The 57441-nt window shown below is 38.9% G+C and carries 61 protein-coding genes (2 of these 61 cut by a window edge); 49 read left to right on the top strand and 12 right to left on the bottom strand.

Translation table 11 applies throughout. The features are described 5' to 3' along the window. Positions 1-1104 carry the 5' portion of an endonuclease gene (locus tag IHV10_RS02390; protein WP_197128165.1) on the bottom strand. 75 nt of this gene lie to the left of the window's left edge, so the window shows 1104 of its 1179 coding nt (coding positions 1-1104); its start codon is at positions 1102-1104; its stop codon lies beyond the left edge, outside the window. Positions 1105-1316: 212 nt separating this feature from the next. Further along, positions 1317-1859: a GNAT family N-acetyltransferase gene (locus tag IHV10_RS02395; RefSeq protein WP_197127153.1), complete on the bottom strand. Its 543-nt coding sequence runs from the start codon at positions 1857-1859 to the stop codon at positions 1317-1319. 115 nt (positions 1860-1974) lie between these two features. On the opposite strand from IHV10_RS02395, the gene IHV10_RS02400 reads away from it, so the two are divergent. Together IHV10_RS02400 and IHV10_RS23055 are read left to right on the top strand one after the other, a co-directional pair. Next, positions 1975-2319 carry a winged helix-turn-helix transcriptional regulator gene (locus IHV10_RS02400; RefSeq protein WP_197127154.1) on the top strand — a complete coding sequence of 115 codons (345 nt, stop codon included), beginning with the start codon at positions 1975-1977 and terminating at the stop codon, positions 2317-2319. Then, on the top strand, positions 2312-2494 hold the full coding sequence (locus IHV10_RS23055) for a cysteine-rich CWC family protein (protein ID WP_197127155.1): 183 nt from the start codon (positions 2312-2314) through the stop codon (positions 2492-2494). Before IHV10_RS02400 ends, IHV10_RS23055 begins: the two co-directional genes overlap by 8 nt. A 33-nt stretch (positions 2495-2527) precedes the next feature. Here the strand turns inward: IHV10_RS23055 and IHV10_RS02410 are convergent, their stop codons facing one another. After that, positions 2528-3589: a DctP family TRAP transporter solute-binding subunit gene (locus IHV10_RS02410; protein ID WP_197128166.1), complete on the bottom strand. Its 1062-nt coding sequence runs from the start codon at positions 3587-3589 to the stop codon at positions 2528-2530. 95 nt (positions 3590-3684) lie between these two features. Here IHV10_RS02410 and IHV10_RS02415 point away from each other — a divergent pair, with 95 nt between their 5' ends. From IHV10_RS02415 to IHV10_RS02455, 9 genes are all read left to right on the top strand, one after another. After that, positions 3685-5304, top strand: a complete 1620-nt coding sequence (locus tag IHV10_RS02415; RefSeq protein ID WP_197127156.1) for an ATP-binding protein — start codon at positions 3685-3687, stop codon at positions 5302-5304. Beyond that, positions 5276-5959, top strand: coding sequence for a response regulator (locus tag IHV10_RS02420; RefSeq protein ID WP_197127157.1), 684 nt, complete (start codon positions 5276-5278; stop codon positions 5957-5959). The genes IHV10_RS02415 and IHV10_RS02420 overlap by 29 nt, the downstream gene beginning before the upstream one ends. A 207-nt stretch (positions 5960-6166) precedes the next feature. Next, entirely contained in the window at positions 6167-7438 is a 1272-nt protein-coding gene (dctP, locus tag IHV10_RS02425; protein ID WP_197127158.1) for a C4-dicarboxylate transporter DctP, read from the top strand. Positions 7439-7526: 88 nt separating this feature from the next. After that, complete coding sequence (locus IHV10_RS02430) at positions 7527-8591, top strand: NAD(P)H-dependent flavin oxidoreductase (RefSeq protein ID WP_197127159.1); 1065 nt, start codon at positions 7527-7529, stop codon at positions 8589-8591. Between the two features lie 98 nt (positions 8592-8689). After that, positions 8690-8938 carry a phage holin family protein gene (locus IHV10_RS02435; RefSeq protein WP_197127160.1) on the top strand — a complete coding sequence of 83 codons (249 nt, stop codon included), beginning with the start codon at positions 8690-8692 and terminating at the stop codon, positions 8936-8938. A 154-nt stretch (positions 8939-9092) separates the two neighbouring features. Next, entirely contained in the window at positions 9093-9431 is a 339-nt protein-coding gene (locus IHV10_RS02440) for an RNA polymerase sigma factor (protein ID WP_197127161.1), read from the top strand. Between the two features lie 242 nt (positions 9432-9673). Continuing rightward, complete coding sequence (locus IHV10_RS02445; RefSeq protein WP_197127162.1) at positions 9674-10927, top strand: L-lactate MFS transporter; 1254 nt, start codon at positions 9674-9676, stop codon at positions 10925-10927. A 137-nt stretch (positions 10928-11064) separates the two neighbouring features. Beyond that, the gene (locus IHV10_RS02450; protein WP_197127163.1) at positions 11065-11514 is read left to right on the top strand and encodes a GNAT family N-acetyltransferase; all 450 of its coding nucleotides are present in this window, start codon (positions 11065-11067) and stop codon (positions 11512-11514) included. Between the two features lie 192 nt (positions 11515-11706). After that, the gene (locus IHV10_RS02455) at positions 11707-12348 is read left to right on the top strand and encodes a YrrS family protein (RefSeq protein WP_197127164.1); all 642 of its coding nucleotides are present in this window, start codon (positions 11707-11709) and stop codon (positions 12346-12348) included. A gap of 203 nt (positions 12349-12551) precedes the next feature. Here the strand turns inward: IHV10_RS02455 and IHV10_RS02460 are convergent, their stop codons facing one another. Continuing rightward, positions 12552-13313, bottom strand: a complete 762-nt coding sequence (locus tag IHV10_RS02460; RefSeq protein WP_197127165.1) for a class I SAM-dependent methyltransferase — start codon at positions 13311-13313, stop codon at positions 12552-12554. A 261-nt stretch (positions 13314-13574) separates the two neighbouring features. Here IHV10_RS02460 and IHV10_RS02465 point away from each other — a divergent pair, with 261 nt between their 5' ends. Beyond that, positions 13575-14069, top strand: a complete 495-nt coding sequence (locus IHV10_RS02465; RefSeq protein ID WP_197127166.1) for a DinB family protein — start codon at positions 13575-13577, stop codon at positions 14067-14069. Between the two features lie 34 nt (positions 14070-14103). Then, on the top strand, positions 14104-14808 hold the full coding sequence (locus tag IHV10_RS02470) for a polysaccharide deacetylase family protein (RefSeq protein WP_197127167.1): 705 nt from the start codon (positions 14104-14106) through the stop codon (positions 14806-14808). 49 nt (positions 14809-14857) lie between these two features. Here IHV10_RS02470 and IHV10_RS02475 read toward each other — a convergent pair whose 3' ends face one another. Further along, positions 14858-15310: a universal stress protein gene (locus tag IHV10_RS02475; RefSeq protein WP_197127168.1), complete on the bottom strand. Its 453-nt coding sequence runs from the start codon at positions 15308-15310 to the stop codon at positions 14858-14860. Positions 15311-15470: 160 nt separating this feature from the next. On the opposite strand from IHV10_RS02475, the gene IHV10_RS02480 reads away from it, so the two are divergent. The 4 genes from IHV10_RS02480 to IHV10_RS02495 are packed head-to-tail and all read left to right on the top strand — an operon-like array spanning position 15471 to position 18915. Then, the gene (locus IHV10_RS02480) at positions 15471-16760 is read left to right on the top strand and encodes a phytoene desaturase family protein (protein WP_197127169.1); all 1290 of its coding nucleotides are present in this window, start codon (positions 15471-15473) and stop codon (positions 16758-16760) included. A 3-nt stretch (positions 16761-16763) separates the two neighbouring features. Beyond that, positions 16764-17627 (top strand): RNA polymerase sigma-70 factor, encoded by an 864-nt coding sequence (locus tag IHV10_RS02485; protein WP_197127170.1) that lies wholly within the window; start codon positions 16764-16766, stop codon positions 17625-17627. Between the two features lie 20 nt (positions 17628-17647). After that, on the top strand, positions 17648-18211 hold the full coding sequence (locus IHV10_RS02490) for a GNAT family N-acetyltransferase (protein ID WP_197127171.1): 564 nt from the start codon (positions 17648-17650) through the stop codon (positions 18209-18211). 11 nt (positions 18212-18222) lie between these two features. Further along, the gene (locus IHV10_RS02495; protein ID WP_197127172.1) at positions 18223-18915 is read left to right on the top strand and encodes an HAD family hydrolase; all 693 of its coding nucleotides are present in this window, start codon (positions 18223-18225) and stop codon (positions 18913-18915) included. Positions 18916-18948: 33 nt separating this feature from the next. Here the strand turns inward: IHV10_RS02495 and IHV10_RS02500 are convergent, their stop codons facing one another. Continuing rightward, a complete protein-coding gene (locus IHV10_RS02500; RefSeq protein WP_197127173.1) occupies positions 18949-20199 on the bottom strand; it encodes an MFS transporter in 1251 nt (416 codons plus the stop codon). Beyond that, entirely contained in the window at positions 20199-20636 is a 438-nt protein-coding gene (locus tag IHV10_RS02505) for an ArsR/SmtB family transcription factor (protein ID WP_197127174.1), read from the bottom strand. Before IHV10_RS02505 ends, IHV10_RS02500 begins: the two co-directional genes overlap by 1 nt. 249 nt (positions 20637-20885) lie before the next feature. Between IHV10_RS02505 and IHV10_RS02510 the strand changes: the two genes are divergently transcribed. The 11 genes from IHV10_RS02510 (at position 20886) to IHV10_RS02560 (ending at position 29434) form a co-directional block, all read left to right on the top strand. Then, the gene (locus tag IHV10_RS02510) at positions 20886-22517 is read left to right on the top strand and encodes a M4 family metallopeptidase (protein WP_197127175.1); all 1632 of its coding nucleotides are present in this window, start codon (positions 20886-20888) and stop codon (positions 22515-22517) included. 395 nt (positions 22518-22912) lie between these two features. After that, positions 22913-23809 (top strand): AraC family transcriptional regulator, encoded by an 897-nt coding sequence (locus IHV10_RS02515; RefSeq protein WP_370629636.1) that lies wholly within the window; start codon positions 22913-22915, stop codon positions 23807-23809. A 134-nt stretch (positions 23810-23943) separates the two neighbouring features. Continuing rightward, positions 23944-25071, top strand: a complete 1128-nt coding sequence (gene dnaN / locus IHV10_RS02520) for a DNA polymerase III subunit beta (protein WP_197127177.1) — start codon at positions 23944-23946, stop codon at positions 25069-25071. Positions 25072-25083: 12 nt separating this feature from the next. Beyond that, positions 25084-25962, top strand: coding sequence for an alpha/beta fold hydrolase (locus tag IHV10_RS02525; protein WP_197127178.1), 879 nt, complete (start codon positions 25084-25086; stop codon positions 25960-25962). Positions 25963-25971: 9 nt separating this feature from the next. Then, entirely contained in the window at positions 25972-26469 is a 498-nt protein-coding gene (locus tag IHV10_RS02530) for a GNAT family N-acetyltransferase (RefSeq protein WP_197127179.1), read from the top strand. Then, positions 26466-26870 carry a GNAT family N-acetyltransferase gene (locus IHV10_RS02535; protein WP_231619400.1) on the top strand — a complete coding sequence of 135 codons (405 nt, stop codon included), beginning with the start codon at positions 26466-26468 and terminating at the stop codon, positions 26868-26870. Before IHV10_RS02530 ends, IHV10_RS02535 begins: the two co-directional genes overlap by 4 nt. A 6-nt stretch (positions 26871-26876) precedes the next feature. Then, complete coding sequence (locus IHV10_RS02540) at positions 26877-27431, top strand: GNAT family N-acetyltransferase (protein ID WP_197127180.1); 555 nt, start codon at positions 26877-26879, stop codon at positions 27429-27431. A 233-nt stretch (positions 27432-27664) separates the two neighbouring features. Then, positions 27665-27847, top strand: coding sequence for an alpha/beta-type small acid-soluble spore protein (locus tag IHV10_RS02545; RefSeq protein ID WP_191752941.1), 183 nt, complete (start codon positions 27665-27667; stop codon positions 27845-27847). 153 nt (positions 27848-28000) lie between these two features. Beyond that, positions 28001-28438, top strand: coding sequence for a MarR family winged helix-turn-helix transcriptional regulator (locus tag IHV10_RS02550; protein ID WP_370568785.1), 438 nt, complete (start codon positions 28001-28003; stop codon positions 28436-28438). A gap of 45 nt (positions 28439-28483) precedes the next feature. Further along, positions 28484-29122 carry a nitroreductase family protein gene (locus IHV10_RS02555; RefSeq protein ID WP_370568784.1) on the top strand — a complete coding sequence of 213 codons (639 nt, stop codon included), beginning with the start codon at positions 28484-28486 and terminating at the stop codon, positions 29120-29122. 18 nt (positions 29123-29140) lie between these two features. Further along, entirely contained in the window at positions 29141-29434 is a 294-nt protein-coding gene (locus IHV10_RS02560) for a putative quinol monooxygenase (protein WP_197127183.1), read from the top strand. 45 nt (positions 29435-29479) lie between these two features. Here the strand turns inward: IHV10_RS02560 and IHV10_RS02565 are convergent, their stop codons facing one another. Together IHV10_RS02565 and IHV10_RS02570 are read right to left on the bottom strand one after the other, a co-directional pair. After that, on the bottom strand, positions 29480-29734 hold the full coding sequence (locus IHV10_RS02565; RefSeq protein ID WP_066392185.1) for a YiaA/YiaB family inner membrane protein: 255 nt from the start codon (positions 29732-29734) through the stop codon (positions 29480-29482). Between the two features lie 111 nt (positions 29735-29845). Next, entirely contained in the window at positions 29846-31411 is a 1566-nt protein-coding gene (locus tag IHV10_RS02570) for a hypothetical protein (protein ID WP_197127184.1), read from the bottom strand. Between the two features lie 90 nt (positions 31412-31501). Between IHV10_RS02570 and IHV10_RS02575 the strand changes: the two genes are divergently transcribed. The 7 genes from IHV10_RS02575 to IHV10_RS02605 all read left to right on the top strand — a co-directional run bounded on the left by IHV10_RS02575 (position 31502) and on the right by IHV10_RS02605 (position 41196). Further along, positions 31502-32077: a GNAT family N-acetyltransferase gene (locus IHV10_RS02575; protein ID WP_197127185.1), complete on the top strand. Its 576-nt coding sequence runs from the start codon at positions 31502-31504 to the stop codon at positions 32075-32077. A 196-nt stretch (positions 32078-32273) separates the two neighbouring features. Continuing rightward, positions 32274-34667: a M14 family metallopeptidase gene (locus tag IHV10_RS02580; RefSeq protein ID WP_197127186.1), complete on the top strand. Its 2394-nt coding sequence runs from the start codon at positions 32274-32276 to the stop codon at positions 34665-34667. 394 nt (positions 34668-35061) lie between these two features. After that, positions 35062-36798, top strand: coding sequence for a ribosomal protection-like ABC-F family protein (gene abc-f / locus IHV10_RS02585; RefSeq protein WP_197127187.1), 1737 nt, complete (start codon positions 35062-35064; stop codon positions 36796-36798). A 231-nt stretch (positions 36799-37029) separates the two neighbouring features. Continuing rightward, positions 37030-38004 carry a bile acid:sodium symporter family protein gene (locus IHV10_RS02590; protein ID WP_197127188.1) on the top strand — a complete coding sequence of 325 codons (975 nt, stop codon included), beginning with the start codon at positions 37030-37032 and terminating at the stop codon, positions 38002-38004. A 154-nt stretch (positions 38005-38158) separates the two neighbouring features. Then, a complete protein-coding gene (locus IHV10_RS02595) occupies positions 38159-39433 on the top strand; it encodes an ammonium transporter (RefSeq protein ID WP_197127189.1) in 1275 nt (424 codons plus the stop codon). Between the two features lie 60 nt (positions 39434-39493). Further along, positions 39494-40471 (top strand): DUF294 nucleotidyltransferase-like domain-containing protein, encoded by a 978-nt coding sequence (locus tag IHV10_RS02600; protein ID WP_197127190.1) that lies wholly within the window; start codon positions 39494-39496, stop codon positions 40469-40471. Further along, complete coding sequence (locus IHV10_RS02605) at positions 40468-41196, top strand: exonuclease domain-containing protein (protein WP_197127191.1); 729 nt, start codon at positions 40468-40470, stop codon at positions 41194-41196. Before IHV10_RS02600 ends, IHV10_RS02605 begins: the two co-directional genes overlap by 4 nt. A 37-nt stretch (positions 41197-41233) precedes the next feature. On the opposite strand, the gene IHV10_RS02610 is transcribed toward IHV10_RS02605, so the two are convergent. After that, on the bottom strand, positions 41234-41548 hold the full coding sequence (locus IHV10_RS02610; RefSeq protein ID WP_197127192.1) for a MerR family transcriptional regulator: 315 nt from the start codon (positions 41546-41548) through the stop codon (positions 41234-41236). 296 nt (positions 41549-41844) lie between these two features. Between IHV10_RS02610 and IHV10_RS02615 the strand changes: the two genes are divergently transcribed. Further along, positions 41845-43143 carry an Nramp family divalent metal transporter gene (locus IHV10_RS02615; RefSeq protein WP_370629637.1) on the top strand — a complete coding sequence of 433 codons (1299 nt, stop codon included), beginning with the start codon at positions 41845-41847 and terminating at the stop codon, positions 43141-43143. Positions 43144-43172: 29 nt separating this feature from the next. Next, positions 43173-43526, top strand: a complete 354-nt coding sequence (locus IHV10_RS02620; RefSeq protein WP_197128169.1) for a VOC family protein — start codon at positions 43173-43175, stop codon at positions 43524-43526. A gap of 124 nt (positions 43527-43650) precedes the next feature. Here the strand turns inward: IHV10_RS02620 and IHV10_RS02625 are convergent, their stop codons facing one another. Continuing rightward, a complete protein-coding gene (locus tag IHV10_RS02625) occupies positions 43651-44700 on the bottom strand; it encodes an NAD(P)/FAD-dependent oxidoreductase (RefSeq protein WP_197127193.1) in 1050 nt (349 codons plus the stop codon). 184 nt (positions 44701-44884) lie between these two features. On the opposite strand from IHV10_RS02625, the gene IHV10_RS02630 reads away from it, so the two are divergent. The 12 genes from IHV10_RS02630 (at position 44885) to IHV10_RS23060 (ending at position 56568) form a co-directional block, all read left to right on the top strand. Further along, positions 44885-45307: a DUF1801 domain-containing protein gene (locus tag IHV10_RS02630; protein ID WP_197127194.1), complete on the top strand. Its 423-nt coding sequence runs from the start codon at positions 44885-44887 to the stop codon at positions 45305-45307. 78 nt (positions 45308-45385) lie between these two features. Continuing rightward, positions 45386-45532 (top strand): hypothetical protein, encoded by a 147-nt coding sequence (locus IHV10_RS02635; protein WP_197127195.1) that lies wholly within the window; start codon positions 45386-45388, stop codon positions 45530-45532. Between the two features lie 339 nt (positions 45533-45871). Then, positions 45872-47104, top strand: coding sequence for a peptidase T (gene pepT, locus IHV10_RS02640; protein WP_197127196.1), 1233 nt, complete (start codon positions 45872-45874; stop codon positions 47102-47104). A 60-nt stretch (positions 47105-47164) separates the two neighbouring features. Further along, complete coding sequence (locus tag IHV10_RS02645) at positions 47165-47527, top strand: NUDIX hydrolase (RefSeq protein WP_197127197.1); 363 nt, start codon at positions 47165-47167, stop codon at positions 47525-47527. Next, the gene (locus IHV10_RS02650) at positions 47528-48007 is read left to right on the top strand and encodes an NUDIX domain-containing protein (RefSeq protein WP_197127198.1); all 480 of its coding nucleotides are present in this window, start codon (positions 47528-47530) and stop codon (positions 48005-48007) included. A 118-nt stretch (positions 48008-48125) separates the two neighbouring features. After that, the gene (locus tag IHV10_RS02655; RefSeq protein ID WP_197127199.1) at positions 48126-49394 is read left to right on the top strand and encodes an aminopeptidase P family protein; all 1269 of its coding nucleotides are present in this window, start codon (positions 48126-48128) and stop codon (positions 49392-49394) included. 636 nt (positions 49395-50030) lie between these two features. Next, complete coding sequence (locus IHV10_RS02660; protein WP_197127200.1) at positions 50031-51269, top strand: ABC transporter substrate-binding protein; 1239 nt, start codon at positions 50031-50033, stop codon at positions 51267-51269. After that, positions 51247-52920, top strand: coding sequence for an ABC transporter permease subunit (locus IHV10_RS02665; protein ID WP_197127201.1), 1674 nt, complete (start codon positions 51247-51249; stop codon positions 52918-52920). Before IHV10_RS02660 ends, IHV10_RS02665 begins: the two co-directional genes overlap by 23 nt. Before the next feature lie 3 nt (positions 52921-52923). Continuing rightward, positions 52924-53853, top strand: coding sequence for an ABC transporter ATP-binding protein (locus IHV10_RS02670; RefSeq protein WP_197127202.1), 930 nt, complete (start codon positions 52924-52926; stop codon positions 53851-53853). Positions 53854-53880: 27 nt separating this feature from the next. Further along, positions 53881-54534, top strand: coding sequence for a TVP38/TMEM64 family protein (locus IHV10_RS02675; RefSeq protein WP_197127203.1), 654 nt, complete (start codon positions 53881-53883; stop codon positions 54532-54534). A gap of 10 nt (positions 54535-54544) precedes the next feature. Continuing rightward, positions 54545-55144: a CDP-alcohol phosphatidyltransferase family protein gene (locus IHV10_RS02680; RefSeq protein WP_197127204.1), complete on the top strand. Its 600-nt coding sequence runs from the start codon at positions 54545-54547 to the stop codon at positions 55142-55144. Beyond that, complete coding sequence (locus IHV10_RS23060) at positions 55141-56568, top strand: dihydrolipoyl dehydrogenase family protein (RefSeq protein WP_197127205.1); 1428 nt, start codon at positions 55141-55143, stop codon at positions 56566-56568. Before IHV10_RS02680 ends, IHV10_RS23060 begins: the two co-directional genes overlap by 4 nt. A gap of 80 nt (positions 56569-56648) precedes the next feature. On the opposite strand, the gene IHV10_RS02690 is transcribed toward IHV10_RS23060, so the two are convergent. Further along, positions 56649-57441, bottom strand: partial view of an FAD-dependent oxidoreductase gene (locus IHV10_RS02690; protein WP_197127206.1) — the 3' portion only. The gene runs 284 nt beyond the window's last position; the window shows 793 of its 1077 coding nt (coding positions 285-1077); its start codon lies off the right edge, out of view; its stop codon occupies positions 56649-56651.

Consider the following 57441-nt stretch of genomic DNA (forward strand, 5'->3'; position numbering starts at 1 on the left):
GTTGTTTCGGTTTCGCTCCCAGTTATCAACCGGATCCTCTAAGTGCCATTGCAGCAACACAGACATCTTACCGTGATAAGGAGCCGTACCATTATTAACGTTGTTGTTCAATTCTAGTTGTGGTTCACCGCTGTCCCCTTCATAACGAACAGCCATGTAAAACAACATGCGGGCAACGTCGCCTTTTACTGCATCACGTGGTTCCCATGAGTCGCTGTCGTAATAGTTGCCAAGTGCCTCAGAATGCTGCGAGCCGCCATTATCAAAATCAAGGTTTCCGCGAGAGCTGTTTACACTTACATCAGTTGGACGCAAGTGATGGATATCCGTACCTGGACCCATCGCTGTTCCAAAGTCTCCATGTGATTTTGCCCAAACGTGCTCACGGTTCCAATCGTTTACGTTCCCACCGTTAGTGGTTTTGCTCTGCGAACGGCCGGTGTATAGAAGGATGACATTGTTGCTGTTGTTTGGATCTTGATCGGTTACTTTAAGTGCGTTCCATACGGCATCATAAGAGAGTTCAGTATGATCGTCGATAATATTGTGAAGAGCCGTCTTTAATGCTGCGCCAGTTTTTCCTTGAGCAGGATTATAATACGATTCATCAAAAGTTGGTGGGTCAGTAGGATCTGTAGGCGGATCTGTAGGTGTTGTACCAGATGCTTTCTCCATAGCTGTTGGATCTTTTAGGCCAGCATGCGAGAAGTAAGCCGCTAGACTGCCTGTTACTTTAATGGATTGACCTTTTAAAGTAGGGTTTGTTTTTAGACCAAACTGTGATCGGTAAGATGTTGGAATCTGAACATAAACCATATTAGCTGTGTTTGTTTCAGTGGGACTGTCTGCTAAAGCAAGTGCATAATCATTTGGATAATTGCTTGTTACTACGGTTGTTGTTGCGGTAGGTTGTCCTACTACATAACCTTGAACAGTCTTTGCAGAATTGTTCTGATTCGAGATACTTTGAGAAACTGAATAAGGACTGGACCACGATCCATCTCCAGCCGCTTGAAGAGCTGGAATAAATGCTAACGTGCTGACCACTAACGCAATTACTACTGAGAAAAGCGAAAGAAACTTTTTGTTCTCATGCCTTTTCATCATCAACGCCTCCACCCATTTAATTTTTACACCCTGCACTTTGTATTTCTAGTTGTTTCACATATTTCAAAATGTTGGTGAAACAGGTTTTATTCTACAATACTTTTATTAATTTCATTTTACAGATTTGTAAAACGAGAAAACTAGCTACAAAGGGAGGAACTAAAGAGGCGTTGAAAAACAGTTATATGTACCTAATAAATGAAAAGAAGTTAATTACTTCTTACTTTCTTACTGCGTAGAACCGAGATGAAACCGCATAATATCTCATGACTGACTGTAAATCCTTTACGTTGATAAAAGGATAATGCGTCATCGTTCCCATTGGAAACGTAAATAAAGTAATCATCCACTTCATCAAAAAGAGAAAGCCAGTTCATAGACATGTTAAATAATTTAGAACCCACTCCATATTGTCTGTACTCATCCTTAATATAAAACTGGGAAAGGCAACCGACAGCTTCTTTCTGAACGGAATTCATATCAAAAAAGGTGGCAAAATCGTTGCGATACACCTCTTTCGGAGAAATGTTAACATATACGTATCCAACAGGTTCATTTTTATCTTTGACTACGACGATATAGTTATGCATGGCTTTACGCACGGACGGAATCAAGCGCGTTTCAAAGTTCATGGAGTCAAATAATTCAGGACTTATGTCGGCTTTTGATTTTTGATACTTCATGAGCTCGTTACAGAGTTCTCGGCATACCTCAATCTCATGTTCAGGAATAATCTCGTATTTTAATTCCATATTAATCACTCCCTACGTTGTTCATTACGCTATAATTTTATTACATAGAAAAAGGAAAACAAGTATGCAGTAATTTCTTACTAAGTCAGTAAAAACTGAGTAAAGGAGCCGTAAAATGAGTGAGGAAGGATATAAAAGAAAAGAAGATTGCCCGTTAACCTTTGCTCTAACACTAATCGGTAGTAAATGGAGACTCCCGATCATATGGGCATTGTGGAAAAATAAAAGAATTCGTTATAACGAATTGAAGCGTCAGGTAGATGGAATCACAAACATGGTTTTATCTCAGTCTTTAAAAGAGATGGAAAAACAAGGTCTGATCGTGCGAACGCAATTCATGGAAATACCTCCTAAAGTGGAATATTCATTAACAGAGGCAGGAGAAGCTTTAATTCCATCACTAAAATCTTTGGCAGAATGGGGAAAAGAGATGCAGATAAAGGTGAAAGCTCATGTCTGAGTGCCCGTTATGTAAGGGAGATAATGTCTGTGCAATTTCAAACGGAAAGGACCCAGAAACGTGTTGGTGTATGAACGTTCAGATTCCAACTCAACTTCTTGAATTTGCTGCTTCAAATCGTGAAACGTGCATTTGCGAAAACTGTGTGCAGAATTGGAACAAAAAGGGGTGCTGATAATAAGTGATCAGCACCTAGGTTTTTTACAGGTTAAAAGTCTTTATATGAGTCTCTTAACTTTAACATCTTGGAAAGTAAATCTTCTCCAATCTCACTTTTGAAATCTCGGTACACAGTCTCCCAACGATTCGCCCACTCTCTTTTTTCTTCTTTTGTCAGATAATGAATATCAATTGAAGAGTTTTTCTCAATCAATGCAAGCTGTTCTTCGTTCATCGCGAAGGATTGAGTCTGGTTCCAGGAAGTGGATTCGTTCAAAGCTTCAGATATAATGTTCTGTTGCTTGCTACTAAGGTTTTTCCAATACTCACCATTCATGATTACGGCATAACCTAAAAATCCATGATTGCTTATCGTAAGGTGGCTTTGTACATCAAAGAACTTCTTAGAATAAATATTAGAGATCGTGTTCTCCTCACCGTTCAATTCTCCAGATTCCAATAATCTGTACGTATCGTTAAAATCCAATCCAACGGCTTTAGCTCCGACTTCATCAAATTGATTCTGGAGCACTGTACTAGGCATGATTCGCAAGTTTTGCCCCTTTAGATCATCGGGGTGAACGACTGGCCCGTCGTTTGTTGTAATCTGTTTAAAACCATTGATCCATAACGTTAGGCCTTTCATATTTTTCTCTTCTAGTGACTGAAGCAACGTGTTCCCAATGTTTCCGTTTAACGCCTTTATAATGCTTTCGGAAGTAGGCATGGCATAGGGGAGATCAAGAACTTGCCATTTTGGTGAAAAAGAGCTTAGTTTTGTAGTAGCTGGTGCGATCATCTGTACATCACCACGCTGCAGAGCTTCGAGTTCTTCTTGGTCGGAATAGAGTCCACCGTTTGGAATCACTTCTATTTTTATCTGACCACCTGATTTCTCGTTTACCCGTTTTGCAAAACGCTGTGCAGCGAGGCCTTTCGGTGTGTTCTCTGCAACCACGTGACTGAACTTGATGACGACCTGGTCCTTTATTCCTTTTTGATCATCGTCATAGGGAAGTGTTCCTTCTGACATTTTTGCATGAAAACCAATCCAGATCGATACTGCTAAACCTACGATTAGTATCAGCGCGATCCCGATGAACGATTTCATCATGAATTACCCCAAATCCGTTACTTTTTTAAATAGTCTAACATATTGAAGTTGGAATGATACAATAGGAACAATGAAAAGGAGGATGCTAGTAAATGACGATAAAACGATTACCCATTCGAACAAAAATAATGATACTTACGTTGGGAATCGTGCTCTATGCTATCCTTATCGGCGGAGTCGTCATAATTGGTAAGATCCTCGATATCCAAGAAGAAGAGCTCGGTAAGCGGGCAATGATTACTTCACGCACGGTAGCGCAGCTTCCTGAAGTGAAGAAATACATTCAAGTAAATAAGGGCTGGAACGAGATAGAACCAGTCGTTGAAAAGATTCGTGTCATTAATGAAGCAGATTATGTCGTGGTCATGGACATGGATCATATTCGGTATTCCCATCCTGTTAAAGATATGATCGGTACGGTGTCTAAAGGAAGTGATGAAGGTGCAGCGTTTGCTGACCATACGTTTATTTCAAAAGCTAAGGGAGAGATGGGTACAGCCGTAAGGGCGTTTGTTCCTATAAAAAATGATGAGTTGGAGCAGATCGGCGTTGTGGTGGTCGGTCATGTGATTCCAGGTTATTATGAAGTGTTTCACGATCTGACAGATGAGATGACCCTCATCCTACTCTTAGTTCTCTTGTTTGGTGTGATCGGCTCCTATCTGTTAGCTCGTCATCTTAAACAGCAGATGTTCTATTTGGAACCGCACGAGATCGTTCGAATGTTTGAAGAAAGAACAGCAACGTTCCACTCCATGCATGAAGGTGTGATTGCCATTGATAATCAGGAACACATCACGATCTTTAATGATAAAGCTAAAAGTATATTCTCCGTGAGTGGAGACGTAGTAGGAAGGCAGATTCGTGAAGTGATTCCAGATACTCGTCTGCCAGAAATTATAGAACTAAGTCGTCCTGTTTATAATCAAGAGATTCGTGTAAGTGGTAAGGTCATCATGAGTAATCGTGTGCCGATAAAAGTGAAGGACCAAATTGTTGGAGCTGTTGCTATTTTTCAAGATAGAACAGAGGTTGCGAAAATGGCGGAAGAACTGACAGGTGTAAAGGCATTTGTGGAGGCGCTGCGTGTTCAGAACCATGAACACATGAACAAGCTTCATACGATTGCAGGGCTTATGCAGTTAGGAAATATGAAAAAAGCGATGCAGTATGTTTTTCAAATATCAGAAGAAAAAGGATCACTCACTCGTTTTTTAAATCAAAGGATTAAGAATGAGAGTCTAGCAGGTCTATTGTTAAGCAAAGTCGGACGTGGTAAAGAGCTCGGAATAAAAGTGGTCATTGATAATGAAAGTTTACTAAAAACGTTTCCTGATCAGCTTGATCAGCATGATTTTGTTACGATTATTGGTAATTTGATAGAGAACGCGTATGATGCTCTAAAAGGAATGCGGGATGGCAGGATTGATGTTTCCATCGCGCAGGATTCTGAAATATGTGCCATTTTGGTTGAAGACAACGGTTGTGGAATGAGTCAGGAAGTTCAGCAACACATGTTTGAAAGAGGATATACGACAAAAGGAAACAACGGGTCTGGAATTGGGTTGTACCTAATTCGTCAGATTGTAGAAAAAGGTAATGGAGAGATAGAAGTAACATCACACACAAATCAGGGAACAAGTTTTGTTATCGTATTTCCGATGAATGGTAGAGGTGAAGAAGATGAGGGAGATAAAGGTTCTATTGATTGAAGATGATCCGATGGTCTTAGAAATCAACAAAGCGTTTATAGAAAAAGTGAAGACATTTAAGGTAATTGAGACGGCATCAAATGGAACAGAAGGGCTGAAGCTGATAAAAAAACATAAGCCAGATCTCGTCGTGCTTGATATCTACATGCCAGAGCAGGATGGTGTCGAGACACTTCTACAGATCCGAGCGGAAAAAATTCAGGTAGATGTAATGATTATCACTGCTGCAAATGACTTAGAGACGATTCGTTCTATGATGCAGAACGGTGCGTTCGATTATATTATCAAACCGTTTAATTTTGAGCGCATTGAAAAAGCATTAAGTAAATATAGAACGTATCACTCTACAATGTCTCCATCAGGAACCGCTACACAAAAAGATCTGGATAACCTCTTCTTTTCTGAAATACGCGAAGTTCCTGCTACGATGGAACTTCCTAAAGGATTAAACGAGCTTACGCTAAAACAGATCGGCAGCTTTATAAAAGTACAAACAGAGGCCAAGTCCGCAGAAGAGGTAGCTGAAGGAATAGGCATCGCACGAGTGACAGCACGAAGATATCTCGATTATTTAGTGAAGAGCGGCACGATTCAAATGGACATTCAGTACGGTACTGTTGGAAGGCCAGTGAATCGTTATCTTCTTAAAAAATAGTTCAAGACCAAAAAGACCAAAACGTCCAATAAGTTCTTAATATTCTAACAAAAGACTGAAAGCGTTATCATTACCTTTACAAATGATAACGCTTTTTTCTATGGCTTGTTTAAATTGTGTGGAAATTGTCTGGGGTCTGCCCCCGGGTCAGACCCCAGACAATTTAATTCTTAGAAGTTCATTTTCAAACTCGAAAGGAGAAGAACAATGAAAAAGTTATTTAAGAACTTAACGTTTCAGGTTTTAACGGCTATCGCCGTAGGTGTACTAGTAGGACTCTTCTGGCCAGATTTCGGGAAACAGATGAAACCTGTAGGTGATACATTTATTAATGCAGTCAAGATGGTGATCGCGCCAATTATCTTCTTAACAATCGTACTTGGCATCGCGAAAATGGGTGACATGAAGAAGGTAGGTAAGGTGGGAGGTAAAGCTTTCATTTACTTTGAAATCGTTACGACTCTCGCACTCGTTATTGGGTTGATCGTTGTTAACGTGTTAAAACCTGGAGCGGGATTAGACTTTGATAAGCTGGAAAAGGGTGATGTTTCACAATACACGTCTGAAGAAGGCGGTAAGATTGATTGGATCGAGTTCGTTACACATATCGTTCCAAGCAACATGGTCGATGCATTTGCTAAAGGTGATATTCTGCAAGTGCTATTCTTTTCCATTCTATTTGGTGTAGGACTTACAGCACTTGGGAACAGTGGGAAGATCATTATCGAGTTCTTCGAAAAGTTGCTCAACGTCTTTTTCAAGATTGTCGGATATATCATGAAAGCTGCGCCACTTGGTGCGTTCGGTGCTATGGCGTTTACAATAGGAAACTATGGTCTAGAGTCACTCGTACCGCTCGGCAAGTTAATGATTGCGGTTTACACGACAATGTTCTTCTTCGTTTTTATCGTATTGAATCTGATCTGCAAGATGTATGGATTTAGTCTGTGGAAGTATTTGAAATTTATAAAAGAAGAACTCTTAATTGTACTTGGAACGAGCTCTTCAGAATCTGTATTACCAAGAATGATGAACAAGATGGAGAAGTTTGGATGCTCGAAGTCTGTTGTAGGTCTTGTTATTCCAACCGGCTACTCTTTTAATTTAGATGGAACGTCCATCTACCTCTCGATGGCAGTCGTCTTTTTAGCTCAAGTTTTTGGTATCGATCTCAGTATCACGCAGCAGCTAACGATCATCGCTGTACTTATGCTAACGTCAAAAGGTGCAGCAGCCGTTACAGGTGGCGGATTCATCGTTCTTGCGTCAACGCTAACAGCTATGCAAGTTATTCCTGTTGAAGGACTAGCACTGCTATTAGGAGTTGACCGCTTCATGAGTGAAGCGCGTGCCATTGTGAACTTAATCGGAAACGGAATTGCAACGATTGTTGTATCCAAAAGTGAAAATGAGTTTGATGAAGGTAAAAGTGAAGAGGCCATTCAGGCGATGTACGAAAATAGAAAAATTGCGGTATAACGTTGGAAGGAGCTTTGGTCGAAACAGACTAATGCTCTTTCTTTTTGATATGCTTATTTAAAAGATAAGAAATGGAGGAAGTTAACTTATGATCTGTAGCATGCTCAATATTAATTATCCTATTATACAAGCAGGCATGGCAGGTGGACCGACAACACCTGAATTAGTAGCAGAAGTAAGTGAAGCGGGAGCATTAGGTACACTAGGTGCAGGATACATGACTCCTCAACAAATTGAAGTTGCGTTACGAGAGATTCATCAACTTACACAATCCCCAATTGCGGTTAATTTATTCCTTCCCCAGACTTATGAAAGAGATGAGAATGCCATTCTAGCGATGCAGCATTACTTGAATACTTACCGCACAAAACTTGGGATTCCTAAGATTAATAACATTCCAGACATGGAGGATCTATTTGAAAAACAACTCGCTACAGTGATGGAAGCAGGTGTAAAAATAGTTAGTTTTACATTTGATGCACCGACTAAGAGATTAGTAGAGAAATTACACGCTTCAGAAATCATAGTTATCGCAACAGCAACTTCTGTTAAAGAAGCGGTTCAGCTTGAGTCCAATGGTGTAGATCTTATCGTTGCACAAGGTGCTGAGGCAGGTGGACATAGAGGGACGTTCTTAAATGTTGAAAATGAATCTATGATTGGTACAATGGCCCTCGTTCCACAAATGGTAGATGCTGTTTCCTGTCCGGTTGTAGCAGCGGGAGGCATCATGGACGGCAGAGGAATGGCGGCAGCACTAGCTTTAGGTGCCTCAGCCGTTCAGCTGGGTACAGCATTTTTAACAGTAAAAGAGAGCGGAGCGAACAATATTCATAAAAAAGCCATTCTAACTAGTAGCGAAACAGACACGAAAATCACGAAAGCTTTTTCTGGAAAAAGTGCGAGAGGTTTTAAGAATAAGATGATGGTAGAATTGGAGAGTCGTATAGAAGTTGATCTGCCTCCATATCCATTGCAGCACATATTAACATCTGATATTAGAAAAGAAGCAGCAAAGCAAGGAAATAAAGAGATGATGTCGATGTGGGCCGGACAAGCATCAGGTCTAGCGCAAGTGAGATCTGCGAGGAATTTGGTAGAAAATTTGGTTGACCAATGTGATAAAGCACTCCAAAGAGCTTCATTGAATTGAAGTTTTCCTTAAACAGCTAAGGAAAATGGTCTTTTTTCATCCGAAATATAATAAGATTTGTATAAGTTATACAAATTTTATCGATTGGGGTGAAAATCATGGATTTTATGACCGATTTTGCGCCGTACGTTGGTTTAGCTGTGATTTTATATGCAATTCGTCATACGGATCGGTTTTCGAATAAGTATATCCCCATTGTTGCTGTTGTATTAGGTGTTCTTTATGCTTTTTGGGAAGCTGGTGGAGCTACACCAGAGGCTACATTGATCGGATTAAAATACGCACTTTTAGGAATAGGAACCGTCGCAGGTATAAAATATTCATTAGAGCAAAACATAAAAAAATAAGAGTAAACAATAACAGTGCTAAAAATACAGCGCTGTTTTTTTGTTGTACAAAAGCTATATAATTATTTGACTGAACGTGTATTAAATGTTTAACATATTTAACTTATGGGAAATGAAAAATATCAAAGGAAGTAAACAGGAGGGTGTTGCTATAATGAACATACGACATGACCTTGAGAGTAAGGGTTTAAGCCGATTGCTCCAAAAGGATACAAAAGCTTTAAAACAGATGGTCGATTCATATAGCGCACTACTATTTCAAGTTGCCCTCCGAATTACAGGTGATAAGCAAGTAGCTGAACAGATTCTGTGCGAAGTATTTCGTGACTTATGGGAAAATCCAAACCATTACACCAAAGTGAAAGACAAATATATTTCAAGTTATTTAATAAAACTATGTAAATTAAAGTGTGTTGATCGCGAGGAGGTACATATTACTCGGTTATTGTCTAAAAAGTCAAAAAATTATGTTGCGCATAATGCGACGATCTGATATTATAAAAACGCTTACAATAATATAAATAGTGATGGAGAAAATACAAGATCTGTACTTTTTCTATTCTACTTAAATGATGAATGAACGCTCTGCACGAGTATGTAGAGCTTTTAGGCAACATTCTACAAAGACTTATTTGAGAAAATAAGTACTTTTGAATGTTGTCTTTTTATTTGTCTTACATTAGGGTAAGTTTCAAGAATGTTTAACTTCATTAACTTTCTAGGGGGGAATTAAGAATGAAAAAGTCTAAAAATCGTTGGCTCATTGCTTTATCAGCTGTAGGGATTCATATTTCTATCGGCTCCGTGTATGCTTGGAGCAACTTTACAAATCCATTGATTGAAAAATTCGGTTGGACAGCTTCTCAAGTACAGATGACATTCAGTATCGCTATCCTATTCTTAGGTCTGTCGGCAGCTTTTTTAGGACATTTTGTTGAAAAACATGGTCCCAAGAAAGCGGGTCTGCTTGCAGCCATTTTCTTTGGTGTTGGAATTGCAGGCTCAGGAATTGCAGTCAATATAGGTTCGTTAACTCTGCTCTACATCTTTTATGGAGTGCTTGGTGGAATCGGACTCGGGGTAGGTTATATCGCACCTGTATCTACACTGATTAAATGGTTTCCCGATCGTCGTGGCTTAGCAACAGGACTTGCCATTATGGGATTTGGTTTTGCAGCAGCGATCAGTTCACCAATCATGGATGCACTTATTAAATCGGCAGGTATCGCTAACACGTTCTTTATATTGGGGATTGCGTATTTTGCAGTTATGACTTTGTCCTCTCTTTATTTAGAAAAACCAGAAGAAGGATGGCTTCCGGCTGGTTTTAAAGAAAATGTAGAAAGTGGTAAAGTGAAAATCAAACAAGACCTCTCGCAACTAACAGCCAACGAAGCGGTAAAAACACGACGCTTCTATTATCTGTGGATCATGCTGTTTATCAATGTGACTTGTGGCATTGCTATTCTTTCTGCCGCTAAACCTCTTGCTGAAGAAAGTATTGGATTAACTACTGCAGAAGCTGCAGCACTTGTGGGTGTACTAGGATTGTTCAACGGTTTTGGTCGAATCGGATGGGCATCCATTTCAGACTACATCGGGCGACCTAATACATATACAACATTCTTTGTCTTGCAGATCGCTCTTTTCTTCATGCTGCCACAAACTTCATCATCGATTCTTTTTCAAGTCATGCTCGCAGTCATCTATACTTGTTACGGTGGAGGATTTGCATCAATTCCAGCATATATTGGTGACCTTTTCGGAACAAAACAAGTTGGAGCGATTCATGGCTACATCTTAACAGCATGGGCAGCAGCAGGTCTTGCAGGTCCGTTATTCGCGGCATGGATCAAGGATACAACGGGATCTTACGCGAACAGTTTAACTTTCTTTTCTGGACTGTTTATTCTTGCGCTCATTGTGTCCATACTCGTCCGTTTTGATATGAAAAAACTAGCTGAGAAACAAGAAAAATCCGTAGCATAATCTACTGAAATGCAGTGTCTTTATTAACGGGAAGGCAATGTTTTTTTAATGATTGTGAATTTGAGAGCAATCTGCCCATTATTCATATGTTATAATATGGTAAACAGAAGATGTAATTTACATTCAAAGGAGAAACTATGACACAAAAACAAGTTACAATCGCAGAATTAAACGCAGAAAATTGGTACGAATGCTGCTTTTTAGAAGTTGCAGACAATCAAGTGAGTCATATTGAACCTAACGCAGTTTCCATTGCACAATCCAAATTTGAACCAAGCTTAAAGCCTTACGCTATCTTTTTTGAGGGTAAAACAGTTGGTTTTCTTATGTTCAACTCAATGGAAGAAGAATTAGATGGGTATTGGATCTATCGTATTATGATCGATAAAAATTATCAGCAAAAAGGAATTGGAAAGGTCGCAACACAGTTGATGATTGATGAAATGAAGACATTGTTGAATGCTAAACGAATTGTAGTGGGATATCATCCGGAGAATAAGGGTGCACACCAATTGTATGCGAGCTTAGGATTTGTAGATAAAGGTGACAGATTTGGTAAAGAAATGGCTGTTGTTCTAGAAAATTAATACATTGTTCTACGTTGGTAAATACTTCTGAAATCTCATGCCACCCTCAAATTTTTAATAAATGCTTTCGAATAATTAATGTTGAGTATATAAAAGTTTTGTAGAATTATTGAACTCCATGTTTAATGGAGTTCTTTTTGTTTTGTTTCATCACGAAAGGGAACGTTTGATACGAAGGAGTGAATTAAATAGATGAGAAGATCAGAACGCAAAAAGTCAAAAAAGAGAAATGTGGTATTATTCAGTGCATTAGGAGCTGTTCTTTTAGCATTATTATTCTTACCAAAAGATGCGCTGCTTATGGGCGGTGAAGAGGAACCTGCTACAGAAGAAAAAAATCAAGAACCAAAACATAAAGTGGTCAAACTTCAGCCAGATAACGAAAGTGCTTATGAAAAAGATGAAGATAATGAAGCAAATAGTGGGGACAAAGCAAAAAAACAAGAACCTTCTGAAGAAATCGGCATAGATCCTGAAAAAGAAACGGATAAAAAGAAAAAAGCAGAAAAAGCAAAAAAAGCTGAAGCAGAAAAGAAAAAACAGCAAGCTTCCGGTGACAAACCTGTTCTAAATAAGCCGATCGGTACGTCTCAAACAGGACCACATACTTCTAGTTATGATGAAGGCAGCGTGGACTGGAATGAAAAATTGAAAGCGATTCGTCTTGCCACAGGACTTGATGAAAACATGACGGTGTGGAAGATTGGTAACGGTGGCAGTCCTCAAAAATCAGTCGCAGAAGTAAGTCCGAATAAACAGCCGAACGAAAAATACACCGTTAACCTCGAGTGGGTTGATGAAAAAGGCTGGATGGTGACGAGTGTTCAGAAGTAGTCTCAAAACAAGTGGACAGTAAAATGTTGAAAGTGGACAGTAAAAAGCGATAAGTGGACAGTAAAACATCAAAAGTGGACAGTAAATTTAGAAAACTGGACAGTAAATCTTTATCTTCCTAACAATCCACCAGAACATTCTCAAGAAAAGCTGGCTCAGCGCGTTCAAATTGAACGATCGCCGGGCCAGCTTTTTAAATTTCCTTATTTTTTCCTCGCTTTTAGTAGAAAACGATGCTGTTTCACTTCAAAGTATCCATTATTTTGAATCATCTCATGAATGTGATGTAGCTTCTCCACAGAATCTTCAATTTTAAAATCTGGCACCTGCCAAGGTATCGCGTCTAGGTAATAAAGCAGGGCGCCAATATCATAAAAGCGCTGAACAGGAAATTCTTCTTTTGCTTCTAGTATTTCGAATCCACTCTCACGTAATTCATGTTCAGCAAAACGCAAATTCCAATGTGAAAATTCTTCATTAATTGGATAGCCGAGCATTGTATTAATTTCAGCACAGTCCGAACCACCAACTTGTTGTGTAAGAAAAATCCCGTCCGCAGTTAATACGCGTTTTACTTCAAGTGGAGAATAAGATTCGTGTTTATTAATGATAAGGTCAAACGTATGATCTTCAAATGGAAGAAGATCGTCGTCACCAATTTGAAATATATTTACACCAAGAGGTTCAAGGCGTTCTTTTGCTATTGGGACGTTTGGAGGATATCCTTCTGTTGCACAAACTACTGCGGGAAAAGGTTGAAGCTTGGACAAAAGTTCTCCACCTCCAGTGCCCATGTCAAGCATCGATGAAACTTTGCCGATAAGAGGGGTCACCATACTTCCATAAGACCAAGAAAGCATTCCACTTGCCATTCGACCAGACTCAGTTATATATGAAAAATCCCATCCTGAAAATGGTTTGTTAACTTCCTTAATATACATTTCAAAATCTACATCTCTTTTCATACGTGCACCTCCAAAATTTTATGTTTCATTATGATGAGTCTTTAAGGTTCTGTTGGAGGTCCTCTTGATAAGTAGCAGTTTTATATCTCGTGTTCAAAATAATTCATAACGTTCTCCTTATAACAAGAGTAATTGTATCTTCTGTATTCAATTCTTCAAAACAATTCCAACTCCTCTTGAAACTTCACAAATAGAGGGAATCATATCGTGTTGTCGAAAATAGGCAAAAGGCTGAAGAATGAATTAAAGGGAGAGGACAATATGACTCATCACGCAATAAAGATGTACGAATATCACCTATGGGCGAACAAGGAGATTTTAAATCGTTTATTAGAACTTGGAGATGAGGTATATCACCAGGAAATGCAAAGTGTTTTTACATCCATCTCTAAGGTGGTTTCACACATGTACATCGTTGACCAGCTTTGGTTTCATATCGTCTCCGGCACGAGTATGACAGAAGCGCTCGAAATCGAAAAAGTAGAGTCGGATACAAAGAGTATTGAGGAGATCATTACGATGTACAGTGTTTTAACGATACAATATAAGGAATTTCTTAACGATGGAGTCGATTTGGACAAGGTGCTAATGCTGGATACACCTTGGGCAGGAAGAAGAGAAACGAGTATCTCTGAGATGGTGATGCATATTACGACTCATGGTGCCTATCATCGAGGTAATATTACAGCTATGCTGCGTCAAAATGGTTTCAGCTCGGTTACTACAGATTTAACGAGTTATTGGTATTCTGACTAACAAATCGCTCTATACATAAAATGAGGAGAAATAAATGAAGAAAATAGTCATATACGTAAGCGTTGCGATCATTCTATTAATCGGATTGGCATACAGCGGTTTAAAGTTAAGCAGTTCTAGGGACTTTCAATTTTTCGGAGGTTTAGTAACAAGTGCAGATACTACTGAAAAAGTAGTTGCCCTTACATTTGATGATGGCCCTACAGATAACACTGATGAAATTTTAACGATTTTAAAAGAAGAGGAAGTTAAAGCTACTTTTTTTGTAACTGGCAGAGAGATAGAAGAAAACTTGGAAGATGCAAAAGAAATAGTTGCAGCAGGACATGAGCTCGGAAATCATTCCTATTCTCATGAACGAATGGTTTTGAAAACACCTTCTTATATAAAAAGTGAGATTGAAAGAACGGATGATTTAATCCGCAAAGCAGGATATAAGGGAAATATTCAGTTTCGCCCGCCGTATGGTAAAAAGTTAATCGGACTGCCTTATTACTTAGATAAACACGATCGAAAGACAATTCTTTGGGACATAGAGCCAGAAACATATCCAGAAGTTGCATCTGATTCTACCAAAATAGTGAAGCATGTGAGTCGAAATATTCAGCCTGGTTCGATAATTCTGTTGCACGTTATGTATGACAGCCGCACAGAATCGATGAAATCTGTTAAAGGTATCATCAAGGATTTAAAGGCAAAGGGATATACGTTTAAAACGGTGTCTGAAATGATTCAATAAAATAGAGGAGCCCATCTTTTAAAGAGGCGCTCCTCAAACAAATTAATTGTTATTTAGAAACAAGTACAGGTTGGTGCGCGTTAGAAACAACCTTTTGACTAACGCTTCCTAAGAAAAGTTTTTTAAATCCGCTATGGCCACGATTACCAATGACGATGAGATCGATGTTATGGCTATCCGCATAACCACAAATGGTGGTAGTCGGGTCACCATGCAAAATGGCTGTTGTTGTCTTTATTTGATGATCAACACGTCCTAACGCTCTGTTTAGGATTTCTTCACCATGACTTTGCTCCAAAATTTCTGCTTTTCTTACTTCTACAGTTGAACTCGCTACTCCGCCTGGATGTACGCCACCATACAAAGGCAGAACCATTTCATTGGTCACATAAAGTAATGTTAACTCAGCTCCTGTATGCCGTGCAATCTCATTACCATTGTGAAGAGCGGTGTAACTTCCTTCAGAGCCATCAAAAGCAACCAGAATCTTGGTATATAACATCACGTTGATCTCCTTTCTTGCAGATTTGGCAACTCGAATGAACATGTTACCTTATAAAATCATTACCCCTTGATATTTTATGTAAACAAAATACAATTTTCTGTCACAAAGCAAAAGCCAGAATCGTCATGTTTGTAAAATCAGAAAGTGGTGATTACACATGAATACATTTGATGTGGCGATTGTTGGTGGCGGAATAGCCGGTTTAACTTCTGCCGTATATTTAGCACAAGCGGGAAAGTCTGTCTTGGTACTAGAAAAAGCTAGCAAAATTGGCGGACGTGCACAAACCACCTCAAAAAACGGAGCACTTTTCAACTTAGGTGGGCATGCATTATACAGAGGGGGAGCGGCCGAGAAGATTTTGAATGAGTTAGAGGTGGAAATATCTGGAGCAGTTCCTGATACAACAGGATACGCGATCTGGAATGGAGAACTATTTAAATTGCCAGGATCATTAGGAGCAATGGTGAAATCAAAACTTTTAAAATGGTCGAGCAAGACGGAACTTGTCAGAGTTATGTTAAAGCTACAAAGAATTGATGCCACATCAATTCCACATATGAGTTTGCGAGAATGGGCTGAAAAGGAAATAAAGAATCCTATGGTACGTAACGTTGTTTACGCATTATGCAGAACATCAACGTATGGTATAGATTACGATCAACAATTAGCAAGTGCTGTCATTCAACAAGTCAAATTAGGGCTGAAAGGTGTTCTATATGTTAACAACGGTTGGCAATCTATCGTAGAAAATTTGCGCTCAAAGGCTTTGTCTGCTGGTGTAATGATTCTTACAAACAAAATGGTCTCATCTATCGAATATGGAACCAGGCATCAACTTTTTTGTGCAGATGGAGAAACAATCGAAGTTTCAAATGTAATTCTCACAACAGGACCTGAGCAATCGATGAAACTAATGAAGCATTCAGAAGGAACATTGCTGCAAAAGTGGAGTCAACAAGCACGTCCCGTATATGCTGCTTGCCTAGACGTAGCTTTAAAAAAACTACCAAGATCGCGTCATCATTTTGCGATAGGAGTCGATCAGCATATTCTGTTCTCTAACCACTCTAGAGCGTGTTCATTAAGTCAGGATGGTGAGATTGTTATTCAAATGATCAAATATTTAGGAACGAAAAAAGAAGAGAGTGGAAAAGTTCATAAACAAGAGCTTGAGAGTATTTTAGATCTCATGCAGCCAGGATGGAGAAAAGAACTTGTATCTCAGCAGTTTCTGCCAAAAATGATTGTAGTACAAGACATGATTAACGTTCAAGACAAACAATATTTTGGACCCTGTGTACCTGAAATACCAGGACTATACATTGCTGGAGACGGAGCAGGACATGGAGAAATGTTGGTGGACGCAGCATTTGCCAGTGCTAAAAGAGCAGCAAAAGCCATTATACAAAATGAAGGATTAAACCGTTTGCGAAGGGAGGCTTAATGGATGAACGATGTTCATACAGAGCAGTTATTTATAACATATAAATCACTCTTGTTTTCATTGGCGTTTCGAATGCTAGGAAGTGTGCAAGATGCGGAAGATATCGTGCAAGATGCGTACATTACTTGGAGTGAACAACCCGTTGATCATGTCAAGAACCCAAAAGCTTTCCTTTGTAAAATCGTAACGAATCGCTGTATTGACTTGCTTAAATCTGCGCGTAAACAAAAAGAAACATATGTAGGACCTTGGCTTCCAGAACCATTAATAACAGACAACGAAGATCCAGCATCACGTTATGTGATGAAAGAATCTCTTTCTACAGCATATTTACTGTTGTTAGAGCAGCTATCAGAAACAGAACGTGCTGTTTTTTTGCTTCGGGAAGTCCTAGAGTATGAATATCAGTTGATTGCAGAAGTGATTGGGAAGAGTAGTTCGAACTGCAGACAAATCTTTCACCGGGCAAAAAAGGCAATAGGCAGTCATGCAATTGGACAGTCGTCATCTCCAAAAGCGTCGGCACTAACTGAACAGTTTGTATCAGCTGTAGTTTCAGGAAATGTCGGCAAACTATTAAGCTTGCTTGCTGTGGATGCGAAACTCCTATCAGATGGCGGTGGGAAAACAAAAGCTGCTCTTGTTCCAATCTTGGGAGCAGAGCGAATCTCTCGCTTTTACATGGGAATCATGGCAAAAGCAAAGGAAGACTTTTCATTTAAATATACGATTGTTAACGGCGAACCAGGAATTATACTATATGCAGAGCATCAAGTATTGGGAGTTCTATCTTTACAGATTAAGAATGACCTGATTCAGACTATTTATTGGGTAGTAAACCCTGACAAACTAACTCATCTTACTTAAAACATTCTTGGAGGTGCAACATGAAGCCTATTCTAATGAATTTCCCAACTGAATTTACAACCGATCGACTACTTATCCGTATGCCAAAACCTGGAGACGGTAAAGCGATGTTTGAAGCAATAAATGCTTCACTAGACGAATTAAAACCATGGCTTCCGTTCGCCCATTTCGAACAAACAGAGGAAGACGTAGAAGTAAATATTCGAGAGGCGCATCTGAAGTTTTTAAGCAGAGAAGATCTGCGGTTGCTCGTGTTTTTAAAAGAAAACGGAAACCTGGTTGCTTCATCAGGATTACACCGTATCAATTGGGATATCCCAAAGTTCGAGATCGGATATTGGATTGATACTCGTTATGCGGGAAAAGGATATATGACAGAAGCTGTTCAAGGAATTACCGAGTTTGCTGCTAATGAGCTTAAAGCACGTCGAATTGAGATTCGCTGTGATACTCAAAATGATAAAAGTGCGGCTATTCCTGAGCGACTTGGTTTTACATTGGAAGGTATTTTGCGTAATGACGCATTGGAGATTGGATCAACTACGAAACTTCGAGATACAAGTGTGTATGCAAAAGTATTTTAAAGGGAGGGGAAATGGTGATAAAAGCTGTTTTTTTCGATTTGTATGAAACGCTGATCACGGAGTGGGAAGAAGGAAAGAAGAAAGCAGCATATTCTACCGAATCATTAGGGTTAGATAAAAATATATTTAAAATAGAGTGGGACCTTAGAAAAGAGCGAAGAATGAATGGAACGTTTCCGGATCACCAGAGTGTTTTAAGCGATATACTTCGTTCGCAAGGGATAAAACCCAATCTAGAAGCTATCGATCATGTTCATGAAGAAAGATTGATAGTTAAGACTATTCCTTTTCAAGAGATGGACCCTCACGTGTTAGGACTCCTTCGTACTTTAAGGACTAAAGGGCTAAAGCTTGGTTTGATCTCTAATGCGGCGGCTGAGGAGGTTCACGCATGGGAAATGTGTGAGTTAGCTGACTACTTCGATGAAGTGGTTTTCTCCTATGAAGCACGAGTTGCAAAACCGCAAAAAGAAATCTATCAAATGGCTTGTGAGAAACTTGGTGTAACTCCACAAGAATCTGTTTTTATTGGTGATGGTGGATCTGACGAATTACGGGGTGCAACTGAAGCAGGAATGACAGCACTTCAAGCAATCTGGTTTTTACCACCTATGATCAGTGACAGAATTACAGGTTATCCCAAGTTGAAAAAACCACAGGATCTACTGGAGCATGAGGATATTAAATCCTATACAATCGCCTAATCTTTTTATTGATGTGGAGAGCTCGCACTTGAATCAACGTGCGAGCTCTCTTTGATTTGAGTTTTTATTATAGACTTCTTTACTATTATGGTAAAAGAACATCAATACATTAAGAGTTACTGAAAATAACATGATCAATAAAGAAGTTCCGATAACTACTTCTTTTACACTTAACCACTCACTCAAGAGGCCAGCGAATATGATTGTAATGATTAGCGTTAAACTTTGAAAAAAACCTAACGTTGCTCCCACTCTGCCCATTTTGTTAGAAGGAATCCTTTGTTGGAAAAAAGTTTGGAATCCAGTGTTAGCAAATGATGAAAAGAAGCCTAGAATTATGAAACCTATACAAGCAGAATAAAAGGAATTAGAGAATGCGTAGATTCCATACCCTAAGCTAAATAACGTGGAAGCAAAGCCTATAAGATAGGGAATAGGTAATTTATTTGCAGTTATAGCAAGAAGCAATGATCCAGTTAGGTAGCCAATCCCAGTTATACTCACAAGCAAACTATATTGGCTTTCTGTCAACCCGATAATGGTTTGTGTGAAAACTACTTCTTGAGAATCTAGAGCAATGGCTAAAGTCATGATTAATTGAAATAGGATGTAGGTAGCTAAAAATAATAGTTGTTTCTTTAGAAATTCAACAACTATTCGCCAGTCATCAATCATAATTTTTAGTTTGCTAGAACTAGAATAAGAAGAATCTGTTTGTTTATTATATAAACTTGGTAGAAAAGAGAGAATGCATGCTGATAAAAGAAAAGAACCAGCATTACACCAGATCGCAAAGTTATACGAACCAAAATGGACTAGTGCCCCAGCAATAGCTGGTCCGATAACAAGTGCACCGGTCGTTAGAACAGAAGAAATTGAGTTATAGCGCAGCCATTTTTCTTTAGGTACAAGTTGAACAGTGTAAGCTGAAGATGCTGGGTTGAAGAATGAACTGCAGAGACTTATGGCAAAAAGAACACTGTAAATCATCCACATTTCTGATAAGAACGGGATTATCGCAACGAGTAGCGCGCGCATAATATCAGAGATTATCATGATTAATTTTTTATTTAATCGATCGATTAAGCTGCCTGACCATAAACTTGTCACGATTCCTGCCAGAGGACCGATCAACCATAAGCCAGCAACTGCTGTAACAGATTCCGTTTTTGCAAAGATGTATAAATTCAAGGCAACGAGGTAGATGAAGTCACCGATATACGAAATACCCACCGCAGATAATAATAGGGAAGGATATTTCCATTTGCTCTTTGCGTCTCTCATCACTTACTCTCCTGAAACGTGCAATAGACCTTATATTCTTTTTTAGTGCTATCATTTGTGACTTGACTTTCCCATCGAACGAAAAGCTGTTCTAACTCTAGTAGGAACTGCTTCTTCTCTTCATCATCAAGTAATAGGTTGGTTGAAATAGACGAGGGTTTAGTGTTATCTTCGTCAATTAATTCAAAACGAGTGGATTTAGAGCGGTAGTATTTTTCTATGATTCCACCTTTCTTTTGTTCTTTTACAAGTTCTAAGATGCCTCCGTTATAGAGAAGCTGGATGTGGTAATGAATCGTACCGGCTGTTTTTCCCAGTTTATCTGCAACTTCCTTAGCTGTGAATTCCTCATTCTTTAACAAATGGATAATTTGGATACGTGTCGCATTTGCAATTAGCTTTTGTTGGTCAGCTGATATGGAAAGCGAGTTAGTCATCTGTTATGCCTCCTTAATCTAATAATATAAATCATTCTATTTTTTTAGAACATCTCCTTCTTTTTTTATTAACAAATTTTAGGTAAAAAAGAACTATAGAGAAAATATGCCTTCAGACACTGTGATTTTATTTCCTATTTTTTACTCTAGTAACAACTAATTAACTTTCTGAAAATTCATATAAATAGAGTTCGAGAGGTGATATGATGTTGCAAACAAAGTAAATAAAAGGAAATTGGAGGCGTGACAATGACAAAGAAGAAGTGGGTTGCAATGGGGATTGCGGCAACATTAATCGCAGGTGCGTTCGGACCATCAGCTATGGCTGCGACAGAAGAGATAAAGGTGAAAGTAAGCAGTGATTCTGGGACACCAGCTTTTCTAGCAGGTAAGTTATCTTCTAAATCAAAAGCTTCTGCACAAAAGGTACTATTCAATTATGTGAACAGTCATAAATCGATCTTCAAACTAGGAAATACAACAGCAGAAGATTCCTTCTCTATTTTAGAGAGTACAAAAGAAGCGAATGGAAATACGGTACTAAGACTTCAGCAAGAATACAACGGTGTTCCGATCTGGGGTTATACCCAAGTGGCACACATTAATAAAAACGGTGAACTAACTGTAATATCGGGTGAAGTTGCTCCAGAAATGGACAAGCAATCAAAGTTAAATAACGCAAAGCAGATCAGTGGTAAAAAAGCGGTGGGAATTGCTACTGCTGCACTTGGTCTAAAACCGGAATATGAGAAGAAGCCAAAAGCGGAAAAAATCGTATTGATGAAAGAAGGTAAAGCGCATTTTGCGTATCTTGTAAACTTAAACTACTTAACACCTGAACCTGGAAACTGGAACTATTTTATTGATGCACAGTCAGGTGAGATCCTCAATCGGTATAATGACATGCACGAAGTAACAGGAACGAACACGACTGGAACTGGAAAAGGTGTGCTAGGTGATTCAAAAACACTGAACCTCACGCTATCCAGCGGAAAGTATTATATGCAAGATAATACGCGTGGAAACGGAATCTTCACTTATGATATGAAGAACCGTACGTTCCTTCCTGAGTTCTTCTTGCCAGGAACGCTATACAATGGAACGGATAACGTGTTCGACAGCTCATACGATCAAGCAGTTGTTGACGCTCACTACTTTGCCGGATTAACCTACGATTATTATAAAAATACACACGGACGTAACTCTTATGATAATAGAGGAGCACAAATTAAGTCGTCTGTTCATTTTAATAAAAATTACAATAATGCTTTCTGGAACGGTTCGCAAATGGTATATGGCGACGGTGATGGCACGAACTTTATCGCCTTCTCTGGTGGGATTGATGTAGTTGCTCATGAATTGACACATGCAGTAACAGATACAAGTTCAGATCTTGTCTATCAAAACGAGTCAGGTGCACTGAACGAAGCGATGTCTGATATCTTTGGAACACTAGTAGAGTATTATAATGGTAAAAATCCTGACTTTGAGATTGGTGAAGATGTGTACACGCCTGGAGTAGCGGGAGATGCACTTCGCTCGATGTCAGACCCTGCGAAATACCAAGATCCAGACCACTATTCTGTTCGCTATACCGGAACAGGTGACAACGGTGGCGTTCATATCAACAGTGGTATCATCAATAAAGCAGCATATCTATTAAGTGAGGGTGGCAGTCATTATGGCGTGTCAGTTACTGGTATCGGACGAGACAAACTAGGTGCGATTTTCTACCGTATGAACACGGTGTACTTAACGTCATCATCAAATTTCAGTCAAGCGAGAGCAGCAGCAGTACAGTCTGCAACAGACTTATATGGTGCATCTTCACAAGCTGTTACTTCAGTAAACCAAGCATTTAATGCAGTAGGCATTCAATAATTATTGATATAGCTAGAACCATGTTTGGTGGTTCTAGCTTTTTTTATGGGGAAATAGCGAATGTCGACGATTACAGACTCGTGGATTGAGGGCCGAAACTTTTGGATTGGGAGCCGAAACTCGTGGATTGAGAGCCGAAACTCGTGGATTGAGAGCCGAAACTCGTGGATTGGGAGCTGAAACTCGTGGATTGGGAGCCGAAACTCGTGTATTGGTAGCTAAAACTCGTGGATTGAGAGCCGAAACCCAGGGATTGAAAGCTCAATCTCATGAAATTAACCCTCATAGGAGGACTGCTCCTGTCGATATAGAATAAGTAAATCGATAACTTAGCAAAAAAGGTTAAGAACGAATGAACGTTCGTGTATATGATGGAAGTAGGGTAGGTGATGGAGATGGATTATGAAGTTTGTATTCAGCGGACACTTGACTATATTGAAGAGAATTTGCAGAACCGCATCACATTAGAGGAGCTTGCAGAGCTCGCTTGCTTCTCACCTTTTCATTATCATAGAGTGTTTCAGTTTCTAGTCGGCGAATCTGTTATGGATTATGTGCGGAAAAGAAGACTCTCACACGCGGCAAAGCGATTATTGCAATCAGACGATAAAGTGATCGATATCGCTTTTGATCTAGGGTTTCACTATCATGAATCATTTAACCGAGCTTTTAAAAAACAGTATGGCCGATCGCCGAGAGAGTACCGTAATGCATCCGTTCATCCCATCTCTCTCCATCAAAGGGCTTACCTGAATATGAACCGTTATACAGGAGGAATGAACATGGAAATGAAAATCATTAAAAAACCAGCTTTCCACATCATTGGGTATGACTTAAAAACACGCAACACGGACGGTCAGAATAATGTAGATATTCCAAAGTTTTGGGAGAACTATATTCAAAAGAAATTAGGAGAAAAGATTCCAAGCCCTCTAAACAAGAACCAGGAACTAGGGTTGTGCACAGAATACAATACAACAACCGGTGAGTTTGTTTATATGATTGGAATGGAAGTGGATAAGGGTACACCTGCTCCAGAAGGAATGTCCTATAGAAGTTTTCCAGAGATGGAGTATGCTGTTTTTACAACGCCAAAAGCTTCAGAGGAGAACTTCGTACAATCGATCCAGCAAACATGGGTTGAAATCTTCTCCAAATGGTTTCCAGATTCAGGATATGAGCATAACGGAAAGTTAGAGTTTGAGCTTTACGATGAACGCTGCTATGGAGATGAGAACAAACAGATCGACATTTACATCCCGCTCGTGAAGAAAGCTGAAAAAGTGAAATAAATGGTGTGTGGCCCTTTTTGCTCAATGAGCTGAAAGGGTTTTTTAAATCTGAGAAATTGGAATTTTGTGTTAAACTAATAATCTGAATATTAATGAAAATCCAAGCAGATAAACGAGGAAGGATACATCAAATTATGAAGTTTACGGTTGATCAAAAAGTATTTAGTAAAGCTCTTTCTGATGTGGGAAGAGCCGTTACTCAAAAATCACTCGTTCCCATTCTTTCCGGCATAAAAGTGATAGCAGAGGATGAGGGGATAACGCTCATAGGCACAAACTCAGATATTATCATTAAACGTTTTATTTCTAGAGACATAACGTCCCGAAAAATCAGCATTGAACAAATAGGAAGTGCAGTCGTTTCAGAGCGATATTTTACAGAGCTCATTCGCAAGCTACCTGAAGACGTTCATATCGAAGTAAGCGATACACAAGTGATAAAGGTTAGATCGGGGGACATCTTCACTCAGCTGAATGGGTTTAGAGCGGACGAATATCCACAGTTACCTGAGATTGATCAAACAAATTTAATAGGTATGGATGCAAACGAATTAAAAGAGATTATCAAACAAACGGTTTTTGCAACAGCTAAAAATGAAACGAGGCCAGTACTTACTGGTGTTCATTTTACTTTCTCAAACGATAAGCTAACGGCAGTTGCCACTAATTCACAACGTTTAGCTTCTAGAATAAACGAAGTTCACGTATCGAAAGAGACCTCGTTTATTGTTCCAAGCTCCAGCCTGAATGAACTTGTAAAACAAATCAGTGATTATTCAGGTATCGTAAAAATGTACTCAGCAGACGGTTACATCCTTTTTGAAACAGATGAGATTTCTCTGTATTCTAGATTAATTTCCGGGCAGTATCCGAATACGTCCAAACTCATTCCGAATGAACAAAAAACAGTATTGACTCTAGATAGAGAGATTCTTGTTAAAGGAATTGATCGCGCCTGTTTGTTTGCTAGTGAATGGAAAAACAACAATATTTCGTTAAGTATTAAAAATCGTAAACTATGCATCTCATCAGGCTCTTCGGAGATGGGGAGTATTCAAGAATTACAAGCAATTAAGGACTTATCAGGTGACGATGATCTTAAGATTTCAATCGATGGTTCCTTCTTGAAAGAAGCATTACATACGATTATGGACGAAGAGATCAACATAAAATTTAACGGCTCGATGAGACCAATCGTAATTGAATCCACACATCAAAAATCAAGTTATCTTCATCTCATTTCACCCGTTAGATCTTTTTAGGGAGTGTGTTCCATGAAGTACAAAGATGGAGAATATCAACTATTCCTTAACGAAATAGGCCATTGGATAAAAATCGAAGGGAGCTCAAATAAAACGGTACCTTTAGTAATCCTCCATGGTGGTCCAGGAGGCAATCATTATGTTTTTGAGCGGACTGCAGGTCCAATGCTTGCTAAGGAGAGAACGGTTATTTATTACGAACAAAGAGGGTGTGGTAGAAGCGATACACCACACTCTGAAGACTATAGTGTCGAGTTATTAGTGAATGATTTCTCTTTTCTTGTGGAACAGCTCGGAATCAAGCGAGTAGATGTGTTAGGTTATTCTTTCGGAGGAGAACTAGCGCTAGAGGTTGCTCTCGCTTTTCCAGGAATAATTAATAAAATAGTGCTCTCTGCGCCAAGTTTAATGTTTTCAGATATGGTTTATGACATACAGATTCAAGGGTTTAAGAAAATCAGTGATGAAGAATTTTCAGATAGAATCGAAAAATTATTAAGTCAAAATCTAACTTTCAAAGAAATATGGCAAAAGGTTTGGGCATTAGCTGACTCGGAGCTTGTTGATCGTTTTTTATTTGAAGATGTAAAGTTAGCTAAATATAACAGGCGACTTTGGGAAAACAGTGGGCTAAGTAACACAGGGAAAATGATGAAGGCACTTCAAGGGAATCCCCCATCTACACCCCTTGAAAAACGATTAAACCGAATTATGCATCCAACGCTTATCTTAACAGGTGCGCACGATCGGAATACAGGTTTGAAGATATCAAATATTATGAAACAAGAACTACCTAACAGTAAGTTAGAAATATTTAAAAAAAGTGCACATTTCCCGGATATAGAAGAAGAGAGCAAATTTGTAGCAAAGACATTACAATTTCTTAGGTAGGGGTCTAGCATGATAGAAATCATAAATGCGTCGAAAATGAATAAACAAATCATAAATAAATTCTTCCGAGAACATTGGGGAAGTCCCGAGATGGTGATTTCCAGTGGCACGTATAAATGTGATGAACTTGATGGATTTGTTGCTATCAATGAGAGGGATGAAATAGAAGGTCTAGTTACATATATCATACATAATAACGTCTGTGAGATTGTTTCTTTAGACAGTATCTTAGAAAACAAAGGAATTGGTACAAAACTTCTAAAAAAAGTTGAAGAACAGGCATCTAGTCAAGAAGTAATACACATAAGAGTAACGACTACGAACGATAACATAAGAGCATTGAGCTTTTATCAAAAAAGAGGTTATTGTTTAACTGATCTTCTTCTAAATGTAGTAGCAAAGGCTAGGGAAATTAAACCTGAAATTCCTCAAGTCGCAGACAATGGCATCCCTATTCGAGATGAAATTGTATTAGGTAAAATACTTCAAGGGAGTATTTACAGATGATTCCCATAAACGAAAGTATTACCTATAATGCTGACGACCAGGATTTGTGCGTTACAAAATTCCTCTCGTTAGTGAATGCTGTATGGCCAGGTGAATACCATGAACAGTTTACAAAAGAAGCTATACAAAAAACATTGAACATCACAGCATGGGATGATAAAGAACTCGTTGGCTGTATTCGAATTCTCACTGATGGCTATTTCTTTGGAACCATCACTGAAATCCTTGTTCGATCAGAATATCGAGGACAGAAAATAGGCAGACATCTAATGGAATTGGCTTTTGAACATAGTCCAACATCCCTCTTTATAGGTGCTCAGCCTGGGAAAGAACATTTCTTTGAAAAGTTAGGTTATACAAAGTCCATTCAATCTTTTCAAAAGAAAAAACAAAGAAAATAGGTGAACATGCAAAAGGTACTTCCAAAAGTTCAACTTAGGGATCTAGTGATCGAAGATGCTGAAGAACGTTATGCGTGGTGTTTGGACGTAGAAGTGACAAAGCACCTAAACATACCTGACAAATATCCACCATTTAGTATGGAAGAAACAAGGAATTGGATAAGGCAGTGTATCGCTAAGAACAACGGTTATGAGCAAAAAGCAATACTTAGTGAAACAGGCGAACATATTGGATGGGTCGATCTGAAAAATATAGATCGATTGAATCAACATGCCGAATTAGGCATAGCCATTGGTGAAAAAGGTTATTGGGGCAAAGGCTATGGTATTGCCGCTATGCATGAGATGCTAAAGTATGGTTTTAATGAACTCTCCCTTAATAAAATCTGGCTTAGAGTCGAGATCGATAATAATAAAGCCATCTCCTCCTATAAAAACGCAGGTTATGTAGAAGAAGGCATTCTAAGACAAGACCGTTTACGTGGCGGCATGTTTGTTGATCGGTTACGAATGAGTGTGATAAAAGATGAATATTTTGCAAATAGTGTTTCGCATCTTTAATTGTTGTATTCCATATTCATACCTGTAAAATTTTATAAGATAAATGGAATAATTACTCATTTTAAGGAAAATCTAAAACTATACAAAGAACAGGTTTGCCACTTGTTTCACAAAGGACGATACTCAAATAATCGTCCTATTTTTTTATTAACAAATACTACCTTTTTCTGTAGCGCATAAGAACGATTCATTGTGGGATTATAATCTTAATTCAACAAGGAGGTGAAAATAACATGGCTAACCAAAACCAATTAGTAGTACCAGGTGCACAACAAGCTATCGACCAAATGAAGTATGAAATCGCTTCTGAGTTCGGTGTAAACCTTGGACCAGATTCAACTTCTCGTGCTAACGGATCTGTAGGTGGAGAAATCACAAAACGTTTAGTTGCTCAAGCTCTTGGCGGAAAGCGCTAATTAAATTAAATATCATGGCTTGGCTATCTGTTCATCGCAGATAGCCTCTTTATTTTTTTACATAAGAAACTCTTCTGTTTGACATTTGAAACAAAGTATTTTATATTAGTTGACGTATCAATTATTGAGCTATCAATTATCCGAAGGAGGGGGATGCTGTTGTCCAACTCATATATAGATGATGAGAAGATTATTAACCGATTGTATGAGATACATCGCAGAACGGTTCCTAAGTTTGAAAGCTGTACAGGGATCAGTCAGACTCGCTTAGAGCTTTTGCATGAATTATATGAAGTGGAAGAGATCAGTCAAAGAGCTCTTCAAAAGAAAGTGAATATTGATCATGCTGCCGTAACTAGGCATCTGAAACAACTTGAAGATAAAGGAATGGTGATCCGCAGGAAAGATCCTAAAGATCAACGATTTACGTATGTTTCTCTATCAGAGGAAGGTCGTTTGAAAATCATTCATTACCGGGAAGAGAAGGAACGTTTTATTTCTGGTGTATTACATGATTTTTCTGCTGAAGAAAGAAAAACTTTGCTTGAGATGTTAACACGTATTCAGCACAATATTGAACATTTTGAGTAATCACAATCAAGCACAACCAAGACTATTACACATAAAGGAGAATGTATGATGCAACAAACTAAAATCAACAACTTCAACGAAATTATCACTGGACGTCGATCCATTCGCAACTACGACCCATCAGTAAAAATCTCTAGAGAAGAGATGAAAGAAATCTTAACAGAGGCTTCTCTTGCTCCATCTTCTGTTAACTTACAGCCTTGGCGCTTTGTCGTAATTGATACACCTGAAGGAAAAGAAACGTTAGCACCTCTAGCTAAGTTTAACCAACGTCAAGTAGAAACATCATCTGCTGTAATTGCTGTATTTGCAGATAACAACAGCTTGGATTACCTTGAAAAAATCTACGACAAAGCCGTAGACGAAGGGCATATGCCACAAGAAGTTAGAAATCAGCAAGTGCCAGCTATTCGTGGACTTTTAGAACAAATGACTCCAGAGCAATTTAAAGATATGAACTTGATCGATGCAGGACTTGTTTCCATGCAATTAATGCTTGTTGCTCGTGCACATGGATACGACACGAATCCGATCGGTGGATATGAAAAAGCTGAGATCGCTGAAGCGTTTGGTTTAGATAAAGAACGATATTTCCCTGTTATGTTGCTTTCAATTGGTAAAGCAGCAGATGCTGGATATCAATCTGTTCGTCTATCAGTAGACGAAACAACAGAGTGGAGATAAGAAAGGAGAATAGATAAGATGATTATTATTCACGCAGGTTTAACGGTACAAAAAGAAAAAGAAGAAGCATTCTTAGCAGAGGTAAAAACATTAGTAGAGGCTTCGCGTGCTGAAAGAGGTAACATTCAATACGATCTTAAAAAAGATACAGAAAAAGAAGCAACGTATATGATGGTAGAAGTTTGGGAGAACCAAGAAGCGGTTCAAAATCATAACACAAGTGAGCACTTTGTGGCTTTCGGTCAAAAAGCAGCAAGCTTTATGGCTGCTCCAACGGATGTAAAAGTGTACGCTGGAGAACAAGTAAAATAATGATGAAAGGAAGGCGCATTAAATGTGCCTTCCTTTTTTGTGGTCCTATTCTGCTTTCGTATACTTTCGCTCTTGCTCAGCGATTAGTTCGTCATCCTCCGCGTTATCACGAGTAACCTTTTGGGTCAGAATCGCACCAACGGCTACCAATATCATTACGGCGATGTAATAACCTTTTTCGTTCAGTTGCAAATTATCTGCATTGTAGAGTCCGATACAAAACATGGACACTCCAGCGATGAAGGTGAAATAAGCTAAAACGGTAAAAGCAGGTGTGTTTCTTCTTCTATGACGTTGCATATGTAAACCTCCTTCATTTTCTTTAATATGGATAAAAATATATATGCCAAAAGCTATCTTCATTATAATCAATAAATAGTCTTATTTCCTTATTTTTCTTATTTCCATCCTTTAAAACATATACGGCCCAACAACAAGCGATAAAAAGAAAGTATTTAATACAGCAAAATAACTAATGGCCGTAAGTTTACTCCAGTCTTGCTTTTTCCCATACCAAACGGCTGCACCACTTGCAATAGCGAGCAAGATAGGGATAACAAAAGAACTTCCTGAAAAAGCCAAGTAATCGGGAGCATACATGTAATAATGCGTATTAAACAACTTTTGAATAAAGATGAATTGAACACCGAGAAACAGGGCTAAGATGGTGTACAAAATGCGCTTATCTTCTTCTTCCATCCATTTAATCTTTACTATGTAGATGACTAATGCAAAAAGGACTGCAGGAGTGATCCAATACACCGAACTCATCGCAAAGATTAATCCTTGAAAAAGAGATAATATCGTTGCAGAAACGGCTTCTTTAAGATCTACTTTTGTAATTTTAAGACTCTTTTCAATAACATCAGGATTTTTAGAAGCTCCACTAAATTTGTACTCTTTGTAACCCACTAAGTTTAACCACATAACAGAATCTTCACCAATCCAGTAAGGGTGAATGGACTGATAGTTTGTTGTACTGCGCAGCTCCGTTTTCCAAACATCTTCATCAGCTCGTGCTTCATATACATTAACAGCTTCTTTTTCGTTAGATTTTAATGCACGAGTAGTAAACAGTACTTTTGCTTGACCATTCTCATCAACGCCATATTGAATAAACTTTGGATTTTCAAGCTTCGTTCCTTTATTGTCTATGAATGTCATGATAGAAAAATCCCAATCAGTATTTGCATTCAATTGGTTGGTCCCTTGATAGATCTTATATGACTTACCTCCAGAATTATTATTAAACAGAGAATAATAAACCGTCACATCATTTCCATTCTCAATAAAGTAAAAGCCAAAATGATTTTCATGAATCTGTTCATCTATATTTAAAATTATGTATTCCTTAAATCCAGAGTCAAACTGATTATCAGGTTGGTGAAAAGTAACCTTAACTTGTTTAGTCGTTTCCTTAGAAGATTTTCTAACACTAATAAACGAATCAGATTTGTCGTTTAGAACAACTGAATAAATTTGTTCAGGCACTTTCTTTAAAGATTGAACACTCCATGAACTCTTATCTACTGCCAAAATTTCGTTTTCTTTAAAATAAATGATGTTGTTTGGATTAGAATCCATACCTCTAACGTCTTGATCAAGAACGTTTTCATTCTTCCCGTCATAGTGAATGAGCTTCTTGTCCCTTACGAATACGTACTGATCACCTTGTACCCAGAAGTCTTGGGGACTTGGAATAGAAAGAGGAACGGTTTGTTTATTTTTCAATTCTAATTTTTCAGTAACTTGAAAACTCAAAACTTCATTTTCTTTCGGAACATATACACGCTGCATTCCGTTTTGTTCTTGAAATACGGGCTTAACTTCACCAATCTTCTCTGTTTGTAATGGCAGTGAACGGCTCCAACCTTCAATAGGTAGTTTTTGTTCGGTCTTTAAATTTTCTAAAGTGAACGAAATAAAAATAACCAAGAAGAATAGAAGTGGAATAACAAAAGGCTTTATTTTATTCATTTTATTTCCCCCTTATTCCAAAATTCGACGAAAGTCCATATTTTTCCTTTTTTTGAATTAAGTATACAATAAAGTTAGGAGGAGTTTATCTTGGAAATCAAAGATATTTTTACGAACTTACCAACATTAGAACCAGAGCGTCTTCTTTTAAGGAAAATAACAGTAGGGGATGCACAAGATATGTTTCAGTATGGATCGGATGCAGAGGTTTCACGCTATGTTACTTGGGATGCTCACAAAACAATAGAGGATACGATGGAATTTATCGGTTTCGTGTTAAGGAGATATGAAAGTGCTGATTTAGCCCCTTGGGGAATTGTTTTAAAAGAAACCAACCAACTGATTGGTACGATCGACTTTGTCTCATGGCAGATCAATCATAAAACTGCTGAGATCGGTTATGTGATCGCGAAGAACTATTGGGGTCAGGGCATTACGACTGAAGCAGGTAAGGAGCTTCTGAATTACGGTTTTAAAAACATGAATTTAGTACGAATTCAGGCAAGATCTTTTATAGAGAACGGTGGATCTGAAGGGGTTATGAAAAAGCTAGGGATGAAATATGAAGGTACGTTAAGAAAAGCGATGTTTACAAAAGGAGAGCATCGAGATCTAAAGGTGTACGCTGTCTTAAAAGAAGAGTTTGAAATGAAGCATAGCCTTTAAAACTTGATAAACGTATCAAGATAAGATCTTCTACCCACTCCCAAATTACTAAATTTACCTTTTATTAATTATTTTTACAAATTTTGTAGTTATAATGATGGGCTTTTTCACTCTCTTTGTACATCCTTAAGTATGATTGAATTTTCTGATAATAAAGTTACACTTACCTTATACATACATAGGAGGTGTGCTTGTTATGAAAAGAAATAAGAGATGGCTATCTTCTGCACTTGTATTATCAACAGTTGCAGGGATTACTTTTTCAACAATGGATTCAGGTATAGCGCCACCGGTTGCTGAAGCTTCATCTCTCAAAATTCAGCCAGCAGAGTCAGTCTCTCTCGTTCAGCTTGCTGTTCCAAACACAAAAGAAGCGATGAGGAAGATTGAAGAATTTGGTATCGATCTGACACACAGGATGCACGTTCATAATGGACAAATTGAAGTAGATGCGGTCGTAACACCATCTGAAGTTGCGATGCTGAAGCTCTATGGAATTAACGTAAAAGAAACGCTCATTACTGAGAACCAACTCAACCAGCGTGCCTCAGAAAGAAGAATGGCAGTTAAGCAAGAACAAAAGCTAACAGCTGCGGAAGAAACAGTAACGATCCTGAGAGCAAACCACTTCACGAATCAATCGGACACATTCCTTTATGTTGAAGCAAAATCCACATCTGGTGCTGTTTCGAGCACAATCCTTACTGCTAAATGGACAGAAAATGGAGAAGAGAAAACCACAACACTGCAACAGATTCAGGATGCTGGAGAGTACCTCTATCATTCCTTTATGCTGCCAGTAACAGCGATACCGAAAGACATAACAATTGAAAGCTCATTAGGAGGATCAGCCACATCTAAAGTAACCGAATGGTTAGGTGAAGAAAAGCCGGACAAGCCTGGAAAACATTATGTGAAAAACTTTGTTGACCATTATATGGATCCAACAGAAATTAACGCGAGAATTGAGAACTTAGTAAAAGAATACCCAGAGCTTGCTGAAATTGTGGAGATGCCGAACAAGACGAACGGATATCGCAGACAAGCTCAAGCGACTCTAGGAACGTTGCAGAACACAGCGGTTGTTGTGACGTCTAGAGACTGGGGACATGAAGGCGGAAATGCAATCAGCATTGAATTGAAAAAGGCATCTGCTGCAGGTGCTCCTCTTTCTGTTGGAACAAGCGGAAACAAAATCATCGTTACGTTAGCAACAGATGCTGCAGGTAACGCGAAAAGTACGGCAAAAGAAGTTGTAGATCTTCTGAATGCAGAAGCGAGTGATCTTGTCTCTGCTACGACTTACCGTGGAAATACAGGTAACGGAATTGTTGAACCTGCTATATCTAACCTTTCGGATAACTTAAAAGCACCTGCCACCGTATCGCGTGATCCTTTTACTGTTAAAGCGATTCGGATCGGAAAGCACCGAGATGGTACTAAGCCTGGTGTACTCGGTTACTCACAAGAACATGCCCGTGAATGGGTAACACCGCTAGTTTCCGTTGAAACCGCTGAACGACTATTACGAAATTATTCGCATGATAAAGAGACAAAGAAACTTGTTGATAATCTTGATATCTTTATTATTCCGTCCATGAATCCTGATGGAGGGCACTATAGTTTCTATGACTTTAATTCACAACGTAAAAACATGACGAACCATTGCTCACCTCATCAGTCTGATAATGGTTATCGCAATTCTTGGGGTGTTGATTTGAATCGTAACCATGATGTGGGTTCTGCATTTGATGGTTATGTTGGAGCATCAACAACGAATTGTTTAAGTGGCACATATGCGGGACCTAGCGAGCATTCTGAACCAGAAAGCCGAAATCTTGTTTGGTTAACGGATGAGAATCCAAACATTAGATTTGCTATGAACATTCATAGCTATGGTGGTTATTTCATGTGGTCACCAGGTGCGTATACGCCAGAACGTGAAACATTGCCTCGTCCGTCTGCTGGTGAAGAAGCTTATTATTGGCAAGCATCTGATCATATTTTAAAAGAGATCAAAAAGCATCGTGGAACGGTAATTCTACCGAGTCGAACAGGTCCGATCCCAGACGTTCTTTATTCTGCCGCAGGAAACTCAGCAGATCACCTCTGGTATGAAAAAGGAATCTACGCTTGGAACTTTGAAGTAGGTGCTGATCTTTGGAACAAAGAAACAAAACGTTGGGAACTGGTTGGTTTTCAGCCACCATTTGAAGAAGGGCATGAGGAAGCCATGGAGTTTTCAAATGGTTTATTAGGACTTATTGATGTGGCGTATCAATATTCTAAAGATAAAAAGGCGCCAAAATCAAGTATCACACCAAACGGCGGAAGACACGAAGATAAAGTTAAAGTAAGCTTCAAAACGAGTGAGCCCGCTACGATCTATTACACGTTAGATGGCAGCCGGCCAACGTTTGATTCTCAGAAATTGCAGTTGAGCGGTACACGTGAAGGGCCGGAAACATTAACGTTTGAAAAGACGACAACGTTAAACTGGTTCTCAGTCGATGCGAGCAAAAACGTAGAGAATCGATACGAACCAGGAAACAATAAGAAGTACAACACGAAGACATTTTTCATTAAGTAACCATTAAAATGGGAAGAGGCAGAGAACATGAACAGCTTCTTCCTTTCATAAATTGACTCGCAATAAAGGGAGCATTGACATTTTTAATATACGTCCATATACTAACAATTGTAAGTTGAAGTCATTTTGGAAAGGAACGGTACTACGCTGATGTGGAAAACTCTTATTTTCTTAGGCTAACTCTAAACTAGTGAGACCTGGAGAATAGGATAAGTCTGCCCATTTTGCGTATACACGTACCATATATCCTTATGATTTCACACAAAGGACTTTTTTGTTCTTGTGTTTATTTGGATACGTGTCTTTACCATATTGTGCGAACCGACCAACCTCTCTGGGCATCCAGGGAGGTTTTTTTGTAGCCTCCTTAACGACCATGAAAGAGGTGAACTGCATGACGACAGTATTACAAGTTAAACGATTGCAGAAAAAATTTGGTGATAAAGAAATTTTAAAAGATATCTCATTTGATATTAGGCAAGGTGAAAAAATTGGACTAGTAGGATGGAACGGTAGTGGAAAGACAACACTCGTTAACATCCTTATGAAATGTATCATCCACGATGATGGATCGATTACGACGTGGCCGGCAAATCTGAACATGGGATATCTGCCACAATCAACAGATTATGTGTTAGATGTTGACCAGGAGTTGCTTGAAACAGGCGAAGAACTAATGGTTACTAGCAAGAAGTTAGGACTTCAGAAACATCTGCTCACAAATGAAGAATTACATCATTTAAGTGGTGGAGAGCGACTTAAGGTATCCATCGCTAAGATATGGGCGAATCATCCTGAGTTCTTGATTTTAGATGAACCGACAAATCATTTAGATCTTCAAGGGATAAATTGGCTTACAGAAGAGGTTCAGAACTATAGAGGTGCGGCCATTATCATATCCCATGACCGACATTTTCTTGATCAATCAGTAGAGAAGATATTTGAACTAGAAGACGGTGTTCTTACCATTTACGAAGGAAACTATTCGGCGTATAGAAAAGAGAAACAACGCCGTTTTGAGCAACAACAAAGAGATTATGAGAAGCAACAAAGAAAAATACACATGATCGAACAGCAAGTGAACACGTTAAAAACGTGGTCTGATAAAGCTCACCGAGAAGCAGGTAAGGGAGGAACGGCAGCCGAGAACAGACAGATGGGGCTCAAAGAATATGAAAGGATGAAAGCGAAGAAAAAAGATAATCAGATCAAGTCTAAATTGAAGCGTTTGAATCTAGAACTCTCGAAAACAGGGATCGACAAACCCATTGAAGAAAGTGACGTTTTCTTTCAATTTGATTGTGCAGGAAAGAGGGGAAAAAGACTTATTGAAACCCGGGGTCTAACAAAACAATTCGGAGATCGAACCCTTTTTAAAGAAAGCCACTTTTATATCAAACATGGAGAAAAAATAGCATTACAAGGACCAAACGGATCTGGTAAGACAACATTTATTAAGATGTTACTTGGGGAGGAGTCTATAACAGAGGGGGAAATTTGGAAAAGTGAATCGATGAAAATTGCCTATCTATCTCAAGATGTGAGCGACCTGCCCGAAGAAAAAACGGTTTATGAATACTTTGACCTAGAGGAGAGGCATCAAGTGACGCAGGCAAGGACGATCTTTGCCAACATGGGAATTGAGGACCGCAAACTTTCGAAGCCAATCCGGCACTTAAGTTTGGGTGAGCGAACCCGGATAAAACTGGTGCTAATGATTCTGAAGGAATATGATGTGCTCGTTTTGGATGAACCGACGAATCATCTCGATCTGCCGAGCCGGGAGCAGTTAGAGGAAACGTTGTCACAGTTTTCTGGCACACTTATCATCGTCTCACATGACCGATTTTTCGTTGAAAAGCTCTGTGATAAACTGCTAGTTATTGATAATCAGCAGATCAAGAGGATAGAGATGGGCCTTGGTGAATACGAAGAACAAAGTAAACGTTCTACAAATGAAGGTGCTCAGCATCTAGCTGAAGAATTAGCTTTAGTAGAAAACAAGATTACAGAAATGCTTGGGAAAATAAGTTTTTGTAAAACGGGGACGGATGAGTACAGAGCGGTGGATGAAGAGTTACGACTATTAATGAGTAAAAAGCGGCAGCTCGTACAAAAAATATCTCTGTAAAACAAAGTCAGGTGGAAGTATCCGCCTGGCTTTGTTCAGTTGGATGAGCCTGAAAATTGATAATCACATAAATTTTTGAAGGAATCACATAAAAAATGGAGTCGATCACATAAAAGTAAGACCTCATCACATAAAAAACACATATAATCACATAATTCTAAATTTTTCAGCAATAACCATTGAAATTTCAGATAACTCGTTTATACTCTCTTAAAAAGGAGAGTGACAACCATGAGATTTTTAGAGAAAGTAAGTAAGACAGCGGGCAACACCTTCGCGATTTGGGTGATACTTTTTGCCATTGCAGCATTTTTGATTCCAGAAGGCTTCACATGGATCGCTCCCTATATTCCTCTTTTATTAGGAATTATCATGTTCGGGATGGGGTTAACTCTTTCGCTGAATGATTTTAAAGAAGTGTTTCAAGCTCCAAAGAGTGTTTTTATTGGTGTGGCAGCACAGTATATGATCATGCCGCTTCTTGCGTTTGGACTAGCAACGGCATTTAAATTACCAGCAGAAGTAGCAGTAGGGGTGATTTTAGTAGGTTGCTGTCCTGGTGGAACGGCATCAAACGTGATGACTTTCCTAGCAAAAGGTAACACCGCTTTATCGGTTGCGGTGACATCCGTGGCAACACTGCTCGCACCGATCTTAACACCAGCTCTAACGCTGCTGTTTGCGAGCAAATGGCTTTCAGTATCTGCGGGCAGCTTGCTGTTATCAATCGTTCAAATTGTAATCGTACCAATTGTATTAGGTCTAGTTGTAAAACTCTTATTCCGTAAACAAGTGGAAAAAAGCGTGGCTGCACTACCACTAGTATCAGTAGTTGGAATCGTAGCTGTAGCATCAGCTGTTGTAGCAGCAAACGCAAAACAAATTGCTGAGACAGGATTATTAATCTTATCCATTGTGGTTCTTCACAATGTGCTAGGACTTTTAATCGGTTTTCTGATCGCGAAAGGTTTGAAGTTGGACTTTGCCGATCAAAAGGCCATTTCCATTGAAGTCGGAATGCAGAATTCTGGTCTAGGTGCGGCGCTTGCAGTGGCTCACTTTTCGCCGTTGTCTGCTGTACCGAGCGCAATTTTTAGTGTGTGGCACAACATATCAGGACCATTGCTTGCAACATGGTGGGGAAAGAGAACGGAACGTGATGACGTACAAACGAGCACTCACACTACATCATCTAAAGTGGTTTAACAGTGAGAGAAGCAAACCTTTATACATTGTGGGGTTTGCTTTTTCTTTTATTAATTGGTCATTTCAAAAACCATGTTAGATAATCTTACATGGGTGTAGAATCTGCGCCAGAACTGTATAGAATGAAAGAAACAGTTCAGTAGGGGGCGTTCAGATGGAAGATATCATGTTTTCATTAAACAGTGTTTGGCTTGTGTTAGGTGCACTTCTTGTCATTTTAATGCAAGGCGGGTTTATCTTACTTGAAGCGGGATCGACTCGAATGAAAAATGCCGGCCACATTGCCGGAAAGACTGTCTTTACGTTTGGTTTAGCATCAATCGTATTTTGGGCAGTTGGATATGGATTTATCTTTGGAGGTAACTCAAACTTTTTTATCGGGTTGTCTGATTTTTTCTATTCAGGTGATCAAGCTGAGGGAATGGCCTACTCGACAGCGGCATTCTTCATGTTTCAGCTCGCGTTTGCAGGAATCTCGTTAACAATTGCGTTTGGAGGATTTGCTGAACGAGCGAAATTATCAGCCTATCTCGTGTTTGCTATTCTTTTCTCTGTAGTGGTCTATCCGGTTGTAGCTCACTGGATTTGGGGCGGAGGTTGGTTGGCAGAACATGGTAAGCAGGATTTTGCAGGGTCTACGGTAGTTCACTTAACAGGTGCGATGGCAGCCTTTGCAGCGACGATTCTCTTAAAACCGCGTATCGGAAAGTTCAATAAGAACGGTACATCTAATAACATTTTCGGTCACAACCAAGTGTACACGGCTTTAGGGGTTATCGTCCTTTGGGTAGGATGGTTTGGGTTTAATGGAGGAAGTACCTTTGTGGTTGATGATGGATTCTTTGGATTTGTTGCGTTAAATACAAATCTTGCTGCTGGGGCAGGTGCGGTTGCCGCACTGATTATTTCATGGATGGTCCTTGGTAAATCGGACATTCCGACAATATTAAACGGTGCGTTAGCAGGTCTGGTTGCGATCACTGCTTCTTGTGCATTCGTTGAAACATGGGCAGCAGTTCTGATCGGATTTGTTGCAGGAATCTTAGTATTCTATTCTGTTAAATTTTTCGATAGATTAAAAGTAGATGATCCGATCTATGCGTTGAGCGTTCACGGAGCAGCTGGAGTATGGGGGACGTTATCTACAGGCTTATTCGCTACGCCAGAACTTGCTACAGTAGGGAAACCCGGATTGTTCTACGGCGGTGGATTTTCTCAGCTTGGCGTTCAAGCGATGGGTGTGTCTGTGTCAGCGTTATACGCATTTGTTGTTTCCTTCGTTCTTTTATACGCTATGAAAAAAGTCATGAAAGGTCTTCGAGTTTCTGAAGAAGAAGAAATTATCGGTCTGGATGTTAGTGAACACGGAAACTACGGTTATCCAGAGGCGTTCATCGCAAACGAAGAAAAGAATAGAATCGCAAATTAATAGTGGAGAAAAGCATTGGGGTCTATTCCTCAATGCTTTTATCACATAGGATGTGTAAAAATGCCTTATTCACAGATAAAAAAATGGCGTGATAATAAATGGAACGATCATCAAGATTCATCTCATGCTTTAAATGATTTTCATGATGAACTGATGATGAAAGTATTCGATGCAGCTCTTGAAAGGCATATCTCAGAGTTTGGTCCAGTTCCTTGCCGTTATACGTGGTTTGTAATGGGAAGTGCAGGTAGATTTGAACAAGCGATCATCTCAGATCAAGATCATGGTCTGATCTATGAGGAAAGAAACGAAAAAACGAATCGATACTTTATTACATTCGGAAAAGAATTAGCGAATGGGTTAAACGAAGTTGGTTATCCGTATTGTGATGGAAATGTAATGAGCTCAAATCCTATTTGGAGTAAATCAATAATAGAGTGGGAAGAGCAGCTGTCAAAGTGGCTAACTGAAGAGAGCTTTGAGAGTATACGATTTCTTCTGATCTTCTACGATGCGCGAGTGCTTATTGGTGAAGAAGCATATTGCAAGAAACTTAAACAAATCGTACATGATTACATTAAGAAGAATCCGCGTTTTCTAGAACGCTTGTTAGAAAATACACAGCATGTAAAAAAAGCGGTCGGGTTCTTTCATCAATTTTTAACAGAACCACATGGCGCACACGCAGGCAGTATAGAGCTAAAGCAATCAGGTTTCTTTCCGTATGTTAATAATGTGCGTTTGCTTGCAATGAAAGAAAGTCTAGAAGCTACTTCAACTCTTGCAAGACTAAAAGCGCTTAATAACATGTCTAAATACAAACAAAATCTTAGTTGGTGCGCTAAAGAATTTGAAAAATTGCTTCATTACAGGCTGCAGTATCATAAAAAAAATACAGAAAACTATGATGATATACACTACTTAAACATTAAAGAACTCAGTAAAGACGAGAAAAAAGAGATGAAACATATTCTATTAAACGGTCAAAAACTCCAAGAATATACTCAATCCGTCATTAAAGGAACGATAGAAACATGAGGATGAATCCGCTTATTCAATTTATGAAGCAAGTACAGGGGAAAATAAACTCAAGTGTTTATGCGTCGTTACAAGGGCAATCTAGTCCTCAACATGTCGCATTTTTAAGGCAGCTTGAAAAAGAGTTGAAAATGGAAGAGAGTTTAACTGTACCCCTCAATGATTTGAATGTAGTGGTTTTTGATCTAGAAACTACTGGTTTTTTTCCTGAACAAGGAAACCAGATTCTATCAATCGGTGCTGTGAAAGTAAAAGGTGGAGAAGTAAGGCGTGAAGAAACTTTTTATTCTCTCGCGCATTGTAAGGGTCAGCTTTCTCCTGAGATCAAAGAGCTTACAGGAATTGAAGAGAGTGAACTTGAGAATGCGCCTCAATTATCCAAAGTGCTAGTAGATTTTTATGATTTTGCAAGAGGTCATGTCCTCGTGGCTCATCATGCAAGTCACGAAAAGAAGTTTCTGCAACATTATAATTGGAAGCTATTTCGAAGTCAGTTCAAACACCGAATAGTAGATACTTCATTTTTACTAAAAATTGCTGAGCCAAACGTTAATCTTGTTACTTTAGAAGATTGCTGTAAGCATTGTAACGTGCCTGTGATTGATCGACACCATGCCTTAGGTGATGCGAAGATGACGGCTGAGCTTTGGAGTGTTTATGTAGCACGCGTTCAAAAGTTAGGAATTAAGAATTTGAGAGAGGTATATGAACGACTCTCGAGATGAAACAGCTGGCACCTTGAAATGTGGAGCCAGCTGTTTTTTAATTTCTCATATTAAATTGAGCGTTAATCTGTCCGCGAATCATTTTATTACGTTCGTCACGTTTCTGTCTTTTCGTAAGTTCTTTTTTAATCTCAAATGTTTGCACACCATCTTCAATTTGATCAGCAATTTCCATAAGACGTTCGACATCCGAAAAAGAGTATTTACGCGTGCCTTTACCTGTTCTTTCTGGAAAGATCAGTTTTCTTTCTTCGTAGTAACGAATCTTCCGTTCTGATAAACCAGTAAGTTCGCTGATGATACCGATAGACATGACCTTTTTATCTTTATAAGATGATTTATCAACAGGCATTTTGAGCCTCCTATCCTAAGAAGTGCGAAACCAGACAATTCTAAATATTGTTATTTATTATATCATAATGATGTTAGGTTTTCTTACATATATTTTATTCCAATACATTTTTCTTGGTGAATACAATTTTATACCGTTGTTTAGTTTCTTATAAGTATGAAAGAAGTCCTTTTCTAAAGAGCTATTTTAAAGAAGGAATGGGTACAAAAGGAGTTGATAAAATATTCAGACATATGACATAATTAGCAGATGTTCTATTGAAAGCGTTTTATTTAAGGAAGAAGGAGGAGCTGAAATTGAACAATGATCTGAAATTAAACAATGAACTTAATACTGTTGCTGCTAGTGAACCAGTACCACCTCAAACGATGGGTCAAAAGTTAAAAATGATCGGTCCGGGTTTTGTAGTAGCGGCAACTGGAGTAGGTACAGCGGATTTAGTAACTGCCATTGTAATCGGTACCTCATTCGGAATGACTTTTGTATGGGCCATCGTAATTGGTTCTATTTTAAAGTATTTTTTAAACGAAGGAGTTGGCCGCTGGTATCTCGCGACAGGTCAAACCATTCTACAAGGTTGGCATTCATTAGGGAAGTGGGCGACTGGCTATTTTGGTGTTTACTCCGTTATCTGGGGCTACATTTACGGTGCCACCGCAGCGATGACTTGTGGACTAGGTATGCATGCGATGCTTCCGATCATGCCGATCTGGGCTTGGGCAATCGTTCATTCCCTATTAGGTTTTGCACTCGTTTGGACAGGCCGTTACTTGCTTTTTGAAAGAATCATGACGGTATTAATCGGTGTCATGTTTATCACAATTATTGGTACATCATTACTCTTTTTGCCTTCAATTGGTGAATTTGCGGGTGGTTTTGTACCCAAAATGCCAGACGGATCGCTCATGTTAGCTCTTGGATTGATTGGAGGAGTAGGCGGTACGATTACTATGGCTTCTTATGGATATTGGCTAAGAGAAAAGAATTGGAAAGGAAAAGAATTTGTTCCCATTATGAGACTCGATACGAAAGCAGCCTATGTGATTACAGGAATCTTCACTATGGCTGCACTCGTAATCGGAGCTAAGTTCTTATTTGGAACGGATGTAAAGTTAGAAGGAGACCAAGGTCTTCTTAATCTTGCAGAACTGTTAGGTCAAGAATTCGGAACACCGTTACGTTGGTTATTCTTAATCGCGTTCTGGTCTGCTGCTTTTACTTCACTTCTTGGCGTTTGGAACGGTGTGCCTTATCTGTTTGCGGACTTCTTAAGAACAATCAAGACGAACAAGGAAGACTTACATTCGGTTAAGCCGGTTACGGAAAAAGATAAGTCATATCGTGCTTATTTAGCGTGGCTGACTTTCCCTCCAATGCTGATCTTCTTTTTAGGAAAGCCTGTTCAGCTGATAATAATATATGGTGTGCTAGGTGCATTGTTCATGCCGTTTCTTGCAATCTCACTCATTATCTTATTAAACTCTAAAAAAGTTGATGTTGAGTATCGCAACAAGTGGTTAACTAATGCAGTCTTGATCGGGTGTCTCCTCATGTTCGCCTTTTTAGGAATAAATGAGCTGCAAAAGCTGTTTTAAATAGGGAGGACTTTGCTATGAAGAAGAATATCGGAAAAGTTGTAGGTTTTGAACTTAGCAGTCAAGAACCTGAAAAGGCGGTAACTTTCTATCGCAATGTATTTGGGTGGCAGATTGCAGAACCACAATGGGATTATTGGGCAGCTACAACTACTGAAGGTGAAGATAAGAATGTTAATGGTGGAATCGCCAAAGGTCAACAAGATTTTCCACATGGAACTCGTATTCAAATCGAAGTTGAAGTTATTGATGATGCGATTGAGCATGCCGTTCTTAACGGAGCGACTATTGTAAGAGAAAAGATGGAATTTGAAGAGTTTTATCTGGCTTACCTTAATGATCCAACAGGTATTGGTTTTGGATTAATACAGAATAAAAAATAAATTACTAACAAATAAAGCTCAGAGGCTGCTCTGAGCTTTTTAAATATTTAATGGACGATAGATAAAAACACCCGACTAGAACCATTACGGGTTAAAATAAGGTGTTTTGTATTTGAATGATCTATTATCTCACCATCTGCTTGACGAGCTCGCGATTACGTTCTTTAAACACCTCATTATGTGAGGATACCATCGCAACTTTTTGTGCATCAGGCTGGATGAACTGCTTTGCTTTATTTACTGCATTTGCAGCGTCTTGAAAAGCACCAGAGATTAAATTTAGCTTTCCATCATGTTTGAGGATATCCCCAGCTGCATACAATCCTGGAATAGAAGATTCACTATTAGCATTTCCTGCGATATAAAAGTTGTCCGCTAGTTCAATGTTCAATCCGCTGTTACCTAACAGAGATGTATCTTGTTCATAGCCATGGTTAATGATGACTTCATCTATAGGAAGGTAAGAGATCTCACCTGTTTCGTGATTCGTTAACTCAATCTGTTCAATAACTTCATGGTTGGGACACGCAAATAATTTTGAGATCGATGTGTTAAAAATGCAATCAGCACAGCTGTTCATCAATTGTGTTACTTGCGCTTCATGTCCAGCTAGATTTCCTTTTCGATAAGTTAGATACACTTTTTTAGCGATCGGAACTAATTCATTCGCCCAATCGATTGCAGTATTTCCGCCACCTGATATAACAACAGTCTTATCTTTAAAATGCTGAAGGGATTTAACCGTATAGTTTAAGTTTGACACTTCAAACCTTTCAGCACCTTCGATATCTAGTCGTTGAGGATTCAAGATACCGCTTCCAACCGCAACGATAACCGTTTTAGAAAAATGCTGCTCACCGGATGAACCTTGCAAAATAAAAATTCCATTCTCATCTCGTGAGATAGATTCTACTTTTTCATTTAGTGCTACTTCAGGATGAAACGTAAGTCCTTGTTCCACGAGTTTTTCAATAAGTTTTGCACCAGGAAGTGGAGTATGTCCTCCAACATCCCAAATCATCTTTTCTGGATATACATGAATCTTTCCGCCTAACTGCGGTTGAAATTCGATAATTTTTGTTTTCATTTCACGAAGACCACTGTAAAAAGCTGAATAAAGACCTGCTGGACCGCCGCCGATAATGGTAACATCGAAAACGTTATGTTGATCCATAATGTTCGCTCCCTTTTTGGAACATAATATTGATTATCATTCTCAATTAGTAGTATACAATCAGTTTTAAAACTTTACAATCAGGAAATTGAAAGTGTTAGAAAGAAAGGGGATTAGCCGAAGATGTAGAAGGTTTAGACATAGAAGGTTTATCTTCAAAATTCACATTAAAAAGGAGTAATTTATGTACGAACAAAAGACAAAAGAAACCGATCAGAGTGTCGTGGAGTTTATTGAGAGTGTAGATCAACCAAAAAAGAGAGAAGACGCATACAAGCTGCTTGATATATTTACACAAACAACTGGATTTGAAGCGAAGATGTGGGGACCGAGTATTATTGGATTCGGCTCCTATCATTACAAATACAAGACAGGGCATGAAGGGGACGCGCCTCTTGTTGGCTTCTCACCAAGAAAAGCAAAGACCAGTCTGTATTTTGCCCCAGGGGACCCAGGTCGAGCTGAGCTGCTTCAGCACTTCGGTAAGCATACAACGGGTGCCGCTTGTGTATACATTAATAAACTAGCTGATGTTGATGTGAATGTGTTAAAAAAACTAATCAACAATTCTGTTGAGTTTTTGTTAAAAACGTATCCTCAAGAATAGGTATCTGTACGGAGTAACGATCGTCAAGAATTTGTTCGTGCTCTCAGGTTCCTTATTCGTAAAGGAGGTGAGCCGATTATGAAGAAAGGTACTAAACCTAATAAAAGCGGAATGGCAATCGGAATTGCAATTGGTGTAGCAATCGGCATTGCACTTAAAAACGTTGGATTAGGTATTGGTATAGGCATTGCATTAGGAATTGCTTTTGGTCTTGGACCAAAATAGAATGATATTTGAAAAGGAGCCCGATAGGACTCCTTTTTTAATTAATGTTTTTTATGACAGCCGCAGCTTTTCTTCTTCTTTTTCTTGCAACGCTTACATTTTAGATAGATATAGTGTGAAGAAGACTCACATTTGTCTTTTTTCCAACAACCCATTTAAATCACCCCATTATTTTCACAACACCTTTGTTTGGTGCTGGTAATACATCATATGCAGAAAAAGGACAAGTTGATTAGACGTCAAGAGGAGTAAAAACGTACATTTTTTTGTAATTCAGCAATATGTAATGTTTTGTAAAACATGCTATCATAAAGCAAAACACTAGGAGTTGATTGAAAATTGAAACAAGAAATAATGGATCGGTTTATTACATACGTAAAAGTAGATACACAATCTGATGGAAGAAGTGATACGACTCCATCTACAGAAGGTCAGTGGACTCTGGCAAACATGCTTGTTGAGGAACTAAAAGAAATTGGTATGGAAGAAGTAACAGTCGACAAAAACGGATATGTTATGGCGACATTACAATCGAATTCACATAAGGAAATCCCGGTCATCGGGTTTCTTGCACACGTAGATACAGCTACTGATTTTACCGGAACGAACGTTAAACCGCAGATCGTTGAAAACTATGACGGAGAAACGATTATCTTAAACGAAGACTTACATATCGAATTGTCTCCAAATGACTTTCCTAGTTTAATAGATTATAAAGGACATACATTGATCACAACAGACGGCACAACATTGCTCGGTGCAGATAATAAAGCGGGCATCGCTGAAATCATGACTGCGATGAAGTATTTGATCGAACATCCAGAGATTAAGCATGGAAAGATCAGAGTGGCTTTCACTCCGGATGAAGAGATCGGACGCGGTCCTCATAAATTTGATGTGGCAGCGTTTGGAGCAAAGTATGCCTATACGATGGATGGCGGCCCTTTAGGTGAATTAGAGTATGAGAGCTTTAACGCGGCTAGTGTTAGAATTCGTATTTTAGGAAAGAACATTCATCCGGGATCTGCAAAGAATAAGATGGTTAATGCGGCGAAAATTGCGATGGAACTGAATGGTAAGCTTCCTGTTGAAGAGGCGCCCGAGCATACGGAAGGCTATGAAGGGTTCTATCATTTAACGGGTCTAAAAGGTGATGTAGAACAAACGGATATTTCATATATCATCCGCGACCATGACAAGGAACTTTTTCAAAAGAGAAAAGATAGAATGCAAGAGATCGTGGACGAACTGCGTGAAAAGTATGGACAAGATAAGATTCAATTAGATATGAACGACACGTATTATAATATGAAAGAAAAGATTGAACCTGTAAAAGAGATTGTTGATCTTGCTTCTCAAGCGATGAAAAAGCTAAACATAGAACCAAACATCAAACCCATTCGAGGGGGTACTGACGGATCACAGCTGTCATTCATGGGTCTGCCGACTCCAAATATCTTTACAGGCGGAGAAAACTACCACGGCCGTCACGAATATATCTCGGTTGATAATATGGTCAAAGCGACTCGCGTTATCATTGAACTTGTGCAGTTGTTTGAGCAGGAAGCGTAACCTATAAAGCTAACCAACTTTGTTTTGGTTAGCTTTTATCTTTCACTAGGGGGAGTAAAGATGTTAGCGCAAGGTGTTGTTATTTCTGATGGAAAGGTGCTATTAGTAAAACAAAAAGTAAAACGTGGGGACATTGTATGGAACTATCCGGGTGGGGGAGTTGAACCTGGCGAGACTTTCGAACAAGCATGTATACGAGAAGTGTTGGAGGAAACGGGCTATACCGTAAAAATAATAAAACTACTGATTCAAAGAAAAGAAAAACAAGTATTTCTTTGTGAACTAATCTCAGGGACGCTCTCCATTGAAGATGATGAAGACATACTTGATGTACGCTGGATCGACCTACAAGAAGATATGTATTTTGATGATGTTTCAAGACCTGTGGTTGAAATGGTGATAAATAATAGGGAGGTTGTGTAAATGAGCTATCCTATTCGTGTTAGAGCAGGTGCTTTAATTATTGAAAATGATGCGATTCTTTTAATTGAGTTTCATGATGAGAATGGACTTCATTATAATTTACCATCAGGTGGTGTTGAAGCAAATGAATCTGTAAAAGAAGCAGCAAAACGTGAGGTGAGAGAAGAGGCATCCATTGATGTAGATGTAGGTCCACTCGCGTTCACTTATGAGTATGCGCCGCATCTGACAAAAAATAGATACGGAACGATACATTCACTAGGAATGATGTTTGAATGCAACAGGGTTGGAGACTCCGAACCTAGATTACCGGATAAGCCAGATCCGTACCAAACTGGCGTAAAATGGATTCCTCTAGAGGATTTGGAACATATCATTTTGTATCCGAGAGTACAAAATCATATTAAGGAGTATGTTAAACACAAACAGATCAATTCTTTTATTGAAGAACATTTGTTAGATACCTATCAGAAAGTATAGGTAACGCATTTATAAAATTCTGAAAAAAGCTGTTAATGCTATGGAAAAATCTTTATACTATAGATATATATATAAATAAACTAATCAGTCGATTTTAATTATTTTAAGGAGGATCCACATGGAGTCTTATTTTTTTGAACGTAATCGTAGTAGATTAAAAGAATTGGTGCCGAATGAATCATTAACCATTCTTTTTGCAGGAAAAGCTCCGCAAAAATCAGCAGATGAACAATATCCGTTCACACCAAACCGAAATTTTTACTATCTAACTGGGATTTCGGAACAAAACGTGATCCTCGTGCTAAAAAAGAGCGGTGGAAAATTTGAAGAAACACTTTTTATCGTAAAAGCTGATCCAGTCATGGAAAAGTGGGTCGGGAAAACCGTGTCTAAAGAGGAAGCAGAACATCAATCTGGCATAAAAGATATTAAATATGTGGATAGCTTTGAGTCGTTTGTTGCCAGTCAATTCTTTACAAATCAAGCTCAGCACGTTTGTTTAGATCTAGAACGCCGTGGATGGACGGGTGCCCCATCTGAAACATCACAATTCGCAAAACATATTCGAGAGCATTATCCGCATGTGACGATTCACAACGTATATCCTGAAGTTGCTGAACTGCGTGTGTTCAAAACGACAGAAGAGATTCAAAAGATTAAAGAAGCGATCTCCATTACGAAAGAAGGCATCTATAATGTGCTGAAACACGCGAAAGCTGGAATGAAAGAAAATCAGCTCGAAGCACATTTTGACTTTACTTTAAAATCAAACGGTGTGCGTGATTTCGCGTTTAAGACGATTACGGCAAGCGGAAAAAATGCTACGATCCTTCATTATGAGCATAACAACGCGCAAACGAATCCCAGTGAGCTCGTTCTTCTCGATCTAGGAGCACAAAAGGATTATTATAATGCGGATATCAGCTATACGTTTCCAGTAGATGGTAAGTTTACAGATCGTCAAAAGGTTCTCTACAATATCGTACTTAAAGCGCTAAAGGATACGACGGCTATCATTAAGCCAGGTCTTGAATTTGCTGAACTCAATATTCATACGAAAAAAGTGTTAGCAGAAGAGTGCAAACGTATCGGATTGATCGAAAATGATGATGAGATCTCTAACTATTATTATCATGGTGTGAGCCATTTCCTTGGACTTGATACACATGATGTGGGTTCTTACAAAGACCGCATTTTAGAGCCTGGAATGGTGATTACAATTGAGCCTGGGCTTTATATCGAGGAAGAAGCGATCGGTATTCGAATTGAGGATGACATCTTAGTAACGGAGGATGGATTCGAGAACTTATCCAAAGATATTTTCCGTGAAGTAGAAGAAATTGAAGAGTTTATGGCTACTCAAGGTGCTCATGCGGTAAAAGCTTAATAGGTTTTGAAAAAGAGGTCCTTGTCAATGGCCTCTTTTTTTACGCTCTTTTCTAAAGGCTGTTTTCGTATTCATTGTTGCTTTTGACAGTTTTTGATTTCCGTTGCAGATGCTCGCTTTCCGCGGGGCAGGCGGTGAACCACATTCGTACGTTCCACTTTTAAGTGTCTCACCTGGCTAGTTGCAGTGGCTAGCCCCTCGAGGTCAAAAGGTGAACGGTCAATAAGGCAAAATGCGCCTTCCTAGCCCATTCACCTTTTGCTTGTCGGGGCTGGACGAGCCACTTCCACTTTTCTGACTGCCCGCCTTAAGAAGTTCCTTGCTCCTGCGTCTACAAGTGATGCTTCGTAGTAAGCTTCCTCGTCGCATGCCTTGCAAGGAGTATCTCATGTGGTAGGCACGCACCTTCCACTACAATCAATGTCAAAGAAGAAAATAAAAAAGACTTGAAAATAGCCTTTTTTTTCTCGTTTTTCTTGAGATTCATAGCTTTCAATACATACATAAAAAAATATACAAAATTTCTTCAATATTTGTACGTGAGTTGGACAAAAAAAGGGAAACAATAAATTACCAATAAAAAGAATGAACCAAACGAAGAGAAGAAACGTTAGCTTAGTGGAGGGTGAGTATACGATGAAAAAAATGAGATTGTTGGTTTGGGTAATGCTGTTTTTATTCGTGTCAGCATGTTCCCCATCAACGGATGCAGCAAAAGAATCTAAAGCCATATTGAAAAAAGATTGGCGAGAAATTGAAGAGACCACTAACAAGACAGTCAGAATGTACATGTGGGGTGGAGACACAGGAATCAATCGTTATATGGATGATTGGGTCGCTCCACGGTTAAAGAAAGAATATAACATTACATTGAAACGAATACCGATGGATGCACCAGAATTCTTAAAAAAGCTATCAAATGAAAAAAGAGCAGAGAAAGATGAAGGAAACATGGATATCATCTGGATCAATGGCGAGAATTTCAAAAATGCAAAAGACAATGGGCTGTTATTTGGTCCGTTTGTTGATAAGATGCCAAATTACAAAAAATATGTGGATGCTAAGTCATTAGATATTCAATATGATTTTGGAACAAAAACAGAGGGCTTAGAAGCACCTTGGGGAAAAGTGCAGTTCGTTTATCAATATGATGAAGAAAAGGTGCCAAATCCACCTCAATCCTTTGAAGAATTAGCTCAATGGGTAAAAGAAAATCCAGGGAAATTTACATACCCTGATCCTGCAGACTTTACAGGTAATGCTTTTGTTCGTCAATTATTTTATGAATCTAGTGGAAACGTAAAAAACATTTTGGACAATGAATATGATGAGGATTTTGCCCAGAAAAATAGTGTGAAGATGTGGGATTATTTGAACGAGATCAAACCTTATTTATGGAGAGAAGGGAAGACATATCCGAATAATCTAACAGAACTTGATCGTTTGTACAGCAAAGGCGAAGTATATATGACGATGGGTTATAACGAGGCGCGAGCAGAGAAATTAATGAAACAAAGTGTATTCCCCGCAACAACGAGATCGTTTGTTATGAAATCAGGTTCTTTAGGAAATGCTCACTTTTTAGCGATTCCTTTTAATAGTCCCAACAAAGAAGGTGCGATGACGGCTATTAATTTTATGCTATCTCCTGAGGCTCAGTTAACAAAGTTAGACTCGGAATTTTGGGGTGAAAATATGTCACTTGATCCAGCGCGACTTTCATCGGCAGATCAAAAGAAACTTCAAACCATCAAACGTGGAGAATCGGTTTTACCCGCTGAAACTTTAAAAAAATATTTGCAGCCAGAAATAGATTCAGAGTACGTTGCTTGGCTGAAGGAGAATTGGGTTAATGAAGTGGTTCAGAACAAGTAATCCTTATGTACTTTTGGCTCCAGCTGTTCTAATAACCATTCTTCTCCTCGGCTATGGAATAGTAATGGCGTTTCTAGAGAGTATTAAGTACTACAATCAACCAACCTTAAGCGTTTATCGAGAGCTGTTTAGTGATGAAATCTTTATCACTTCTATCCTATACAGTCTTCGAATTGCTTTTATATCAACGATTCTTTCCATTCTAATTGGGCTGATCATTGTCAGATCACTATATCCGATTCTAAAAGATAAGTTTCCAAAGTTAATCGCCTGGATGCCAATGGTCTTTCCACATTTCATTTGGGGTTATATGCTGTTTCTTCTCTTTTCCCAAACGGGGTATATTTCTTCGTTATTAAGTGGAATGGGGCTAATTGACCTGCCCAATGAGTTTCCTGTTCTGTTTAAAGATTCTTTTGGAATAGGTATCATTATCACTTACGTGTGGAAAGAGGTACCTTTTGTCATTCTGATGCTTCTTCCCGTATATGAACAACTATCGAACGCTCAAAAAGAGCTAGTGTATACACTTGGAGGGAGAAGATGGGATGTCTTCTGGCATGTTGAGAGGCCGTACGTTTTTCCTGTCCTGTTAGAGACGTTTTTTATCATCTTTGCTTTTGTTGTTTCCGCTTATGAAGTTCCTGCACTCCTAGGAGCAACCTACCCTAAGATGATTCCTGTCATCAGCTATGACTGGTTCTTTGGATCAGATTGGACAAAACAGCCGTACGCTTTTGCGGCAATGTTTCTTTTGACAATATTTATCGTTCTTATTGTCTTTTTAACATACATGTTCACTAGGAAAGGAAGGATCCACTTATCTCAAAGCTCTGGATCATTTCACGATGTAAAAGCAGAAAATAGTAAGTATTCAAGAGTCCTGTTTTTTACTATGTTAGGAATGACGTTTCTGCCTATATTCATACTAGTTTTGACTAGTTTTGTCCAAGAGTGGGGATATGGCGAGCTCCTTCCAAGCTCATTTACGACCCGAGGCTGGTACGAAATGCTATGGCATGGCTCAAAATTTATAGAGGCGATCTATACTTCGTTAGGCATCAGCTTGCTAGTATTATTGCTGAATCTATTGATTGGACTTCCAGCTGCGAAAGGTCTGGCGTTTCATATCTTCCAAGGTAAAAGTGTAGTAGAGACGTTATTATTGTCACCTATCCTAATACCTTCTATTGTAATTGCGCTTGGTGTACATCTAACTTTTATTAAGCTTGGAATTGCTAATCATTGGACAGGAGTAGTCATTGTCCACCTATTACCAACTCTTCCTTACACGATTAAAGTGTTGCGCGCAGGATTTGAGCGAATCGGCAAAAGACAGGAAGAAATTGCGGTTTCTCTTGGTGCTGGTGCATGGGGGATATTCCGAAATGTTTATTTGCCACAGCTCATTCCGAGTATCCGAAGTGTTGTTTTTCTTGTTACTGTGATTTCACTCGGACAGTATTTTTTAACCGCACTTATCGGCGGTGGAGAAGTTAACACGATGGCAATCTTATTCTTTCCTTATTTTCAAACAACAAATGATGCAGTAATCGCAAGTTTTTCGTTATTATTTGCCATGATACCTATAGCTGTGTGGCTGTTAATCGAAGGTGCTTTGAGACTACTTATTCCAAAACAACCGAGGTGAAGGATGGAATCTCATTTTATTGAATTAAGTGACATCAGAAAAGTTTACAAAGATAAAGAAGTACTGAATTTGAACCAACTGAGTGTAAAAAGGGGAGAGATTATTTCCGTAGTCGGTCCTTCGGGTACTGGAAAATCTACTTTACTTCGACTGATTGCTGGATTAGAGAAGACAGACACTGGAGAGATCAAGATTGATGGTGAATATTTAACAAACGTACCTCCACAAAAAAGGCCGGTAGTCTATATGTTCCAAGAATCACTTCTATTTCCACACATGAACATCTTAGAAAATGTAGCTTTTGGACTAAAGATGGCAAAAGTCAGTAAAAATAAGAGATATGATAAAAGTAAAGAAATGATGAAAAGAGTGGGCTTAGAAGGTTTAGAATCTCGTTTTCCTCACGAGATTTCTGGTGGTCAGAAACAACGAGCAGCTTTGGCACGGTCTCTGATCGTACATCCTAAAGTTCTTTTATTGGACGAACCTTTCTCCAGTCTAGATATGGAACTTCGAAAAGAGACGAGGAGATGGATCAAACATCTATTAAAATCGGAAAACATAACCGTTTTGTTCGTCACGCATGATTTGGAGGAAGCGATGGCTTTTGGAGATCGTGTAGCCGTGTTAAATGAAGGTAAGCTCGAACAGCTCGACAGTCCACATGTTTTATATGAATCTCCTATTAATTCATTTGTAGCTTCGTTTCTTCAAGGTGGCATATGGACAAAAGAGCGCTTCATCCCCGTAAGCTGTCTTAAGATGGGACGAAATGATGATCAAAATGGAAGAAGTGCTGAAGTGATAGAAACCTATTATCAAGACGGAAAGTTTCATAGTGTTTTATCTATCGAACATTCAGAGGCTGTAATTACACTAACAACTGAAGAAAAGGTGAATGTTGGTGAACAGGTAAAGGTTTACGAAGGATAAGTGGTGTTAAGATTGGAGAAATAAGAGATGAAGAAGACGACTTTCTCTATTATATTTTTTGTTATTTTGGTTGTTTCACTCATTGTTTTGAATCAAACGGTTCTAGACGTTACTCCTCGATCAGTTCGAAGATGGATCTTAACAATGGGAGCTGTGGCACCTTTCGTATATGTTTTATTGTATTCCGTTAGACCTTTTGTTTTGTTTCCTGCTTCTGTTCTTTCTTTGACAGGAGGTTTAGCATTTGGGCCGGTGTGGGGATTCATTCTTACTCTTACTGGAGCTACGATTGGCGCTCTTCTTGCCTTTTTTGCTGCAAGAAAGATAGGGGCTCGTCGAATTGAATCTAGATGGGGAAGGAAATTGCACAAATTACAGAACGTGCTAGAAAAGAATGGATTTTTAGTCATCATCCTACTTCGGCTTATTCCGATTTTTCATTTTGATCTGATTAGTTATGCAGCGGGGATGTCTAAAGTAAAAAGCATCCAATTCTTTTTCGGGACATTAATAGGCATTGTTCCAGGAACTTTTGCTTATACGTTTCTAGGTGCGAGCACGGCAGCTGATACTTCAACCATCCTTTATATTGCAATATTTTTATTTATTATCATTACAGTTCTTCCCGTACTATATAAAAAACAGATCAAACAATACTTATCGGTGGAAGATCAGAAGTGAGGAGAAGTATATGCTAGATACTCATGCAAGAAAGTATGTGCAGCCGACTATTCTGAGTACGGCAAAGCTATTATTGAAAGCGGGACTTAGTGCGAATCAAGTTACTTGGATCGCTTTTATCATTGGGACTTCATCAGGTGTTTGGATCTATTTTGATAGACCGATCCTAGCTGTATGTGTCCTATGGTTTTCAGGGTTTCTCGATGCAGTTGATGGTTCGATGGCACGACTTACAAAACCATCTCCTTGGGGAACTGTATTAGATATTACGTTTGATCGGATTGTAGAGATAAGTGTGATCATTGGATTAGCGCTTGCGTTCCCTGATTCACAGCTAGCACTTTTGCTATTATCCGTGTCGATTATCGTTTCGATGACAATCTTTCTTACAGTAGGGGCAGTGAGTGAGAAGCAAGGCATGAAGTCATTCTACTATCAAGCAGGTTTAGCTGAACGGACAGAAGGCTTTATCTTGTTCAGTCTAATGATCTTATTCTCTAATTATTTGACGCTCATAACATTATTATTTTTTGTGATTGAACTTTATACAGCATTGCAAAGATTGTTTGAAGCTAAGAAAATCTTGCAACACAAGGAGAGAGAGATGTGAAGAAGTATGATGTTGTCATTATCGGCGGAGGTGCTGGAGGGCTTACAGTAGCTTCTGGAGCTAGTTCACTTGGCGCGAAAGTAGCACTAATAGAAAAAGAACGGCATCTAGGTGGTGACTGTCTTCACGTTGGCTGCGTACCTTCAAAAGCTCTTATACAAGCTTCAAAGGATATTTTTACTGCTAGAACCAAAGCGAAGGAACTTGGTCTTGATGTTTCTGGATCTGTTGACTTAGGAAAGGTAAATGAGCGTGTACAGCAATCCATACGTGTGATCCAAAAGCATGATAGTGATGAACGGTTTACGTCACTAGGTGTCGATCTGTATAAGGGAACGGGAACATTCACTTCAGCAAACACTGTGAGAGTTGATGACCAAGAGATATACGGGAAAAGGATTGTAATTGCTGCCGGTTCACGACCTCTCGTACCGCCGATTGAAGGTTTGCAGGAAGCGGGGTTTTGGACGAACGAAAACTTATTTGAGCAAAGAGAATTGCCAGAGAAGCTTGTTGTGATTGGCGGTGGTTCCATAGGGCTGGAACTATCACAAGCTTTATCACGTTTAGGTTCCAAAGTTACTATAGTTGAAAAGGGAAAGAAACTCCTATCAACTGAGGATGAAAGTATCCAAAAAGCAGCGCTTTCCATATTGGAGAAGGAGTTAACGATTCAGTTAAATTCAGAAGTCAAAAAAGTAGAAATAACATCAAACGGAAGAAAAAGAGTCACGATACAAAAAGGTAATGAGCAATATACAGAGGAATATGACCAGATTCTTTTGGCTGTCGGTAGACAGCCGAATAGCAAAAGTTTGAATCTGAATGTTGCGGGGGTATTTCAAGATGAGCGAGGATTCATCCCAACAAATGAAAAGTTGCAGACGAATGTACCTCATATCTTTGCAATCGGAGACATTAACGGCAAATTTGCTTTTACACATGTAGCTGGGGAAGAAGGAAAAGTTGTCGTTCAGAATGCAATCCTTGGTGTACCAAAGAAAATGAGCTATGATCACATTCCCTGGAATATTTATACCCAACCTGAGATTTTTCATATAGGCATGACGGAACAAGAAACGCGAAAGTTAGGAATTAAGTTTTCGGTTTATGAAGTTCCTTTAACAGATGTTGATCGGTTTATCTCAGATCAAGAAGCGGATGGATTGATAAAAATTATTACCGACCAGAAGGGTAAGATCCTAGGTGGGCATGCGATAGGAAATGGTAGTGGTGATTGGATGCAGGCTGTTATTTTTGCAATGAAAAAGGGGAGCAAAATTGGAGACCTTTCACAGATGATCTATCCATATCCTAATCATGCCGCTGCTATTCAACGAACCGCTGATTTATACTGGAGGAGTAAGTTGTTTAGCGGAACATTACCAAAACTAACAAAAAAGTACATCAGTTGGTTTAGATAGAGTGGTACGAGCAGAAAATGTTCTGCTCGTTTTTTTGAGGACTTAATCAAAAGAATTTCATAAATAAATTGTGGCTTGAATTAAAGGTGCTTGTTCATGAATTTTTGATCAATTCTATTCTTTAAGCTCCATGCCCATTTTCCATAAGTGACAAAATCACCATAAGTAAATAAACCGTGCTTTTCACCGGTCGAAAGGATAGAGACGAACTTTTTTTGTGGTTTGAACGGTACTAGTGGTCTGCCTGTGATTAAACGCTTAATATTTTTCCATAAAACAGGTCCTTGTCTAACCGCATAGACACCATTCTTCGGAAGATTAGGATAATCAGCCAAAGAGACACAATCACCAGCTCCAAACACATACGGATAATCAGCGTTCTGTAGTGTGTCATCAACGAGTAAATACCCTTTTTTGTCAGTCGAAAGCAATGCTTGTTTAAATAGAGAGCTTGCTTTTGGTCCGGTTACGGGCAGGATTGCTGAATACGCTATCTCTGTATCCTTATCAGTAATGATGATGTTGTTCTTCAATTTCTCTATCTTTTCATTTTCGTAGTATACGAGATTATGGTCATTAGCAATTTCTCTAATTTTCTGTGTCGCTTTGTTTCCATAAGATTGAAGAAGTGGAGAGGAGCTTATCAAGGTTACCGGGTTTTTCAAACTTTGATTTTGTCGCCAAGCGAATGTCGATAGGGCAAGCTCTACTCCAGCAGAACCACCTCCGACAATAACAGGGTTTTCGCTTGAGCGAAATTCTTTAATCTGCTCTATAAAGCGGTAGTTTGGTTTAATGTTCAAGCCAACAGTTTGGGTTAAGTCCGATGAGATCCCAGAACCAATATCAAAAGAAATCACATCAAAGTAATAG

The organism is Fictibacillus sp. 5RED26, assembly GCF_015903895.1.
Lineage (GTDB): Bacteria > Bacillota > Bacilli > Bacillales > Fictibacillaceae > Fictibacillus > Fictibacillus phosphorivorans.

What these genes read in the sequence shown, in the direction of transcription:
- IHV10_RS02665 (WP_197127201.1), top strand. Translation starts at nt 51,247, where the DNA reads ATGAAGTGGTTCAGAACAAGTAATCCTTATGTACTTTTGGCTCCAGCT.
- IHV10_RS02600 (WP_197127190.1), top strand. Translation starts at nt 39,494, where the DNA reads ATGCCTTATTCACAGATAAAAAAATGGCGTGATAATAAATGGAACGAT.
- IHV10_RS02570 (WP_197127184.1), bottom strand. Translation starts at nt 31,411, where the DNA reads ATGAATAAAATAAAGCCTTTTGTTATTCCACTTCTATTCTTCTTGGTT.
- IHV10_RS02630 (WP_197127194.1), top strand. Translation starts at nt 44,885, where the DNA reads ATGTACGAACAAAAGACAAAAGAAACCGATCAGAGTGTCGTGGAGTTT.
- IHV10_RS02535 (WP_231619400.1), top strand. Translation starts at nt 26,466, where the DNA reads ATGATTCCCATAAACGAAAGTATTACCTATAATGCTGACGACCAGGAT.
- IHV10_RS02560 (WP_197127183.1), top strand. Translation starts at nt 29,141, where the DNA reads ATGATTATTATTCACGCAGGTTTAACGGTACAAAAAGAAAAAGAAGAA.
- IHV10_RS02550 (WP_370568785.1), top strand. Translation starts at nt 28,001, where the DNA reads ATGCTGTTGTCCAACTCATATATAGATGATGAGAAGATTATTAACCGA.
- IHV10_RS02455 (WP_197127164.1), top strand. Translation starts at nt 11,707, where the DNA reads ATGAGAAGATCAGAACGCAAAAAGTCAAAAAAGAGAAATGTGGTATTA.
- IHV10_RS02645 (WP_197127197.1), top strand. Translation starts at nt 47,165, where the DNA reads ATGTTAGCGCAAGGTGTTGTTATTTCTGATGGAAAGGTGCTATTAGTA.
- abc-f (WP_197127187.1), top strand. Translation starts at nt 35,062, where the DNA reads ATGACGACAGTATTACAAGTTAAACGATTGCAGAAAAAATTTGGTGAT.
- IHV10_RS02655 (WP_197127199.1), top strand. Translation starts at nt 48,126, where the DNA reads ATGGAGTCTTATTTTTTTGAACGTAATCGTAGTAGATTAAAAGAATTG.
- IHV10_RS02680 (WP_197127204.1), top strand. Translation starts at nt 54,545, where the DNA reads ATGCTAGATACTCATGCAAGAAAGTATGTGCAGCCGACTATTCTGAGT.
- IHV10_RS02605 (WP_197127191.1), top strand. Translation starts at nt 40,468, where the DNA reads ATGAGGATGAATCCGCTTATTCAATTTATGAAGCAAGTACAGGGGAAA.
- dnaN (WP_197127177.1), top strand. Translation starts at nt 23,944, where the DNA reads ATGAAGTTTACGGTTGATCAAAAAGTATTTAGTAAAGCTCTTTCTGAT.
- IHV10_RS02595 (WP_197127189.1), top strand. Translation starts at nt 38,159, where the DNA reads ATGGAAGATATCATGTTTTCATTAAACAGTGTTTGGCTTGTGTTAGGT.
- IHV10_RS02650 (WP_197127198.1), top strand. Translation starts at nt 47,528, where the DNA reads ATGAGCTATCCTATTCGTGTTAGAGCAGGTGCTTTAATTATTGAAAAT.
- IHV10_RS02675 (WP_197127203.1), top strand. Translation starts at nt 53,881, where the DNA reads ATGAAGAAGACGACTTTCTCTATTATATTTTTTGTTATTTTGGTTGTT.
- IHV10_RS02525 (WP_197127178.1), top strand. Translation starts at nt 25,084, where the DNA reads ATGAAGTACAAAGATGGAGAATATCAACTATTCCTTAACGAAATAGGC.
- IHV10_RS02610 (WP_197127192.1), bottom strand. Translation starts at nt 41,548, where the DNA reads ATGCCTGTTGATAAATCATCTTATAAAGATAAAAAGGTCATGTCTATC.
- IHV10_RS02545 (WP_191752941.1), top strand. Translation starts at nt 27,665, where the DNA reads ATGGCTAACCAAAACCAATTAGTAGTACCAGGTGCACAACAAGCTATC.
- IHV10_RS02505 (WP_197127174.1), bottom strand. Translation starts at nt 20,636, where the DNA reads ATGACTAACTCGCTTTCCATATCAGCTGACCAACAAAAGCTAATTGCA.
- IHV10_RS02435 (WP_197127160.1), top strand. Translation starts at nt 8,690, where the DNA reads ATGGATTTTATGACCGATTTTGCGCCGTACGTTGGTTTAGCTGTGATT.
- IHV10_RS02480 (WP_197127169.1), top strand. Translation starts at nt 15,471, where the DNA reads ATGAATACATTTGATGTGGCGATTGTTGGTGGCGGAATAGCCGGTTTA.
- IHV10_RS02395 (WP_197127153.1), bottom strand. Translation starts at nt 1,859, where the DNA reads ATGGAATTAAAATACGAGATTATTCCTGAACATGAGATTGAGGTATGC.
- IHV10_RS02590 (WP_197127188.1), top strand. Translation starts at nt 37,030, where the DNA reads ATGAGATTTTTAGAGAAAGTAAGTAAGACAGCGGGCAACACCTTCGCG.
- IHV10_RS02510 (WP_197127175.1), top strand. Translation starts at nt 20,886, where the DNA reads ATGACAAAGAAGAAGTGGGTTGCAATGGGGATTGCGGCAACATTAATC.
- IHV10_RS02460 (WP_197127165.1), bottom strand. Translation starts at nt 13,313, where the DNA reads ATGAAAAGAGATGTAGATTTTGAAATGTATATTAAGGAAGTTAACAAA.
- dctP (WP_197127158.1), top strand. Translation starts at nt 6,167, where the DNA reads ATGAAAAAGTTATTTAAGAACTTAACGTTTCAGGTTTTAACGGCTATC.
- IHV10_RS02515 (WP_370629636.1), top strand. Translation starts at nt 22,913, where the DNA reads ATGGATTATGAAGTTTGTATTCAGCGGACACTTGACTATATTGAAGAG.
- IHV10_RS02485 (WP_197127170.1), top strand. Translation starts at nt 16,764, where the DNA reads ATGAACGATGTTCATACAGAGCAGTTATTTATAACATATAAATCACTC.
- IHV10_RS02470 (WP_197127167.1), top strand. Translation starts at nt 14,104, where the DNA reads ATGAAGAAAATAGTCATATACGTAAGCGTTGCGATCATTCTATTAATC.
- IHV10_RS02565 (WP_066392185.1), bottom strand. Translation starts at nt 29,734, where the DNA reads ATGCAACGTCATAGAAGAAGAAACACACCTGCTTTTACCGTTTTAGCT.
- IHV10_RS02400 (WP_197127154.1), top strand. Translation starts at nt 1,975, where the DNA reads ATGAGTGAGGAAGGATATAAAAGAAAAGAAGATTGCCCGTTAACCTTT.
- IHV10_RS02415 (WP_197127156.1), top strand. Translation starts at nt 3,685, where the DNA reads ATGACGATAAAACGATTACCCATTCGAACAAAAATAATGATACTTACG.
- IHV10_RS02670 (WP_197127202.1), top strand. Translation starts at nt 52,924, where the DNA reads ATGGAATCTCATTTTATTGAATTAAGTGACATCAGAAAAGTTTACAAA.
- IHV10_RS02465 (WP_197127166.1), top strand. Translation starts at nt 13,575, where the DNA reads ATGACTCATCACGCAATAAAGATGTACGAATATCACCTATGGGCGAAC.
- IHV10_RS02420 (WP_197127157.1), top strand. Translation starts at nt 5,276, where the DNA reads ATGAGGGAGATAAAGGTTCTATTGATTGAAGATGATCCGATGGTCTTA.
- IHV10_RS02540 (WP_197127180.1), top strand. Translation starts at nt 26,877, where the DNA reads ATGCAAAAGGTACTTCCAAAAGTTCAACTTAGGGATCTAGTGATCGAA.
- IHV10_RS23055 (WP_197127155.1), top strand. Translation starts at nt 2,312, where the DNA reads ATGTCTGAGTGCCCGTTATGTAAGGGAGATAATGTCTGTGCAATTTCA.
- IHV10_RS02500 (WP_197127173.1), bottom strand. Translation starts at nt 20,199, where the DNA reads ATGAGAGACGCAAAGAGCAAATGGAAATATCCTTCCCTATTATTATCT.
- IHV10_RS02580 (WP_197127186.1), top strand. Translation starts at nt 32,274, where the DNA reads ATGAAAAGAAATAAGAGATGGCTATCTTCTGCACTTGTATTATCAACA.
- IHV10_RS02635 (WP_197127195.1), top strand. Translation starts at nt 45,386, where the DNA reads ATGAAGAAAGGTACTAAACCTAATAAAAGCGGAATGGCAATCGGAATT.
- IHV10_RS02430 (WP_197127159.1), top strand. Translation starts at nt 7,527, where the DNA reads ATGATCTGTAGCATGCTCAATATTAATTATCCTATTATACAAGCAGGC.
- IHV10_RS02410 (WP_197128166.1), bottom strand. Translation starts at nt 3,589, where the DNA reads ATGAAATCGTTCATCGGGATCGCGCTGATACTAATCGTAGGTTTAGCA.
- IHV10_RS02490 (WP_197127171.1), top strand. Translation starts at nt 17,648, where the DNA reads ATGAAGCCTATTCTAATGAATTTCCCAACTGAATTTACAACCGATCGA.
- IHV10_RS02555 (WP_370568784.1), top strand. Translation starts at nt 28,484, where the DNA reads ATGATGCAACAAACTAAAATCAACAACTTCAACGAAATTATCACTGGA.
- IHV10_RS02475 (WP_197127168.1), bottom strand. Translation starts at nt 15,310, where the DNA reads ATGTTATATACCAAGATTCTGGTTGCTTTTGATGGCTCTGAAGGAAGT.
- IHV10_RS02445 (WP_197127162.1), top strand. Translation starts at nt 9,674, where the DNA reads ATGAAAAAGTCTAAAAATCGTTGGCTCATTGCTTTATCAGCTGTAGGG.
- IHV10_RS02625 (WP_197127193.1), bottom strand. Translation starts at nt 44,700, where the DNA reads ATGGATCAACATAACGTTTTCGATGTTACCATTATCGGCGGCGGTCCA.
- IHV10_RS02530 (WP_197127179.1), top strand. Translation starts at nt 25,972, where the DNA reads ATGATAGAAATCATAAATGCGTCGAAAATGAATAAACAAATCATAAAT.
- IHV10_RS02495 (WP_197127172.1), top strand. Translation starts at nt 18,223, where the DNA reads ATGGTGATAAAAGCTGTTTTTTTCGATTTGTATGAAACGCTGATCACG.
- IHV10_RS02450 (WP_197127163.1), top strand. Translation starts at nt 11,065, where the DNA reads ATGACACAAAAACAAGTTACAATCGCAGAATTAAACGCAGAAAATTGG.
- IHV10_RS02660 (WP_197127200.1), top strand. Translation starts at nt 50,031, where the DNA reads ATGAAAAAAATGAGATTGTTGGTTTGGGTAATGCTGTTTTTATTCGTG.
- IHV10_RS02440 (WP_197127161.1), top strand. Translation starts at nt 9,093, where the DNA reads ATGAACATACGACATGACCTTGAGAGTAAGGGTTTAAGCCGATTGCTC.